Genomic DNA, 57,671 nt, shown 5'->3' on the forward strand with positions numbered 1-57,671 from the left:
ATGGGCAAGGAAAAGTTCTCCCGCACCAAGCCGCACTGCAACATTGGCACGATTGGTCACGTTGACCACGGCAAGACGTCTCTGACGGCGGCGATCACGAAGGTTCTGGCTGAGACGGGCGGGGCGACGTTCACGGCCTACGACCAGATCGACAAGGCTCCGGAGGAGAAGGCGCGCGGGATCACGATCTCGACGGCGCACGTGGAGTACGAGACGCAGAACCGTCACTACGCGCACGTGGATTGCCCCGGCCACGCCGACTACGTGAAGAACATGATCACGGGCGCGGCGCAGATGGACGGCGCGATCCTGGTGGTGTCGGCGGCCGACGGCCCGATGCCGCAGACCCGCGAGCACATCCTTCTGGCGCGCCAGGTCGGCGTTCCGGCGCTGGTGGTGTTCCTCAACAAGGTCGACATGGTCGACGACGAGGAGCTTCTGGAGCTGGTCGAGCTGGAGGTGCGCGAGCTTCTCTCGAAGTACGACTTCCCCGGCGACGACATCCCGATCACCAAGGGCTCGGCGCTGATGGCGCTGGAGGACAAGGAGCCGAAGATCGGCAAGGAGGCCGTTCTGGCGCTGATGGCGACGGTGGATGCCTACATCCCGCAGCCGGAGCGTCCGATCGACCTGCCGTTCCTGATGCCGATCGAGGACGTGTTCTCGATCTCGGGCCGCGGCACGGTCGTGACGGGCCGGGTCGAGCGCGGGATCGTGAAGGTCGGCGAGACGGTGGAGATCGTCGGCATCCGCGACACGCAGACCACGACGGTCACGGGCGTGGAGATGTTCCGCAAGCTGCTCGACCAGGGCCAGGCGGGCGACAACGTCGGGGTGCTGCTGCGCGGCACGAAGCGCGAGGACGTGGAGCGCGGCCAGGTCGTGTGCAAGCCGGGTTCGGTGAAGCCGCACTCGAAGTTCAAGGCCGAGGCCTACATCCTGACCAAGGAGGAGGGTGGCCGTCACACGCCGTTCTTCACCAACTACCGGCCGCAGTTCTACTTCCGCACGACGGACGTGACCGGGATCTGCACGCTTCCCGAAGGCACCGAGATGGTGATGCCGGGCGACAACGTGACCATGGACGTGGCGCTGATCGTGCCGGTGGCCATGGAGGAGAAGCTGCGCTTCGCCATCCGCGAGGGCGGCCGCACCGTCGGCGCCGGCGTCGTCGCCGCCATCAACGACTGAACCTGTACGGTCCGGGGCGGCGTCACGCGCCGCTCCGCCTCTCCCGCGCCGGCCTCCGACTCGAAGGAGGCCGGCGTTGCTGTTTCGGGTCGCCGGTCAGTCTCACCGGAGCCGCCGCGCGGCGCTCGTCGCGCTGGATCCCGGATCAGGGTCCGCTCTCGCTCCACCTTTGCGGGGAAGGGGCAGCGCAGGACAGAGCGCCATCCCTGTCCCGGGCGCATGCGGCGCCAGCGGAATGGGTCCCGGGACCCGGCGGCAGGAGGCGCCGCGAAAGCGGCTCTCCTGCGCCTCCGATCATCCCTATGCGTCGGGTAACCCCTTGCAAGCCGGGCCGCGATGAGGCATTGGGCGGTGCGCTAGGAGTGTAGCTCAACTGGTCAGAGCGCCGGTCTCCAAAACCGGAGGTTGCGGGTTCGAGTCCCTCCACTCCTGCCAGACATTCAGCCCGATCCCGCGCGGTGGCCCGGTCGACAAGCCGGGGGAGTTGCGCTAGAGCGGGCGCAATCCGAGATCTGAAGCGACCGTCGGTGCGGGCCCATCCGGGTCCTCGGCGCCGACATTCGCATTCCCGGATGCGGTCTCTGCCTCGGGGCCGAACACGCACAGACACTGGCGCCATGGCATCGAACGAAGCGACCAAGAAGGTGGACCTGGTGCGCGGCGCAGCCCGCGGCCCCGCGAATCCGCCGCCGGCCCGGCCGGCGACGCCGGCTCGCGCGCCGCAGAAGCGCGCCACGCCCGGCGAGTTCTTCGCGCAGGTCCGCGACGAGGCCCGCAAGGTGACGTGGCCCACCCGCCGGGAGACCACGATCACGACGATCATGGTGTTCGTGATGGTCGTGGCCGCAAGCCTGTTCTTCACGGTCGTGGACCAGGCCCTGCGCTTCGTGGTCGGCCTGATCCTGGGCGTCTGAATCGGAGGCGTCTGAGGGCGGCTCGCCGTCGATCGGGGGAGGCCCCGCGGACTTGTCGGAGTTGAACGGAACCGTGTCGAAGCGCTGGTACATCGTCCACGCCTACTCGAACTTCGAGAACAAGGTCGCCCAGTCCATCAAGGACCAGGCGGCCCAGCGCGGGCTGACCGAGCTGTTCGACGAGGTGATGGTCCCGACCGAGAAGGTCGTGGAGGTGCGCCGCGGCCGGAAGGTCGATGCCGAGCGCAAGTTCTTCCCCGGCTACGTCCTGGTGAAGTGCGACCTCACCGACGAGGTCTACCACCTCATCAAGAACACCCCGAAGGTCACGGGCTTCCTCGGTGCCGACAAGTCGAAGCCGGTTCCGATCCCCGATGCCGAGGCCGAGCGGATCAAGGGCCAGGTCGCCGAGGGCGTCGACCGGCCGAAGCCCTCGATCTCCTTCGAGATCGGCGAGACCGTCCGGGTCGCCGACGGCCCGTTCGCCAGCTTCAACGGCACCGTCGAGGAGATCGACGATGCCCGGTCCCGCCTCAAGGTGGCTGTGTCGATCTTCGGCCGCGCGACTCCGGTGGAGCTGGAATACGCCCAGGTCGAGAAGGCCTGAGCTTCCTGATTTCGGCGGCCCTGAGGCCGCCGCATCATTCCGGCCATCGCTGAGCGACGGCCGCGAACTTGCCCCATCCTCCTGAGGTTGGGGCATCATCCGCGGGAGATCCGCCCGGCCTCGCCTCCGGGATTCACGGCTCGCACCGCGACCTGCAACCGTCCGACCCGCCGCGCTTCAGGCCGCGTGGGGGCGGATTCTCATTGGGAGCAGTCCCATGGCGAAGAAGATCACGGGCTACGTGAAGCTTCAGGTCCCGGCCGGCGCAGCGAACCCGTCGCCGCCGATCGGTCCCGCGCTCGGTCAGCGCGGCCTCAACATCATGGAATTCTGCAAGGCCTTCAACGCGAAGACCGCGCAGATGGAGAAGGGCACCCCGATCCCGGTGATCATCACCGCGTATCAGGACCGCTCCTTCACCTTCGAGATGAAGCAGCCCCCGGTCACCTTCTTCCTGAAGAAGGCCGTCGGCCTGAAGATCGGCAAGAAGCCGGCCTCCGGCTCGAAGACCCCCGGCAAGGGTCCGACCGTCGGCAAGATCTCCGAGGCGCAGCTGCGCGAGATCGCCGAGAAGAAGATGCCCGACCTCAACTGCGACTCGATCGAGTCGGCCGTTGCCATGATCCGCGGCTCCGCCCGGGCCATGGGCCTCGAAGTCACGGCCTGAGGGAGGAGATCATGGCTAAGGAAGGCAAGCGCATCCGCGCCGCCCGCGAGGGCATCGAGGTCACCAAGCTCTATCCCCTCGACGAGGCGATCAAGCTGGTGAAGGAGCGGGCCACCGCGAAGTTCGACGAGACCGTCGAGGTCTCGATGAATCTCGGCGTCGATCCCCGTCACGCGGACCAGATGGTCCGCGGCGTCTGCAACCTGCCGAACGGCTCCGGCCGGACGGTGCGCGTGGCGGTCTTCGCCCGCGGCGCCAAGGCGGACGACGCCAAGGCCGCGGGTGCCGACATCGTCGGCGCCGAGGATCTCCTGGAGATCGTGCAGAGCGGCAAGATCGAGTTCGATCGCTGCATCGCGACCCCCGACATGATGCCGCTGGTCGGCCGTCTCGGTAAGGTGCTGGGCCCGCGCGGCCTGATGCCGAACCCGAAGGTCGGCACCGTCACCATGGACGTGAAGGGTGCCGTGGCCGGCGCCAAGGGCGGCTCCGTGGAGTTCCGCGTCGAGAAGGCCGGCATCGTCCATGCCGGCGTCGGCAAGGTCTCGTTCGACGCCGACAAGCTGGTCGAGAACATCAAGGCCTTCGCGGACGCGGTCGCCAAGGCCAAGCCCGCCGGCGCCAAGGGCACCTACGTCCAGCGCATCGCCGTCACCTCGACGATGGGCCCCGGCGTGAAGGTCGAGCCGAACACCGTGCTCACCGCCTGACGCAAGGCGAATCGTCCACGCGGCGCAGCGCCCGGCCGGAAACGGCCGGGCGTTTTCTGTTGCGGGGGCGACAATGGAGCGGCCGCCCGGGACCCTGCCACCGCTTGCCGCAGAGCGGCACCATGTCCCTCACGCCATTCTTAACTCCGGAGGGGGGCGCCAACCGGCACGGCTGTGCTAGATATCCCATCATGCGATGCACCCTGACGGTCACCTCCAAGCGACGCATCCTGTGCGTCTTTCCCGCCTACACGCCGTCCTTCGGGACATTCTCCCATGCCTACCCGCTAATGGGCGGGGTGAAGGCGTTCATGCCGCCGCAGGGGCTGCTGCTGATCGCGGCCTACATGCCGGAGGCGTGGGAATGCCGGTTCATCGATGAGAATATCCGCCGCGCGGGTCCGGCCGATTTCGCCTGGGCGGACGCGGTCTTCGTCTCCGGCATGCACATCCAGGAGCCGCAGATCCACGACATCCGCGACCGCGCTCACGCGGCCGGCAAGGTCACGGTGCTGGGCGGCCCCTCCGTCTCGGGGGCGCCCGAGAAGTATCGTGATTTCGACTACCTCCATATCGGCGAGATCGGCGATGCCACCGATCAGCTCGTCGCGCGCCTCGACGCCGACCTCACGCCGCCGCCCGCCCAGATGGTGCTGGAGACGAAGGACCGACTCGCCCTCGCGGATTTCCCGGCCCCGGCCTACGAGGCGGCGCCGCTCAAGCGCTACCTGATCGGCTCCCTGCAATTCTCGTCGGGCTGTCCCTATCGCTGCGAGTTCTGCGACATCCCGCAGCTCTACGGCCGCCAGCCGCGCCTGAAGAGTCCGGAGCAGATGTGCGCCGAACTCGACGCCATCATCAGCCAGCCGGGCCATCCGGCGGTGGTCTACTTCGTCGACGACAATTTCATCGGCAATCGCAAGGCGACCCGCGAGATGCTGCCGCATCTCGTCGAATGGCAGAAGAAGAACAATTACCCGCTGCAGTTCGCCTGCGAGGCGACGCTGAACATGGCCAAGCAGCCCGAGATCCTCGAGCTGATGCGGCAGGCGAACTTCATGACGGTGTTCGTCGGCATCGAGACGCCGGAGGCGGAGGCGCTCAAGGGCATCGACAAGACCCACAACGCCGCAGTGCCGATGTACGAGGCGATCGAGACCCTCAATTCCTACGGGCTCGAGGTGACCTCGGGCATCATCCTGGGCCTCGATTCCGACACCGACAAATCCGAGCAGAACCTGATCGACTTCATCGACCGCTCGGCGATTCCGGTCCTGACCATCAACCTGCTCCAGGCCCTGCCCAAGACCCCGCTCTGGGACCGGCTAGAGCGCGAAGGCCGGCTCCTCCACGATGCCAGCCTGGAATCGAACGTCCTGTTCAAGCGCCCCCACGATTCCGTGGTCAGCAGCTGGCGGCGGGCGATCGCGCATGCCTACGATCCGGAGAGGATCTTCGAGCGTTTCAAGCACCAATGCGCGGTGACCTATCCGAACCGGATCACCACGCCGACCGCCGGCAAGCTGACCTTCACCAACCTGCGCCGGGGTCTGATCCTCGGCTTCAACATCATCACCCGGGTCGGGATCTTCTCGGACTATCGCAAGCCGTTCTGGAGCGCGGCCGGCTACGCGCTGAAGCGGGGGCAGATCGAGGCCGTGTTCAACATGGGCTTCGTCGCCCATCACCTGATCCGCTTCACCCGCGAGGCCCTGCGCGGCGAGCACAACGCCTCCTTCTACGCCGCCAAGGCCGCGGAGGCGAAGGAAGCCCGCGACCGGAGCTGGTGGGAGGCCGCGAGGCGCAAACTGGTTCCCGAGCGCGAGGCGGCGTAGTTTGGATCCCGAATGCGACGACCCGCGGACCGGCCTCGAGGTTCGGCAGGCCATCGGCAGGCCGGAGGTGCGGCCGGTGCGACGGACATGCCGGTCTTGACCTCATCCTGAGGTGGCGGAGCGCAGCGGAGGCCTCGAAGGAGGCCTCCAGGGATCGCAGCGGGTTCTGGAGCCCTCGTTCGAGGCCCGCTGAAGCGGGCACCCCAGGATGAGGTGGAGGATTGGATATCGGTCGGTCTTGACCGACCCGCGTTCGAGATCCGGCTGTCGGAGAGGTCATCGTGCGGCGGACGGGGCCGCGGGACGCGCCTGAACCGCTTACCCATGCGTCTCGGGCTCTTCTCCTGCGCAAGTCCTTGCCTGCGGCGGAAAAGTCGCGCTTCGGCCCTTGGCAGGTGGCTTGCTAGGCTCTATACACCGCGCCTCACGCATTTCATCCTCACGGAAGGAGAACGGCCAATCGGCCGGTTTCCGCTCGAAATGTCGCCCGGGCAACCGGGTGGCAAAGGCCGGCAGGATCCAGGGGGCGACGAGCCCCGCGGAGCCTTGTCCGGCCATGTCCTGTCCGAGACTGCAGGTGCCGGTTCGCCGGCTTAATCCGCCAGCCTGCACAGACGGGGAAGACCGAATTCGAAAAGCCTCGCCTCGGCCCCCGGCTGCGGAGAGGTGTCGGTTTGAACCAACTCGCCCGAGGCGGCCTCCAGGGGTGCGCGCGGGGACAGGGCCGCGAAGCGTCGTTCGGACGTTCCCGGTCTTTCGGCCGAGATCACGTCCGGGCGGCATGTGCAACCGGCGGACCCGACACCGGGTTCCGCCAACCGGAGAGAGCCCAGTGGACCGGACAGCTAAAGCTGATCTCGTCTCGACGCTCAACGGCGTGTTCAATCAGAGCGCCGTCGTCGTCGTGGCCCACTACAAGGGCCTCACGGTCGCCGACATGCAGAAGCTGCGTTCGCAGATGAAGCAGGCTGGCGCCACCGTGAAGGTCGCCAAGAACAGCCTCGCCGGCATCGCACTCGATGGCACGGACGTCGCCTCCATCAAGCCGCTCCTGAAGGGCCCGACCCTGCTCGCCTATTCCGGCGACCCGGTCGCTGCCGCCAAGGTCGCGGTGGATTTCGCCAAGGTCAACGACAAGCTCGTGATCCTCGGCGGCGCGATGGGGAAGACCGCCCTGAACCCGGACGGCGTGAAGGCTCTCGCCTCGCTCCCGTCCCTCGACGAACTGCGCGCCAAGATCGTGGGCCTCGTACAGGCGCCCGCGACGAAGATCGCTCAGGTCGTCAACGCGCCGGCTGCCAAGCTCGCCCGCGTGTTCGGGGCCTATGCCAAGAAGGACGAGGCCGCCTGAGGCCCTTCAAAAATCACCTGTTCGAACCGATATCTGAGAGGAATTGAAAATGGCTGATCTTGCCAAGCTCGTCGACGACCTGTCCTCGCTGACCGTGCTCGAGGCCGCTGACCTGGCCAAGATGCTCGAAGAGAAGTGGGGCGTCTCGGCCGCCGCTGCCGTCGCCGTCGCTGCCGGTCCGGCCGCCGGTGGCGCCGCCGCCGCCGCCGAGGAGCAGACCGAGTTCACGGTTGTCCTGGCCTCCGCCGGCGACAAGAAGATCGAGGTCATCAAGGAGGTCCGCGCGATCACCGGCCTGGGCCTCAAGGAAGCCAAGGACCTGGTCGAGGGCGCGCCGAAGCCGGTCAAGGAAGGCGTCGCCAAGGACGAGGCCGAGAAGCTCAAGGCTCAGCTCGAGAAGGCTGGCGCCAAGGTCGAGCTCAAGTAAGTCGACGATGGGCCGGGACCGGCCCATCACCCCACGAAGGTCCGTTTCGGGCCTGTCGTGACCGGAGCCCGCGGGTGTTGCACCCGCGGGCTTTAGGCCGCTTCGGCGGATGGTCCCGAAAGGGGCCGGCGAGACATTCGGTTCGGTGGCGCGGCCCGGCGGGGCGCGCGTCGCGGCCCGGTGCGGGAGGTCCCTGTCGGGAACGCTTCCCCGGGCGAGAGGTACGCGGGTAGGAGCGAGGTCACATGGCCAACACGCTGGTCGGTCGCAAGCGCATTCGGAAGTTCTTCGGCAAGATCAAGGAAGTTGCCGAGATGCCGAACCTCATCGAGGTTCAGAAGGCGTCCTACGACCAGTTCCTGATGGTCGACGAGCCCGAAGGCGGGCGCGGCGACGAGGGACTGCAGAGCGTGTTCAAGTCGGTGTTCCCGATCTCCGACTTCGCCGCCACGGCCCTTCTCGAATTCGTGCGCTACACGTTCGAGGCGCCCAAATACGACGTGGACGAGTGCCGCCAGCGCGGCATCACCTTCGCGGCGCCGCTGAAGGTGACGCTCCGCCTCATCGTGTTCGATGTCGATCCCGACACCCAGGCGAAGTCGGTCAAGGACATCAAGGAGCAGGACGTCTACATGGGCGACATGCCCCTGATGACGGAGAACGGCACCTTCATCGTCAACGGCACCGAGCGCGTCATCGTCTCGCAGATGCACCGCTCGCCGGGCGTGTTCTTCGACCACGACAAGGGCAAGACCCACTCGTCGGGCAAGCTCCTGTTCGCCGCCCGCATCATCCCCTACCGGGGCTCCTGGCTCGACGTCGAGTTCGACGCCAAGGACATCGTGCATGTCCGCATCGACCGGAAGCGCAAGCTGCCGGCGACGTCGCTGCTCTATGCCCTCGGGCTCGACGGCGAGGAGATCCTGTCGACCTTCTACAACAGGGTCGTCTACGACCGGGACGGCGCCGATTGGCGCGTGCCGTTCGATGCCGAGCGCATGAAGGGCATGAAGGCCACCGTCGACCTGATCGACGCCGATTCCGGCGAGGTCGTGCTCGAGGCGGGCAAGAAGCTCAACGCCCGCAACGCCCGTCAGATCACCGAGAAGGGCACCAAGTTCCTCAAGGCGACCGACGAGGATCTCATCGGCCAGTACATCGCCGAGGATCTGGTCAACGCGCAGACCGGCGAGATCTGGGCCGAGGCCGGCGAGGAGATCACCGACAAGCTCCTGAAGAGCCTGGAGGAGGTCGGAATCACCGAGCTGCCGGTGCTCGACATCGACCACGTCAATGTCGGTCCCTACATCCGCAACACGCTGGCGGTGGACAAGAATTCCAGCCGCGAGGGCGCGCTGTTCGACATCTACCGGGTCATGCGCCCGGGCGAGCCGCCGACCCTCGAGACCGCCGAGGCGATGTTCCACTCGCTGTTCTTCGATTCCGAGCGCTACGACCTCTCGGCCGTCGGCCGCGTGAAGATGAACATGCGCCTCGATCTCGACGCCGCCGACACGGTCCGCACCCTCCGCAAGGAGGATATGCTGGCGGTGGTCAAGGCGCTCGTGGAGCTGCGCGACGGCAAGGGTGAGGTCGACGACATCGACCACCTCGGCAACCGCCGCGTCCGCTCGGTGGGCGAGCTCATGGAGAACCAGTACCGTCTGGGCCTCCTGCGCATGGAGCGCGCCATCCGCGAGCGCATGAGCCAGGTCGACATCGACACGGTCATGCCGCAGGACCTGATCAACGCGAAGCCCGCGGCCGCGGCCGTGCGCGAGTTCTTCGGCTCGTCGCAGCTCTCGCAGTTCATGGATCAGACCAACCCGCTCTCCGAGGTGACGCACAAGCGCCGCCTCTCGGCGCTTGGCCCGGGCGGTCTGACCCGCGAGCGCGCCGGCTTCGAGGTGCGCGACGTGCACCCGACCCATTACGGCCGCATCTGCCCGATCGAGACGCCGGAAGGCCCGAACATCGGCCTGATCAACTCGCTCGCCACCTTCGCGCGGGTGAACAAGTACGGCTTCATCGAGACCCCGTTCCGGCGCGTGCGCGACGGCGTGGTCACCGACGAGGTCGCCTACCTGTCGGCCATGGAGGAGGCGAAGTACTATGTCGCCCAGGCCAACGCCCAGATGGACGAGAACAAGAAGCTGACGGAGGACCTCGTGGTCTGCCGTCGGGCCGGCGACGTGATCGTCGTCGGGCCTGAGCGCGTCGACCTCATGGACGTCTCGCCCAAGCAGCTCGTCTCGGTCGCCGCGGCTTTGATCCCGTTCCTCGAGAACGACGACGCCAACCGCGCGCTCATGGGCTCGAACATGCAGCGCCAGGCGGTGCCGCTGGTCCGCGCCGACGCCCCGTTCGTGGGCACCGGCATGGAGGCGGTGGTCGCCCGCGATTCCGGCGCCGCCATCGCGGCCCGGCGTGCCGGCATCATCGATCAGGTGGACGCCACCCGTATCGTCATCCGCGCCACCGAGGAGGCCGACGCCAACAAGCCGGGCGTCGACATCTACCGCCTGCAGAAGTTCCAGCGCTCCAACCAGTCGACCTGCATCACGCAGAAGCCGCTGGTCCGCGTCGGCGAGTTCGTGAAGAAGGGCGAGATCATCGCCGACGGTCCCTCGACCGAGTTTGGCGAGCTGGCGCTCGGCCGGAACGTGCTCGTCGCGTTCATGCCGTGGAACGGCTACAACTTCGAGGACTCGATCCTGCTCTCCGAGCGGATCGTGAAGGATGACGTGTTCACCTCGATCCACATCGAGGAATTCGAGGTGATGGCCCGCGACACCAAGCTCGGGCCGGAGGAGATCACCCGCGACATCCCGAACGTTTCGGAAGAAGCGCTCAAGAACCTCGACGAGGCCGGGATCGTCTATATCGGTGCCGAGGTGAACGCGGGCGACATCCTCGTCGGCAAGATCACCCCGAAGGGCGAGAGCCCGATGACGCCGGAGGAGAAGCTGCTCCGCGCCATCTTCGGCGAGAAGGCCTCGGACGTGCGCGACACCTCCCTGCGGGTGCCGCCGGGCGTCACCGGCACCATCGTCGAGGTCCGGGTGTTCAACCGCCACGGCGTCGACAAGGACGAGCGCGCCCAGGCGATCGAGCGCGAGGAGATCGAGCGGCTCGCCAAGGACCGCGACGACGAGCAGGCGATCCTCGACCGCAACACCTACGCCCGTCTGGCGGATGTGCTGATCGGTCAGGCGCCGGTGGCCGGCCCGAAGGGCTTCAAGAAGGACACCACGCTCACCCGCGAGCTGATCAACGACTATCCGCGCTCGCAATGGTGGCAGTTCGCCGTCATCGAAGACCGTCTCATGACCGAGATGGAGGCGATGCAGAAGCAATACGACGAGTCGAAGAAGCGCCTCGAGCAGCGCTTCCTCGACAAGGTCGAGAAGCTGCAGCGCGGCGACGAGCTGCCGCCCGGCGTCATGAAGATGGTCAAGGTCTTCGTGGCGGTGAAGCGCAAGATCCAGCCGGGCGACAAGATGGCCGGCCGTCACGGCAACAAGGGTGTCGTGTCGCGGATCGTGCCGATCGAGGACATGCCGTTCCTGGAGGACGGGACGCATGCCGACATCGTGCTCAACCCGCTGGGCGTGCCCTCGCGCATGAATGTCGGCCAGATCCTGGAGACGCATCTGGGCTGGGCGGCTGCGGGCCTGGGTCGCAAGGTGTCGAAGGCGGTGGACGCCTATCTGAAGACGCAGGACATCGCGCCGCTGCGGGAGGAGATGACGGCGATCTACTCCCCGGGCGAGCTCGACGGCCTGACGGACGAGGAGCTGGCCGAGGCCGGCAACAACGTCCGCCGCGGCGTGCCGATGGCCACCCCGGTGTTCAACGGCGCCAAGGAAGCCGACATCGAGCAGATGCTGGAGATGGCCGGTCTCGACCGCTCGGCGCAGTCGACGCTCTACGACGGGCGGACCGGCGAGCCCTTCGACCGCAAGGTCACGATGGGCTACATCTACATGCTGAAGCTGCACCACCTCGTGGACGACAAGATCCACGCCCGGTCGATCGGCCCGTACTCGCTCGTCACTCAGCAGCCGCTGGGCGGCAAGGCGCAGTTCGGCGGTCAGCGCTTCGGCGAGATGGAGGTCTGGGCGCTGGAGGCCTACGGCGCGGCCTACACGCTGCAGGAGATGCTCACGGTGAAGTCGGACGACGTGGCCGGCCGCACCAAGGTCTACGAGGCGATCGTCCGCGGCGACGACACGTTCGAGGCCGGCATCCCCGAGTCGTTCAACGTGCTCGTCAAGGAGATGCGCTCGCTCGGCCTCAACGTCGAGCTGACGTCTTCGAAGAAGGCCGCGAACGATCAGCTGGAGCCGCCCGCGGACGCGGCCGAGTAAAGCCAGTCGCAAAAAACCTCCCGTGGCGGCGGAGTGCCGCCGCCACGGTCGAGCGGGAAGGGGAGGGGCCTTCCGTGTTTGACGACGGTGAGCAGCGCCCGTGCGGGGTGCGGCGCCGGACCTTTTTCAGGACGCGGTGGCCCGGCGCGGGGCTGCCGGCGTCAACAAGGAGCGGATCATGAACCAAGAGGTCATGAACCTTTTCAACCAGCAGGCCACGCCGGTCAGCTTCGACCAGATCAAGATCTCGATCTCGTCCCCGGAGAAGATCCTCTCCTGGTCGTACGGCGAGATCAAGAAGCCGGAGACGATCAACTACCGGACCTTCAAGCCCGAGCGCGACGGTCTGTTCTGCGCGCGCATCTTCGGGCCGATCAAGGATTACGAGTGCTTGTGCGGCAAGTACAAGCGCATGAAGTACAAGGGCGTCATCTGCGAGAAGTGCGGCGTCGAGGTCACCCTCGCGCGCGTCCGGCGCGACCGCATGGGCCATATCGAGCTGGCCGCCCCCGTCGCGCATATCTGGTTCCTGAAGTCGCTGCCCTCCCGCATCGGCCTGCTGCTCGACATGGCGCTCAAGGACCTTGAGCGGATCCTGTACTTCGAGTCGTACTGCGTCATCGAGCCGGGTCTCACCCCCCTGAAGGAGCGTCAGCTCCTGTCGGAGGAGGAGTACCTGCGCGCGCAGGAGGAGTACGGCGAGGACTCGTTCACCGCCATGATCGGCGCCGAGGCCATCCGGCGCATCCTGCAGGAGCTCGACCTCGACAAGATCGCCAACGATCTGCGCGAGGAGATCGCGGTCACCACCTCGGAGCTGAAGCCCAAGAAGCTCCTGAAGCGGCTCAAGATCATCGAGGCGTTCCAGCAGTCGGGCAACAAGCCGGAGTGGATGATCCTCACGGTCGTGCCGGTGATCCCGCCGGACCTGCGCCCGCTGGTCCCGCTGGACGGCGGCCGCTTCGCGACCTCCGACCTCAACGACCTGTACCGCCGCGTCATCAACCGCAACAACCGCCTGAAGCGGCTGATCGAGCTGCGCGCGCCCGACATCATCATCCGCAACGAGAAGCGGATGCTGCAGGAGGCGGTCGACGCCCTGTTCGACAACGGCCGCCGCGGCCGCGTCATCACGGGTGCCAACAAGCGCCCCCTGAAGTCGCTCGCCGACATGCTGAAGGGCAAGCAGGGCCGGTTCCGCCAGAACCTGCTCGGCAAGCGCGTCGATTACTCGGGCCGCTCGGTCATCGTGGTCGGCCCGGAGCTGAAGCTGCACCAGTGCGGCCTGCCGAAGAAGATGGCTTTGGAGCTGTTCAAGCCGTTCATCTACGCGCGCCTCGACGCCAAGGGTTTCTCGGCCACCGTCAAGCAGGCCAAGAAGCTGGTCGAAAAGGAGAAGCCGGAGGTTTGGGACATCCTCGATGAGGTGATCCGCGAGCACCCGGTGATGCTGAACCGCGCGCCGACGCTGCACCGCCTCGGCATCCAGGCCTTCGAGCCGAAGCTGATCGAGGGCAAGGCGATCCAGCTGCACCCGCTGGTCTGCGCCGCGTTCAACGCCGACTTCGACGGCGACCAGATGGCCGTGCACGTCCCGCTGTCGCTCGAGGCGCAGCTGGAAGCGCGCGTCCTGATGATGTCGACCAACAACATCCTGCACCCGGCCAACGGTCAGCCGATCATCGTGCCGTCGCAGGACATCGTTCTCGGCCTCTACTACCTGTCGATCGTGGCCGAGGGCGCGCCGGGCGAGTTCAAGCCGGGCAACGCCAAGAACCCGATGCAGGGCGTCTACGGCGACATGGGCGAACTGGAGCACGCGCTCGCCGCCAAGGCCGTGTCGCTGCACACCAAGATCAAGTGGCGCTGGACCGGCATCGGCCCGGACGGCAACCCCCTGACCAAGACCTACGAGACCACGCCGGGCCGGGTGATCCTGTCCGGTGCCCTGCCGAAGCACGCCAAGGTGCCCTTCGACGTCGTCAACAAGCTGATGACCAAGAAGGAGATCTCGGCGATGATCGACACCGTCTACCGCCACTGCGGTCAGAAGGAGTCGGTGATCTTCTGTGACCGGATCATGGCACTCGGCTTCAACCACGCGTTCAAGGCCGGCATCTCGTTCGGCAAGGACGACATGGTCGTGCCGGAGAACAAGTGGTCGATCGTCGACACGACCCGCGCGCTCGTGAAGGATTACGAGCAGCAGTACAACGACGGCCTGATCACTCAGGGCGAGAAGTACAACAAGGTGGTCGATGCCTGGGCCAAGTGCTCGGACAAGCTCGCCGCCGAGATGATGGGCCGCATCTCGGCCGTCCAGAAGGACGAGCACGGTGCGGACAAGCAGGTCAACTCGATCTACATGATGAGCCACTCGGGTGCCCGTGGCTCGCCTGCCCAGATGAAGCAGCTCGCGGCGATGCGCGGCCTCATGGCCAAGCCGTCGGGCGAGATCATCGAGACCCCGATCATCTCGAACTTCAAGGAAGGCCTGGACGTTCTGGAGTACTTCAACTCCACGCACGGTGCCCGTAAGGGCCTGGCCGACACCGCCCTGAAGACCGCCAATTCCGGCTACCTGACCCGCCGCCTCGTCGACGTGGCCCAGGACGCCGTGATCCGCGAGGTGGATTGCGGCACGACCAACGGCATCAAGATGCGCGCCATCGTGGATGCCGGCCAGGTCGTGGCGACGCTCGCCACCCGCATCCTGGGCCGCGCCACGGCCGAGGATCTGGTGGCCGCGGACGGCACGGTGATCGTCAAGACCGGCGAGACCATCGAGGAGCGGCACCTGCCGGCGATCAACGCTGCCGGCATCCAGGAGGTGAAGATCCGCTCGGTGCTGGTCTGCGCCACCAAGAGCGGCGTCTGCGCCACCTGCTACGGGCGCGACCTCGCCCGCGGCACGCCCGTCAACATGGGCGAGGCCGTCGGCGTCATCGCGGCGCAGTCGATCGGCGAGCCGGGCACGCAGCTCACGATGCGCACCTTCCACATCGGTGGTGCGGCCCAGATCGCCGACTCGTCGTTCATCGAGTCGAGCTTCGAGGGCACGATCAGGATCCGCAACCGCGCGATCGCCAAGAACTCCGATGGCGATCTGATCGCCACCGGCCGCAACGTGGCGGTGGTGGTCGTCGGGTCGGACGGGGTCGAGCGGGCGGTCCACCGCCTGCAATACGGCGCCAAGCTCCGGGTCGACGAGGGTGACAAGATCAAGCGCGGGCAGCGGATCGCCGAGTGGGATCCCTACACCCGTCCGATCCTCACCGAGGTCGACGGCATCGTGGCCTACGAGGATCTGGTCGACGGCCAGTCCATGACCGAGACCACCGACGAGTCGACCGGCATCGCCAAGCGCGTCGTCGTCGACTGGCGCGGTTCGGCCCGGACCTCGGACCTGAAGCCCGCGATGGTCGTGGTCGATCGGGACGGCAAGGCGCTCAAGCTGCCCCGCGGCTCGGACGCCCGCTACTTCCTGCCGGTCGACGCCATCATCGGCTTCGATCCGGGCGCGAAGGTCAATGCCGGCGACATCCTCGCCCGCGTCTCGACCGACTCGGCCAAGACCCGCGACATCACCGGCGGTCTGCCGCGGGTGGCGGAGCTGTTCGAGGCACGGCGCCCGAAGGACGCGGCGATCATCGCCGAGAAGTCGGGCACCATCGCGTTCGGCCGCGACTACAAGAACAAGCGTCGGCTCACGCTGACGCCGCATGACGGCTCGGAGGCGGTCGAGTACCTGATCCCGAAGGGCAAGCACATCCACCTGCAGGACGGGGACGTGGTCGAGCTCGGCGATTACATCGTCGACGGAAACCCCGCTCCGCACGACATCCTGGCGATCAAGGGCGTGGAGGAACTCGCGGCCTACCTCGTCAACGAGATCCAGGAGGTCTACCGGCTGCAGGGCGTGTCGATCAACGACAAGCACATCGAGGTGATCGTCCGGCAGATGCTGCAGAAGGTCGAAGTGACCGATGGCGGCGACTCGGACATCCTCTCGGGTGACCAGATCGACCGGACCGAGCTGACCGAGTTCAACGAGAAGCTGCTTGCCGAGGGCAAGAAGCCGATCCAGGGCGTTCCGGTCCTGCTCGGCATCACCAAGGCGTCGCTGCAGACGAAGTCGTTCATCTCGGCGGCCTCGTTCCAGGAGACCACCCGCGTCCTCACCGAGGCGGCGGTCAACGGCAAGGTCGACACCCTGGAAGGCCTGAAGGAGAACGTGATCGTCGGGTCGCTGATCCCGGCCGGCACCGGCTCGATGGTGGCGGATATCCGCTCCATCGCCCGCCGCCGCGACGCGATGATCCTGCAGCAGAAGCAGACCGAGAGCGGCGCGATGCCGGTCGAGGAGCTGCCGCCCGCCGCCGCCGAGTGAAGCGACAGGCAGGATTGAGATGAGAGAGGGCGGCCTTCGGGCCGCCCTTTTTCTTTGCGGCGTGCCTTTTCCAGTGCGGCCGTCCTTGCGAGGGGAGCAAAGCAATCCAGGGCGGGCGCCACGCTTCCTGACGTCCCGCTGCCCTGGGTCCCTTCGCTCCGCTCGTGATGACGGGGAGGGAAGCGTCAACCGCAGCGTTCAACCCGGAACCGTATCAGGACACGCGCGACCATCCGGCCTTAACCACGGCTCAACCATACCGGGCGATAAATCCTGCGCGGCCGCAGAAACACCCTGGAAACGGGGAGGATCGGGCCGGTTCGGGTGCGTGAGTGCGGGTCTGGCGTCGTGGGCACGAGACGAGGACGGGAATCGAGCCTGCGCTGGCTCTCGGCGGCGCTGACGCCCTGGATGGTCGGACTCGGCCTCCTGGTGTCGTTCACCGCCGATGCCGGCACGGAGAACGCCATCGGCGCGAGCCGGCTCGGGGTGATCGACGCCCAGACCGTCCCCCCCCTGCCGCCCGGCACCCTGCTGATCGGATCCGCCCTGCGCCCCCTCGGCGACGAGCCGCCTCAGGCGGTGTTCAAGACCGGTGCCCATGTCTTCCCGGTGGTGCAGCGGGGCGGCAAGGGCAATCCAGCCCGGCCGCCGGCCGAGAGCTTCGCGCGGCGGGCCGCGAACCTGCGGGAGGCGGGCGGCGCCCTGGTCTTCGGCGACGTCACCGGCAGCGTCACCGGCGTGCTGACCCAGGGGGCCGCCGTCTGGGATCCGGATTCCGAGCCGGAGGCCACCTTCATCCCCGTGCCCGATCTCGGCCTGACCACCGGCGCCGGCACCGCCGCCTCCACGGGCGAGGGGACAGCCGATCTCACCGAGGATGGCGGTCCCGAGCGCTTCGACGGCTCGACGCCGCCGGTGCCCCGGGCCATCGCCCTATCCTCCACGACGCCCGCGCCAGCGGATGCGATCCCCGTCGAGATCGCCGCGGCCAGCCTCGCGCTCCCCGATTTCGCACTCCGCACCGAGCGCCCGGACAGTGCCCAGCCGGTCCCCGAGGATGCCCGCCGGCGCTACGCCGACCTGATCGACCCGAATGCCCTCGACAAGGAGCAGCGCTGCCTGTCGGAGGCGGTCTATTTCGAGGCCCGGAGCGAGCCCGAGGCGGGCCAGGCCGCCGTGGCCCAGGTGGTGCTCAATCGCGTGAAGAGCGGCCTGTACCCGGCGAGCGTCTGCGGCGTCGTCTACCAGAACCGGCATCATTACATGGGCTGCCAATTCTCCTTCGCCTGCGAGGGCAAGTCCCTGCGCATCACCGATGCCGGCGCCTGGGAATCGGCGACCCGGATCGCCCGCTCGGTGATCGAGGGTCGGACCTACCTCGCCGAGGTCGGCGCCGCGACCCACTACCATGCCGACTACGTGCGTCCGGGCTGGGCGCGCCGGCTGCGCAAGATGGACGTGATCGGCCGGCACATCTTCTACCAGCTGCGGGCCGGGCAGACCTGAGGCGGGTCCGGCCTGACTTCATAAAAGAGAGTGGCAAAAATCCGAACAATGCTACCTAGGTAGGCGACGCCTAAGCAGTCGAAACCAAGGGTTAATTTTACCTTCGTTCCTGATAATGCTTGCGCGCCGGGCAACGAGTCTGGCCTCTGGTACGTCGAGACGAGCGCCGCGTCCGCGCCGCGTCTCGTAGTAATGCGTATCAGAGGACTTCCATGACCGCGCCGGTCGCTCGCACCGCCCTCCTCGCCGCCGCCCTCGGCGGCGTGCTTCTCGCCGCTCCCGCCCAGGCCGGCGGCTGCTACGGCTCCGAATGCTATCGCCGCGTCGTCACGCCGCCGGTCTACGACACGGTTCAGGAGAACGTGCTGGTGCGGCCGCCCCGCACGATCTACCGCACCACGCCGCCGGTCTACGACACGGTGTCCGAGCGCGTGATGGTCTCGCCCGGCGGCCGCTACTGGCAGACGAGCCGCGGCCCCGGCGGCGAACTGATCGGTTGCTGGGTGACGACGCCGCCGCGCTTCGCGGTGCGCAGCCGGACCGTGCTGGTCCGCCCGGCGCAGACGATCCCCGAGACGATCCCGCCGGAATATGCCAGCGTGAGCCGTCGCGTGCTCGTGGCGCCCGCCCGGGCCGGCTGGGCGCCGATCGGCGGCGGTTACGGCTACCGGCCTGCCGCTTATGGCGGGCCGCTGGTCGGCTCGATCCCGGATGCCCTCGGCATCACCGGGGCCAGCGCGTCGGATATCGGCGTCGGCCTCGGCTTCTACACGGGCAGCCGGTACGAGGGCTACTGATCCGCCCCCCGGCGGCTTGATTCCGGACGTCCCGGCCACACCTCACCGCGCAACACGGGAGGTGACGATGGGGACGTTCAAGGCCTGGGTGGTCGAGAAGAACGAGGCCGGCCAGAGCCTCGCCTTCCGGGATTTCGACGACGCCGACCTCATGGACGGCGACGTCACCGTGCGGGTGACGCACTCGACCCTGAACTACAAGGACGGCCTCGCGCTCACCGGCAGGTCGCCGGTGGTGCGCCGCTTCCCGATGATCCCCGGGATCGACTTCTCGGGGGTCGTCGAGACATCGGATCACCCGGATTACAAACCGGGCGACGCGGTCGTGCTCACCGGCTGGGGCGTCGGCGAGACGCATCTCGGGGCCTATGCGCAGCGCGCCCGGGTCAAGGGCGACTGGCTGGTGCCGCTGCCCGAAGGGCTGACGCCCCGGCAGGCCATGGCGGTCGGCACCGCGGGCTATACCGCGATGCTGTGCTGCATGGCGCTCGATGCCCATGGGGTGAAGCCGGAGCACGGGCCGGTCATCGTCACCGGTGCCTCCGGCGGCGTCGGCTCGGTCGCCGTGGCGCTCCTCGCCCGGGCGGGCTGGCATGTGATCGCCTCGACGGGCCGGGACGGCGAGTCCGAGTACCTGAAGGGGCTCGGCGCGGCCGAGATCCTCGACCGGGCCGAGCTGTCGAAGCCCGGCAAGCCGCTCGGCAAGGAGCGCTGGGCGGCGGGCGTCGACGCGGTCGGCTCCACCACGCTCGCCAACGTCCTCGCCATGACCAAGGCCGACGGCGCCGTCGCCGCCTGCGGGCTGGCGCAGGGCATGGACCTGCCGACGTCCGTGGCGCCCTTCATCCTGCGCGGCGTCTCGCTCCTCGGCATCAACAGCGTCACCACCCCGCAGCCGAAGCGTCGCGAGGCCTGGGCGCGGCTCGCGCGGGACCTCGATCTCGGCAAGCTCGCCGCCATGACCAGCACGGTCGGCCTGGCGGAGGTCGGCCGGCTCGGGGAGGCGATCCTGGCCGGGAAGGTGCGGGGCCGAACCGTGGTGGACGTGGGTTAGCGCGGGCGGCTTCAGGAGCCCGACCGATCCTGCTCCGTCAGGCCGCCGCCGGCGGATTTCCGCGGCATGGCGGGAACCTTTGCCATATCTCGCGTGTTGATGTCTTCATGAGCGTTGCATTCGTCAAAGAGCCCGAGGGCGGGGAAGCGTTCGAGAACCTTCCGGACCGCCCGATCTCGCCCCACCCCAACTTCGTCACGCCCGAGGGGCTCGCCCAGATCGAGGCCGAGGTCGCGCGCCTGGAGAAGGAGGTCGCCTCCCTGGATCCGGCCGACAAGGCCGAGGATTCCCGGATCGGGCGCGATCTGCGCTACTGGGCGGCCCGGAAGAACACCGCGCAGGTGGTGGAGCCCAGGAGCGGTGATACCGTCCAGTTCGGATCGACCGTCACGGTGGTGCGCGAGGACGATTCCGGCAAGGAGACCCGGCAGACCTTCCGGATCGTCGGCGAGGACGAGGCCGACCCGCACAAGGGTTCGATCTCCTACGTCGCCCCGCTGGCCCGGGCGATCACCGGCAAGACGATCGGAGACGTGGTCGAGGTGAACGGCCACGAGGTCGAGGTCGTCGAGATCCGCTGAGCCGGATCAACGACCCTCGAAGCGCGGCCGCAGGGGCAGGATCGCCTCGGCGACATGCTCCATGAAGGCCCGGACCCGGGCCGCGTGGCGCAGGTCCGGATGCGTCAGCAGCCACAGACCGACGCCGAGTTCCGGATGCGGACCCGAGAGCCGTCGCAGCGCCGGATCGGGGTCGGCCCCGAAGCAGGGCAGCGGGCCGATCCCGATCCCGGCGGCCACCGCCGCGTCGAGGCCCGTGACCGTGTTGATCCGCAACGCGATCCGTTCGGGTGCCGCCCGCGCCTCCACGAAGCGCGCCAGCAGGCCGCCCGCCACCGTCGCGGCGGGGCTGATCCAGGTCTCCTGGGCAAGGTCGCCATAATCCCGGCCGGCCTGGCCGTAGACGGCCCAGGCGATTCCGCTGAGCCGCCGTCCCACGAGTGTCTCGTTCGGGTCGCGGCTCGCGCGGATTGCCACGTCGGCATCGCGGCGGGACAGATTCAGCGCCTCCTCGGCCAGGATCAGGTTGAGGTGGATCTTCGGATACCGGGCGCGGAAGCTCATGAGGATCGGCATGAGCAGGCCGGTCGCGAAGCTGGCCGGTGCGGTCACCCGCAATTCGCCGGACGGCGTTTCCCCCAGACCCGCCACCGAGCGCGCGAAATCCGTCACATCCGTCTCGATCCGTGTCGCCGCCTCGATCATCGCCCGGCCGGCCGCGGTCGGCACGTAGCCGGTGCGCAAACGCTCGAACAGGCGGACGTCGAGATGCGCCTCCAGCGCGCCCAGGCGCCGGAAGGCGGTTGACGGATTGATTCCCAGATCCTCGGCGGCCGCCGTCAGGCCGGCCCGGTCGGCCACCGCCTTGACGAAACGGAACGCATCCCAGTCGAGCGCCACGCCGTGGTCCTTGCGTCAATGCAAGACCATTCTTGCATCCGATGGCATTCATGCAAGATCCAAAACGCGCCATGGGTAGGCACCGCGCCGCCGGATGATTCGGTCGGCCCCCCAAGACCCCCGATGGAGATCGTCACATGGCCAAGGTTCTGGTGCTGTACTACTCGACCTACGGACACGTGGAGCAGATGGCCTATGCCGTTGCCGAAGGCGCCCGCGAGACCGGGGCCGAGGTCGTCGTGAAGCGTGTGCCGGAGCTGGTCCCGGAGGAGGTCGCCCGGCAGAGCCACTTCAAGCTCGATCAGGCGGCGCCGATCGCCACCGTCGACGAGCTGGCTCAGTACGACGCGATCATCTTCGGCACGCCGACCCGCTACGGCAACATGGCCTCGCAGATGAAGCAGTTCATCGACCAGACCGGCGGGCTCTGGATGAAGGGCGCGCTGGTCGGCAAGGTCGGCTCGGTCTTCACCTCCACGGCCTCGCAGCACGGCGGCCAGGAGACGACGCTGACGAGCTTCCACACGGTGCTGTTCCACCACGGCATGGTGGTGGTCGGCCTGCCCTACAGCTTCCAGGGCCAGGCCGGCGTCGAGGCGGTCAAGGGCAACACCCCCTACGGTGCCAGCACGATCGCGGACGGAGACGGATCCCGTCAGCCGAGTGCCGTCGAGCTGGACGGCGCCCGTTTCCAGGGCCGCCACGTGGCGGGCATTGCCGCCAAGCTGGCCCGAGACTGAGTAGCCAAGAAAAAAGGCTCGGATTGCTCCGAGCCTGAAAGGAAAAAGGCCATTGGGGGCTGAGAAGGCCTTCGTGATCAATAAACGGGTCAGCGCGAAGTCTGTTCCGCTGCCGGCGAAAAATTTCCGGCCTCAGCGTGGCGCGGCTGCCCGGGCGAGGCGGTCGCGGATCGCCTCCCCGAGGCCAGCCTCGGGAATCGGCGCCACCGCGATGGTCTCGGCCCCTGAGGCATCGAGGTCGCGCAGGGCGCCGAACAGCCGCGAGGCGGCCTCCGCGGGGTCGCCCGCCGGGCTCAGGTTCAGCCTCGCCCGCGCAGTCTCGTGACCGGCCGGGAGGTGGGACCCGAACAGCAGAACCGCCTCGCCGGGCTCGATCCGCGTTGCGTCCAGCCGGACCCGCGCCCGCGGAGCGTAATGTGAGGCGAGCATGCCCGGCCCCGCCGGCCGGTCGGCATCCGCCGGCTCCGGAGCCGCCGGGTCGAGGCCGAGCACGTCCCGGAGCGCCGCCCGGGTGATGCCGCCCGGCCGCAGCAGACGCGGCGTGCCGCCGAGGCAGGCCACCACGGTCGATTCGACGCCCACCGGCGTGTCGCCGCCGTCGAGCACGGCGGCGATCCGGCCGGCGAGATCGTCGAGGACGTGGGCGGCCCGGGTCGGACTCACCCGCCCCGAGCGGTTCGCCGAGGGCGCGGCGACCGGCCGCCCGACCTGTGCGAGGAGGGCCTGCGCGAGCGGATGGGCCGGCACCCGCAGGGCGAGGCTCGGCAGGCCGGCGCGGGCGAGGTCGCAGACCCGCGTGCCCGCATGCGCCGGGACCACCAGGGTCAGGGGGCCGGGCCAGAAGGCCTCCGCGAGGCGACGCGCCGGCGCGTCGAAGACGCCCTCCGCCAGGGCCGCCGCCGCGTCGGGCAGGTGCGAGATCAGCGGGTTGAAGCGCGGCCGCGCCTTGGCGGCGAAGATGCCTGTCACCGCGGCGGGGTCGGTGGCATCCGCCCCGAGGCCGTAGACGGTCTCGGTGGGGAAGGCCACGAGGCGTCCCGCCCGCAGGAGGGCGGCGGCCTCCGCGACGCCGCCGGCATCGGGGGGAAGCCGCCGGGTCGCGGCCGGGACCGTTGACCCGGGATCATTCATGCGGGAAGCCGTCTCCGAGGTCATGGCGGCGCGCGCGCCGCGCGCCTATCCTCGCCCGCCCTAGCGCCGGTGCGCGGGCGCGGTCAAACCCGCCCCGGATCGAACGAGCGGGCGGGCCGCAACACGGGAGGATCGTATGAGTTACCGCGCCCCGGTCCCCGAGATGCTCTTCACGCTCCGGCACGTGGCCGGGCTCGATTCGGTCGATCCCGACGACGCCGAGGCGATCCTGACCGAGGCCGGGCGGATCGCCGCCGGCGTGATCGCGCCGCTCAACCGGGTCGGCGATCGGCACGGCACCCCCTTCGCGGACGGGCAGGTCACCACGCCGCCCGGCTGGCGCGAGGCCTATCGCACCTTCACGGAGGGCGGCTGGAACGGGCTCTCGGCCGAGGCCGATCACGGCGGCCAGGGCCTGCCGAAGCTGATCGAGGCCGCCTGCACCGAGATGTGGAACGGCGCCAACCTCGCCTTCGGCCTCTGCCCGCTCCTGACCCAGGGCGGTATCGAGGCGCTGGCGGCCCACGGCTCCGACGACCTGAAGGCGCGCTACCTCGAGAAGCTGGTCTCGGGCGAATGGCCCGCCACCATGAACCTGACCGAGCCGCAGGCCGGGTCCGATCTCGCGCTGCTGCGGACCCGGGCGGAACCTGCGGGCGATGGGACCTACCGGATCACCGGCAACAAGATCTACATCACCTACGGCGAGCACGATCTCGCCGACAACATCGTCCACCTCGTCCTGGCCCGGCTGCCCGACGCGCCGGCCGGCACGCGGGGCATCTCCCTGTTCCTGGTGCCGAAGGTGCTGCCCGACGGCACCCGCAACGACCTGCGCTGCTCCGGAATCGAGCACAAGCTCGGCATCCATGCCTCGCCGACCTGCTCCATGGCCTTCGGCGACAATGGCGGCGCCACCGGCTGGCTGATCGGCCAGGAGAACAGGGGCCTCGCCTGCATGTTCACGATGATGAACGCCGCTCGGCTCAATGTCGGCCTGCAGGGCGTCGGCGTTGCCGAGGCCGCGACCCAGCGGGCGCTCGCCTACGCGCAGGAGCGTCGCCAGGGCAAGGCCATGGGAGCCGCCGAGGCGACGAGCCCGATCGTCGCGCATCCGGACGTGCAGCGCATGCTGCTCACCATGAAGGCCTCGACGGCCGCCGCCCGCGCCATCTGCTACCTCACCGCCGCGGCCCTCGACGCGTCGAAGGGGCCGGAGGGGCAGGCGGCCCTGGACCGGGCCTCGCTGCTGACCCCGGTGGCGAAGGCCTTCGCCACCGACCTCGCCAACGAGGTGACCTCGCTCGGCGTGCAGGTCCATGGCGGCATGGGCTTCGTGGAGGAGACCGGGGCGGCGCAGCTCATGCGCGACGCCCGCATCCTCGGCATCTACGAGGGCACCAACGGCATCCAGGCCATCGACCTCACCGCCCGCAAGCTGCCCTTGAACGGCGGGGGCACCGTGCGGTCGCAGATCGCCTGGATGCGCCGGGCCGCGGAGGGGCTGCTCAAGGCCGGCGATCCCGCCTTCGGCCACATGGCGGCGCGGCTGCGGGACGGGATCGGCAGCCTCGACCGGGCGACGAGCCACCAGCTCGCCGCGCTGACCTCGAACCGTCCCGAGGCGGCCTTGGCGGGGGCGACGCCGTATCTGCGCCTGTTCGGCTTGGCTCTCGGAGGCGCCTGCCTCGCCCGAAGCGCGCTCGCCGCGAGCGCCGCGCTGAAGGCCGGCGAGACCGACCCGGCGCATGCCGCCCGCATCGCCCTCGCGCGCTTCTACGCCGAGAATCTGCTGACCGCGGCCGGGGGCCTGGAGCAGACCGTCGTGGCGGGCGGCGCCTTCACGGACGATGCCGCGCTGGCGCTGGCGGTTTGAGGAGCGGATCATGGCCGACACTGTCGCGATCGACGACCTCCAGGGCGGCGTCCGCCTGATCACCCTGAACCGTCCCGAGAAGAAGAACGCGCTCACCGGCGCCATGTACGACGCCATGCGGGAAGGCTTGGCCGGGGCCGACGCGTCGGACGCGATCGGCGCCGTGGTCTTCGCCGGGCAGCCCGGCATGTTCAGCGCCGGCAACGACCTGGCCGACTTCATGGGTCATGCCGGGGACGGGTTCAGCGCCTCGCCGGCCCTCGCCTTCATCCGCCAGCTCGCCCGGACCCGTACCCCGATGGTGGCGGCGGTCGACGGGATCGCGGTGGGCATCGGTGCGACGCTCTGCCTGCATTGCGACCTCGTCTACGCGAGCCCGGCGGCGCGGCTGCGGATGCCCTTCGTGGAACTCGGCCTCGTGCCCGAGGCGGCGTCGAGCTACCTGCTGCCCCTGCGGGTCGGCCGGCTCAAGGCGACCGAGCTGCTGCTCCTGTCGCGGCCGCTCGAGGCCGACGAGGCGCAGGCGCTCGGCCTCGTCAACGCGGTGCTGCCGGCCGACATGCTGGTCGAGCAGGCGATCGCGCAGGCGACGCGCCTCGCCGCTCTGCCGCGCGGGGCGCTGGCGGCGTCGCGGGCGCTGATCCGGGGCGACCAGGCGCAGGTCGAGGCGGCCCTGGAGGCGGAGGCCAAGGCCTTCGACGCGCAGCTGCGCTCGTCCGAATCCCAGGACCGGCTCGCCGCCTTCCTGTCGCGGTCGAAGCCCGCGTCCTCGGCGTGAGCCCACCGGACCTCTCCCAGAAGATCTGCCTCGTGGCGGGCGCCTCGCGGGGCGTCGGCCGGGGACTGGCCCGGGCGCTGGGGGAGGCGGGGGCCACCGTGATCGTCACCGCCCGCTCCAGCGAGACCGGCCCGCGCACGGAGATGCGGTCCGAGGCGATCGAGGACACCGCCCGGCTGGTCGATTCCGCCGGCGGGCGCGGGCACCATTACCTCTGCGACCACCGCTCCGAGCGCGCCACCGACACCCTGGTGCACTGGATGCTGCGCCGCTTCGGACGGATCGACGTCGCGGCCTGCAGCGTCTGGGGCGGGAACGAGGGCTACGACGGCGAGCGCTACCCGGACGGCGCCGGCTGGGGCACGCCGTTCTGGCGTCGCTCGGCTGAGCCCTATCTCGGCCTCCTCGAAGCCGGGCCGCTGCCGGCCCTGCTGCTCGCCCGTGCGGTCGCCCCCGCCATGGTGGCGGCGCGCGCCGGCCTGCTCGCGCTCGTCTCCTTCGGGACCGAGGAATATCTCGGCGACGTGTTCTACGATTCCGCCAAGGCCGCCACCAACCGGCTGACCCTGGCCTTCGCCCGGGAACTCGCCCCCCACGGGGTCACCGCGCTCGGACTCTCGCCGGGCTTCGTCGCCACCGAGCGGGCGCGCGATCTCGGTCAGGCGCAGCACGCCACCGAGAGCCCGCTCTATGCCGGCCGGGCGCTTGCCGCCCTGGCCGCCGACCCCGCAATCGCCGCCCGGGCCGGCACCGTGCTGCATGCCGGCGACCTCGCTCCGATCTACGGTTTCACCGACGCCGATGGAACGCAACCGGAGCGGTTTCGAGTCGGGCCGTGACGGCTTCCAGCGCCGTCTGGCGGACGTGACCCGCAGCGTCGCGGCGGACGTCCCGCCAGGATCGGCGCAGCCGATTGCTGCGGGAGCGAAAAACGGCCGTAATTCACCCGCAGGTGAGGGGGCGATCCTGTGTCCGCTCCGATCTCGGCTCGGGCCGGGGCCGCGCGAGTGAACGAGGGAAACTGGCATGTCGGATGCGAACACGGCCCCGCGCGTGCTGATGGTGTTCCCGAAGTTCTACGAGAACTCGATGTGGAACTTCAAAGAGGCGATGGAGCTGCAGGGCGCCCGCGCCCCGGCGCCGCCCCTCGGCCTGATCACGCTCGCCGCGATGCTGCCGCCGGCCTGGCAGGTGACGCTCGTCAACCGCAACTGCGAGGAACTGACGGACGCGCAGATCCAGGCGGCCGACCTCGTGATGACCGGCGGCATGCTGCCCCAGGAGCCGGACTGCCTCGTGGTCATCGACCGCTGCGTCGCGCTGGGCACCCCGGTCTGCGTCGGCGGCCCGGCCCCGACCTCGACGCCGGAGGTCTACGACAAAGCCGACTTCCTGGTGCTGGGCGAGGCCGAGGGCATCCTCGATACGTTCGTGGCCGCCTGGGAGGCGGGCGAGCGCCGCGGCCGCTTCACGGCCGAGAAGTTCAAGGCCGACGTCACCAAGAGCCCGATCCCGCGCTTCGACCTGCTGACGTTCAGCCACTACCTCTATATCGGCGTCCAGTTCTCGCGCGGCTGCCCGTTCACCTGCGAGTTCTGCGACATCATCGAACTCTACGGCCGCGCCCCGCGGACCAAGACCACGCCGCAGATGCTGGCCGAGCTCGACCGGCTCTACGGCCTCGGCTATCGCGGCCATGTCGACTTCGTCGACGACAACCTGATCGGCAACAAGAAGGCGATCAAGCTGTTCCTGCCCCACCTGATCAAGTGGCAGGAGGCGCACGGCTACCCGTTCAAGTTCTCCACCGAGGCCTCGCTCAACCTCGCGGACGACGACGAGCTGCTCGGCATGATGCGGGACGCGAATTTCTTCGCCCTGTTCACCGGGATCGAGACGCCCGACGAGGCGACGCTGATCCAGACGCAGAAGAAGCAGAACACCAAGCGCTCGATCGCCGACAGCGTGCACAAGCTCTACGAGCACGGCATGTTCGTCACGGCCGGCTTCATCGTCGGCTTCGATACCGAGAAGGACAGCATCAGCAAGGCGATGTCGCTCTGCATCAGCCAGACCGGCATCCCGATCGCCATGGTCGGCCTGCTCTTCGCGCTGCCGAACACGCAGCTCTCGCGCCGCCTGCGCAAGGAGGGCCGCCTCTACGAGAACTATGCGGCGACTACGGCCGATCAGGGCGACCAGTGCACGCAGGGGATCAACTTCGTGACCCTGCGCCCGCAGCGCGACGTGCTCGCCGATTACCGCGACGTCCTCCAGGAGATCTACGATCCGCCGAACTTCTTCGACCGGGTGCGGGTCGTTGCGCGCCAGGTGAAGCGGCCGAAATTCGCCGCGCAGAAGCTCAACTGGCGCCACGTCGCCCACGATCTCTATTCGCTGCTGCGCGTGTGCTGGCGGATGACCGTCCGGCGTCCGGAACTGGCCAAGCACTTCTGGAGCGTGTTCCTGGAGACCGCCCGCCGCAACCCGGCCGCCCTGGAGGCGGTGGTCACCAACATGGTGATCTACCTGCACGTCTACCCGTTCTCGCGCTACGTCATCCGCGAGATCAACGGCCGGATCGCCGATCTCGACGCCGGCCGCTGGGTGCAGCCGCCGGTTCTGGCGCCCGAGGTCGAGACCTGCAAGGCGCCGCCGGTCGGCAAGGTGGTGGCCAAGGCGGAGGTCAAGGCGGAGGTCAAGCACCTCGCGGCGGTGGCGTAGGCGGCCGCTGGTTCGGGAAAGCCTACCCGCACCTCAAGATGAGCGTGGTGGCGGGGATCCGGGTGCCGCCGCGCTTTGCAGCGGCGCCCGGAAACCTTAGCTCATCCCCGCTAGGCCACGTCCTCCCCCCGGTCCACGGGGCCCAAGTCCGGGACGGCCCGGCCCTGTCAGGAGGGCCGCCTTGGCCTGGATCTATCTCGTCACAGCGGGCGTGCTGGAGGTCGTCTGGGCCTTCGCGATGAAGCAGTCGGACGGCTTCACCCGCCTCTGGCCGAGCGCCATCATGGCCGTGGCGATGGCCGGCAGCGTCGGCTTCCTGGCGCTGGCGATGCGCACGCTGCCGCTGGGAACCGCCTACACGATCTGGACCGGAATCGGCGCGGTCGGCGCCTTCCTGGTGGGGATCGCCGTGCTCGGGGAGCAGGCGAGTGTCAGCCGGATCCTCGCGGCCGGCCTGATCGGCTCCGGGCTCGTCCTGATGAAGCTGTCGAGCCCGGGCTGAGCGTCAGGCGGCGCGCACGGTGTGCAGGAAGGCGTCGATCTCCCGGCGCAGCTCGGCGGCCTCGTCCGAGAGGCTCGCCGCCGAGGCGAGCATCCGCGTGGCGGCCGAGCCGGTGTCGTCGGCCGCCCGCGCCACCGCGTCGATCGTCCCGGTGACCGCGCCGGTCCCGGTCGCGGCCTCGGCGACGCTCCGGGCGATCTCCCGGGTGGCCGCGCCCTGCTGCTCGACGGCGGCCGCGATCGAGGTCGCCACGCCGTCGATCTCGCGGATGCGGGCCGCGATGCCGTCGATCGCGTCCACGGTCTGCCCGGTCGCACCCTGGATGCGGCCGACCTGACCGGCAATCTCCTCGGTGGCCCGGGCGGTCTGGGCGGCGAGCTGCTTCACCTCGCTGGCGACCACCGCGAAGCCGCGGCCCGCCTCGCCGGCGCGCGCCGCCTCGATCGTGGCGTTGAGCGCCAGCAGGTTGGTCTGGCCCGCGATGTCGGTGATGAGGCGCACGACGTCGCCGATCCGGCCCGCGGCCGTGCTCAATTCCTGCACGAGGCCGGCCGTGTCGCCGGCCTGGATCACCGCGCTCCGGGCCAGGTCGGCCGACCCGTCCACCTGGCGGCCGATCTCCTGCACCGAGGCCCCGAGTTCCTCCGCGGCCGCCGCGACCGTGCCGACATGCTGGGCGGCCTCCTGCGCGGCGCCCGCCACGGTCGCCGAGCGCTCGGCCGTGTGGGTGGCCGTGCTGGTCATCGCCTCGGCATCGGTGCGCAGCCCGAGGGCGGCGTTCGCCACCCGCCCCAGGACACCGCCGACCGCGGCCTCGAAGGACTCGGCCATGGCGTGGACGGCCCGCCGGCGCTGCGCCTCGGCGCCCTCGCGCGCCAGCGCGGTCTCCCGCTCCAGGGCGCGGGTGTGGATCAGGTTGTCCTTGAAGACCTGCACGGCCGCGGCCATCGCGCCGATCTCGTCGCGGCGTCCCGTATGCGGGACCGGCACGGTCTCGTCGCCCTCGGCGAGGCGGCCCATCGCGCCTGTCATGCGCTCGATCGGGCGCGCGATCCCGAACAGGGCGAACAGCATCGCGGCCGCGGCGACCGCGAGGCCGACTACGGTGGCGATCATCGCGATCAGCTTGGCGCGCGTCGCCGCCTGGACGGTCTCGGCGACGTTGGCCTCGGTCTGTCCGCGGGCCGCGGCGATCGACTCGGTCAGGCTGGCCACCGCCGCATCGTTCTGTGCGCCCGTCGCGGGATCCAGCACGAGCGCGAGGGCGCCCGGCTGGTCGCCCGCGATCATCAGCTCGACCACTTGGAGCTGGACGTTCTGGTAGGCGTTCCAGGCGGTGGTGAAACGCTCGTAGATCGCGCGGGCCTGGGGACTCGTCAGACGGTCCTGATAGGCCTGGCGCAGGCCGGACAATTCGCCGAGGGTGTCGGTCAGCGCCGTCTGGTTCTTGTCCAGGGCCGCCACGTCCGGGGAGGCCACCGCGAGGCGGTAGAGCCGCAGGCGGGCGTCCCGCACGGCCGTTCCGATGGCCTCGGCCTGGTTCTGCAGCGGCAGGGCCTGCTGCGAGATCGCCTCGGCGTTCCGCTCGATCTCCGACAGGGTGACGACGCTGGCGATGCCCTGGCCGACGGCGGCGAGGGCGAGCAGGCCGATCGCGCCGGCGAGGACCGTCTTGAGGGAGAATCGCATGGGAGGTTCCGTCCTCGCGGCCGAGCCGCGCCTACAGGTCCCGCCATGTTCCCGGAGAGGTCTTAATATTTTGTCGGTTCTATACCAGCATTTGTGGTCAGAGCCACTTCTTCCAACGGAAGAAGAAGTAGGGGAATACCGCGGCTACGACCATCATGATCAGTGCCATGGGGTATCCGAATGTGAGATCTAGTTCCGGTATGGACTTAAAGTTCATACCGTAGATCGATGCGATCAGGGTCGGCGGCATGAAGACGACCGCCATGACCGAGAACAGCTTGATGATGTTGTTCTGCTCAAGGTTGACCAAACCGAGCGTCGCATCGAGCAGGAATTGAATTTTCGTGGACAGGAAGGTCGCGTGCTCCTCGAGGGATTGAAGATCCCGCAGGGTCGAACGCACATCCTCGCGCAGGTCGCGCGGGGCCTTGTTGGTCCGGTAGGTCGCTGACAGCGAAAGCAGGATCCGCTCCATGGAGACGAGGCTCTCCCGCTGCTTGGAGATGAGATCACCGTGCCGGCCGAGGGCGCGCAGCGTGTCCTGCAGGGCGGTGTTGCGGGCGGAGGGATCCTCCTGCACTTCGAAGATCTTGCCCGACAGGCGGTCGATACGCTCACCCTGCAGCTGCAGCACGTCGGCGGCCCGGTCGATCACCGCCTCGATCAGGCCGGCCAGGATCGTCTCGCCGGAGGTGGCCGACGCGCTGCCATTGCCCATCGAGCGCCCGGCGCGCTGGGTGTACATGCGGAAGGCCTGGGGCTCCTCGTGGCGCACGGTTACCAGCCGGTTGCCGCGGAGGATGAAGGTGATGCCGGCCAGCCCCGGATCCTCGGCGTCGCTGACCTTCGAGAGCACCCGCCCGGTCATGTAGCGGGCGCCGTCCTCCACGTAGAGCAGCTCCGAGGGCTCGATGTCCTTCATCTCCTCGCGGGTCGGCACCTCGATGCCCGCGAAGGCCTCGACCTTGAGTTCCTCCTCGCGGCTCGGACGGATCAGGTCGAGCCAGACCGTGTCCTCGGGGATCGTGTCCTGGAGATCGATGACGCGGCGTTCAAGCAGCGTGGCTCCGGCGCCGACGGCGGGCTGGTGGATGAAGATCACGAACAGGTCTCGGATGCGGATCGGTCACGGGACAGCGCAGGGCCGCAGCCCGCATCCGGCACCACGGCGGCCGATGCAAGCTGTGCCGCGGATGTGGCGCTGTTTTCTGACGCTTCCGTGACATCGCGATCCGCCGCCGCAGCGGCCGGCTCCGATCCGGGCTCAGTGGCAGCCGTCGCAGGTGCTGCGGTCGATCCTGTCGGTCGGGGCCCGCTCGCGCCGCCGCTCCTCGCGGGTCGGCACTTCGAAGATGCGCCCGGACCCGAAGGGGCACGCCGGAAGCGGGCAACCCAGACTCGCCGCCCTGCAGGGCTTTGGCGCGTCGGCGGTCCCGGATCCCGGATTCCGCTGCGCGGCTCCGGGATGACAGGGGAAGCGGCTGGGAGGTGCCCACACAAGGCTTGCGGCCTGCCTCGAGCCGGTGACGGAACGGCCCCGTGCCCCATTTCGGGCCGCTCGGGGCGGAGGCCCGCCGCCTCGTCCCTGCCGCCGGTGCCTGTCCGGGCGCGCGACCGGTCTCAACCGGGTCGGGTGCCGCTCTAGCGGCGTCGGGCGGGTTCGCGCCGGAACACGCCGACCATCTCGACATGGCCCGAATGGCGGAACTGGTCGACCGGCGTGACGGTCTCCAGCCGGTACCCGCCCGCGACCAGCGTTGCCGCGTCCCGGGCGAAGGTGCCGGCATCGCAGGCGATGCCGATCACCAGGGGGACGCGCGCGGCGGCGAGCTGACGGGCCTGGGCCTCGGCACCGGCCCGCGGCGGGTCGAACACCACCGCGTCGAAGGCATCGAGTTCGGGGGGCAGCAGGGGCCGGCGGAACAGGTCGCGGCGCTCGCTGGTGATCCTGCGGAGGCCCGAGGCCGCGCGGGCGGAACGCTCGAGGCCCGCGAGGGCGGCGGCGTCGGACTCGACGGCATGGACCGCGGCCGTCCGGGCCATCGCCAGGGTCAGCGGCCCGCACCCCGCGAACAGGTCGGCGACGCGCCGGATGCGGGGACCCAGCGCCGCCAGGGTGAGATCGCAGAGCGTCGCCTGTCCCGCCGCGGTCGCCTGCAGGAACCCGCCGGGGGACGGGTAGAGGCGGGTCGCGCCGGCGGTGACCGAGACCGGCTCGGCCTCCATGAGCCGCTCGCCGTGCAGGGACAGCCGGGCGAGGCCGAGTTCGCCGGCGATCCGCACCAGCGCGGCACCGACGCCGGCGCTCACCGGACCGTGGCCGCGCAGGTCGACGTCCAGGCCCTGGTCCGTGGCGGTGACGGCCACGTCGAGAGGCTTGCGTCCGTGGCCCAGGGGTGCGGCGAGGCGGCGCGCCACCGCGGGGGCCGGGTGCAGCGCCGGCACGGTGATCGGGCAATGGTCGATCGGCACCAGCGCATGGCTGCGCGCCGCCATCAGCCCGGCCTCGGCGCGGCCTTCGATCTCCCGCACGTGCAAGGTGAGGCGGCGACGCCCGTCCCCGTGCGCGTCGATGGCCGGGCCGGGCACCACGTCGAGGCGGGCCTGGGACAGGGCCTGGGCGACGAGGCCCTGCTTCCAGGCGCGTTCCGCCGGCCGCGCGAGGTGCTGCGTGCGGCAGCCGCCGCAGCGCATATAGTACGGGCAGAACGGCTCGACCCGGTCGGGCGCGGCCTGCGTGATCGCGATGAGTTCGGCACGCCGCGCCTCGCGGCGGATCTCCGCCCGCTCCCCGGGGAGCGTGAAGGGGACCAGGAGCCCGTCCTCCGCGACCCCGTCGCCGCGGGCGCCGAGATCCCGGATCGTGACCGTCTCGCTTGCAGCTGTCTCGCTCACGGCAACCTCGCACCGATCAGGAATTCGGCATTGCCGTCGCCGCCCGGCACCGGCGAGTCGATGAGGCCCAGGATCGCGGCGCCGAGCCCCTCCAGGGTTCCGCGGACCGCCGCGCAGACCTCGGCGTGGACCGCCGGATCGCGCACGAGGCCGCCGCGGCCGACCCGGGCCCGGCCGGCCTCGAATTGCGGCTTGATCAGCGCGACGATCTCCGCCCCCGGCCGCAGCAGGCCCGGAAGGACCGGCAGCACGAGGCGCAGGCCGATGAAGCTCACATCCACGCTCGCCAGATCGGGGGGCGGGACCAGGGCGTCCGGCCCGAGGCTGCGGATGTCGGTGCCCTCGCGGTTGGTCACGCGCGGATCTCCGGCGAGCCGGGGATGGAGCTGCCCCCTGCCCACATCGAGCGCGTGGACATGGAAGGCGCCGCGGGCGAGCAGCACGTCGGTGAAGCCGCCCGTCGAGGCCCCGACGTCGAGGCCGACGCGGCCGGCTGGATCGAGGCCGAACGCGTCGAGGGCGGCGGCGAGCTTGAGGCCGCCGCGGGAGGCGTAGGGATGCTCGGGCTCCGCCTCGATCCGCGCCCCCGGAGCGATCGGATCCGAGGGACGCGCGAGCGGCCGCCCGTCGACCCGCACGCGCCCGGCGCGGATGGCCGCCTGCGCCCGGGCCCGACTCTCGAAATGGCCGTGCGCCACGAGGAACAGGTCGGCGCGACGCGGGGAGCGATCGTCCGCGGGCGGCGCGCGGTCCGGGATGGGCCGGTCTGGAGTCATCGGGGCTTCGTACGGTCCAGGCAGATCTGCCGCGAAGGTTTCGGGCCGCCGCCCTGTCGAAGGCCGGCGCGCTCCCTAACTAGACCGGGCCGTACAGGAGAGCCACCGCATGACCCGCACCCTGCCGCTGCTCGCATTGCTCGGGACCGTCGCCGCCGGCGGCGCCCTGGCACAGGAGCCTCCGAAGGAGGCCGCCAAACCGGCAGAGACCTATACGGCGCCGATCAAGAACGCCAAGGGCGACGCGATCGGCACGCTGGCGATCCGCGACGGGGCGAACACCCTGGTCCTGCGCGTGACGATCCAGCCCGGCGGGCTGCCGCCCGGCTGGCACGGGATGCATTTCCACGCCGTCGGCGACTGCTCGGATCCGAAGTTCATGAACTCGAAGGCGCATGTGAACCACGACCAGAGCAAGCACGGCCTGCTCAACGCCGAGGGCCCCGACGAGGGCGACCTGCCGAACCTCTACGCGGCGCAGGACGGCTCGGCCAATGCCGAGGTCTCGAGCGAGACGCCGCTGAACGGCGAGGGCGGCCTGAAGGATGGCGACGGCGCCGCGCTGATCATCCACGCCAACGAGGACGACCACACCAGCCAGCCGATCGGCGGCGCCGGCGACCGGGTCGCCTGCGGGGTGATCAAGTAGTCGCGGAGGGCGAGGGCACCGCCGGCGGGATCGGCCGCGGGCGGCCGGCCTCGTCGATGGCCACGAAGGTGAAGGTCGCCTGCGTGACCCGCTCGCGGACCTGGGTGCAGAAGCGCCGCGCCCAGGCCTCGACCTCGATCTTCATCGAGGTCCGGCCGACATGCGACACCCGGGTGTAGACGCACAGCACGTCGCCGACCCGGACCGGCCGAATGAAGGTCATGGATTCGAGCGCCACGGTGACGACCCGGCCCTGCGCCCGGTCGACCCCCGCGATGCCGCCGGCCTGATCCATCTGCGAGAGCACCCAGCCGCCGAAGATGTCGCCGTTGGCGTTGGTGTCGGCCGGCATGGCGATGGTGCGCACCGTGAGGTCGCCCTTGGGCAGATCGACCTCCGCGGGCGGCAGCACGCTTTCGGCCGGTGAGAGTGCGACGTGCTGCATGCCGTCCATCCGCCCCCCGCGCGCCGTCAGGACAACAGGCCGGCGAGCTTGAGACCCGCCGCCAGGAGGACGGCGACCGCGCTCAGGATGCATTCGAGCGGGATGGATTGCCAGAGGTCCGGCGTCGCCGCTGCGGGCTCGGCGCGTTGCGCAATATCGTTCATCGGGCCTCCTCCCGGGCGGGCCGATCTGCCGTCGGCGGTCCCGTTCCCGGCACGATAAAGCAAGGGCCGCGGTCGCGCACCTCGAATCGGGGCGTGAAAAAGCCCGGCGGCTCGATGGAGCCGCCGGGCCGGTCAAGTCTGAGAACCGCTCAGTAGTAGAACCGGCGGCGCCAGTAGGGACGGCGGTAATAGGGCCGCGGGCCGTAATAGAACCGGCGGCCGTAATACGGGCGGCGCCAGTAGGGCCGCGGGCCGTAGAAGCGGCGGCGGTAATAGTACTGGGCCTTCTCGGTCATTGCCGGCGCGGCATCGGCCGGCAGGGCCAGGCCCGGGCCGACCGGCGCGGCGGACGCACCCTCCGGCGCCGCAGCCGCAAAGCCCAGTACCAGCAGGGCCGCGAGCAGGAATTTCCTCAGCACGGTCTCGACTCCCTTCGTGTCATTACGTCCTGGTCGACGAACCGCACGGGACGCGAGGACATCCGCCCGGTCCGAAACGCTGCAACGCGTGAGCGAGCGGAAGCGTTGCAGCATAACCGCTGCGACGTTTCGGATAGGGTTGACCAGGGGTTGAGACCGGACGGATCAGGCGATCTTGGTGGTCATGTCCTCGATGCGGGCCTCGGCGCTCTGGCGCACCAGGCTGATGCCGTGCTCGCAATCCTCGCGGCGGACATAGCCTTCGCCCGATTCGGCGATCACCTCGCCGTTGCGGGCCCGCAGGCGCCAGCGCCATTCGCCCGTTGCGTCCCGGTAGATTTCGAACCGCATGATGCAGGCCCCCATTCATCCACCGGATGAGATGGGTGGCCGGCTGCGCAAAAAAAGGATGCGTCCCCGGCGGGTCTGCGATCGGGCCGCGCCGCGGGCGATCGCAGACCCGACCGGTGGCGCACCACGGCTTCAGGTCCGGCGTGCTTCATTGTTTTCGATGATGCGAATGCCGTTGTTTGCTCGACATTATCGTACCAACGCAGTATTCGGCTGCGTCGCGGGCGCGGGGGCGAATCGCGCGGCCAGGCTCGGAATTCCGAGGCGTGAACGGATCGCGATGAGCGAGAACAGGGCACGGTCCAGCGCGTCGGAATGGGCGGTTCCGGAACGGCGGCTATCCGCGATCTTCGCCGCCGACATTGCCGGCTATTCGAAGGCGATGCATGCCGACGAGAGCGGCGCCATGCGGGCGCTGCAGGCCACCCGGCGGATCGTCGACCGCCTGATCGCGGCCCGACACGGGCGGATCGCCAACACCGCCGGGGACAGCGTGCTGGCCGAGTTCGCGTCGGTGATGGACGCCGTGTGCTGCGCGGTGGCGATCCAGCGGGCGCTCGCCGAGGCCGAGGGGGAGGCCGCGCAGTTCCGTCTCCGGATCGGGATCCATATCGGCGACGTCATGGTGCACGACGGCGATCTGTTCGGCGATGGCGTGAACATCGCCGCACGCCTGCAGACCGCGGCCGAGCCCGGCGCCCTGAGGCTTTCGGAGGCCGCCTACCTGCAGGTGCGCGGCCTCGCCGAGATCCCCTTCATCGATCTCGGCCCCCAGCGGCTGAAGAACATCACCCGGCCGGTGCGCGTGTACGCCGTGCCGCCGCCGGACGAACGGCCGTCGAGGTCCCTCCGGGCAGGCCGCGTCCGCGCCGCCCTGCGGCCGACGCTCGGCGCTGTCGCGATTCTCGCCGCCGCCGGGCTAGCCCTGGCCTGGTCCCACCTGGTCGGATCCGAGCGGTCGGACGGGCCGGCCGAGCCCGCGCGCCCGCGGCTATCGCTGGTGGTTCTGCCCCTCGCGAACCAGAGTGGCGAGGCGGACCAGGATTATCTCGCCGAGCAGCTCGCCGAGGACCTCTCGGCCGATCTCGCCCGCGCACCAGGCACCTTCGTCATCGCCCACGGCACGGCCCAAGCGTATAGGGGCCGGCCGGTCGAGCCGCGTGCCGTCGGCCGCGAACTCGGCGTGCGCTACGTCGTGCAGGGAAGCCTGCGGCAGAGCGGCGAGCAGGTGCGTTTCGCCGTGCAGCTCACCGACGTCGAGACCGGGGCAGCCCTCTGGGCGGATCGCTATGACGGACCGCGGGCTGCGGTCGGTGCCGCCCAGGACGTCCTCGTTGCTCAGGTCGGCCGCGCCCTCGGCGTGCGTCTTCTGGAGGCCGCCACGCAGGCCCGGTCGGGTCAGCCGGCGGACGCAGTGGACCTGATCATGCGTGGACAGGCGCTGCTCAACCGGCCCTTCGCCCGTGACAACCACGCCCAGGCCCGCCCGCTGTTCGAGCGCGCGCTCAGTCTCGATCCGGCGAATGTCGACGCGCGCCTGGGCCTGGCCGAGGTGCTCGTCGATGGCGTGCTGAACGGCTGGACGACGGAGCGGACCGCGGATCTCGATACGGCCGAGCAGGCGATCGCCTCGGTCCTGCAGGGCGATCCGACCCATCCTTTCGCGCATTATTTGCGCGGGGAGACCCTGCGCGCCCGCTCGCGCTACGCGGAGGCCCTCGCCGCGTTCGACCGGGTGCTCGTCCTGAACCCGAGCTTCGCGCGCGCCTACGCCTATCGTGGCCTCATCCAGATCTTCCTCGGCCGGGCCGAGGAGACGGAACGCGACATCGCCGCCGCCATCCGCCTCAGTCCGAAGGATCCCCTGCTCGGCGCGTGGCTCGCCCGGGACGGGTTGGCCAAGCTCCATCTCGGTCAGGATCGGGAGGCGATCGAGCCGCTCCGCCGCGCGGCTGCGGTGAACCCGCTCTTCGACTTCCCACACCTCTATCTCGCCTGCGCCTTCGCGCGGCTCGGCCGAGAGGCGGAGGCGCGGGCCTCCCTCGCCGAATTTCTCAGGCTACGGCCCGGCTACACCCTCGCCCGGTACCGGAGCCTGACTTCCACCGATCCGACCTTCCTCGCCCAGCGTGCGCGCATCTATGACGGACTGCGTCGCGCCGGCCTGCCGGAGAGCTGAGCCCGGGCGACGACTCTGAGCGGAACGACCGCCGCGCATGGGATCAGAATTTTTGTTCTTTCGCATATAGGCTGGACCGGCGCCGCGCCGAGAAACCTGCACAATGACGGGACGCTCGCGGCCGGTGAGGGAGGAAGCCACCAACGAGATCGACCGGCCCGAGGCCTTCTCGAAGGTCATCTTCGGAGGCTGCCCGCACGATTGCCCCGACACCTGCTCGATGCTGTTCGACGTCAAGGACGGCCAGCTCCAGGGGGGGCGGCAACCCGGACCACCCGATGACCCGGGGCGGCCTCAGCGTGAAGCTGAAGGACTACGAGAAGCGCCACTACCACCCGGACCGGCTCCTCTACCCGATGAAGCGCGTCGGCCCGAAGGGCTCCAAGCAGTTCGAGCGGATCACCTGGGACGAGGCGCTCGACACGATCGTCACCCGCTGGAAGGCGATCATCTACCAGTACGGGCCGCATCTCGTCGGCGGCCTTCACCAACATGGGCCACGCCCCCTCGTTCTCCGACACCCTCGTCGAGGTCTCGCGGGCGAACTGAACGGTTGGCTCGCGGAGATCCGCTCTTCACCACCGACGCAGCGCAGTGACCCGAGGAAGCGCCATATCCGCGGATGTGGCGCCAGCCGGATCGCTTCCTTGCGCTCGCAAGAACGGCCGAGCCATCATCCGGCGACTGTGTCGGCGCTCCGCGGCTGGTGGGACCGCGCCGCCGGCCGGATGTCCCCTCCGGTCGCCGGCAGGCCCCAGCCCTTCACCAGGGCGTAGACCGCCGGGATGACGATCAGGGTCAGGAGGGTCGAAGAGACCATCCCGCCGATCATCGGAACCGCGATGCGCTGCATGACCTCCGAGCCGGCGCCCTGGCTCCAGAGGATCGGCAGCAGCCCCGCCATGATGGCCACGACCGTCATCATCTTGGGCCGCACCCGCTCGACCGCGCCGACCATGATGGCCGCCCGCAGATCCGCGCGGGTCAGGGGCCGGCCAGCACGGCCGCAGGCGGCCCGCGCCGCGTCGAGGGCGTGGTCGAGATAGACCAGCATGATCACTCCGGTCTCAGCGGCGACGCCGGCCAGCGCGATGAAGCCTACCGCCACCGCCACCGACAGGTTGAAGCCCATCCACCAGAGCAGCCAGACCCCGCCGACCAGCGCGAATGGCAGGGACAGCATGACGATGAGCGTCTCGGTGAGCCGCCGGAAGTTCAGGTAGAGAAGCAGAAACACGAGGAGCAGCGTCAGCGGGACGACGACCGCGAGGCGCGCCTCGGCTCGGGCCAGGGATTCGTACTGCCCGCTCCACTGGAGGGTGGTGCCGGCCGGCAGCGTTACCGCGTCGGCCACCGCCTGCCGCGCCGCCGCGACGTAGCCGCCGAGGTCCCGGCCGGCGATGTCGACGTAGATGTAGACCGCGAGCTGGCCGTTCTCGGTGCGGATCGCCGTCGGGCCGCGGTTCAGCGCCACCGCCGCGACCTCGCGCAGAGGCACGGTCCCGCCCGCCGGCAGCGGCACCTGCACCGTGTCGGCGATGGCGGCCGGGTCCGAGCGGAAGGCCCGGGGGTAGCGGACGTTGAGCGTGTACCGCTCGCGGCCCTCGACGGTCTCGGTGACGCTCTGGCCGCCCAGCGCGGTGGCGATCACGTCCTGGACGTCCCCGACCCGGAGGCCGTAGCGCCCGAGCGCCTCCCGGTCCGGAGTGATGTCGAGGAAGTAGCCGCCGATCACCCGCTCGGCGTAGGCGCTCGACGTGCCCGAAACGGACCGGAGCGCCGACTCGACCTGCCGGGCCACCGCCTCCATCGCGGTGAGGTCGGTGCCCAGCACCTTCACGCCCACCGGCGTGCGGATGCCGGTCGCCAGCATGTCGATGCGGGCGCGGATCGGCTGCGTCCAGGCGTTCGACACGCCCGGGAATTGCAGCGCCGCGTCCATCTCGGCCTTGAGGCCGGCGAGCGTGACCCCCGGCCGCCACTCCGCCTTCGGCTTCAGGGCGATCACGGTCTCGAACATCTCCATCGGCGCCGGGTCGGTCGCCGTGGCCGCCCGGCCGGCCTTGCCGTAAACGGAGGCCACCTCCGGGAAGCTCTTGATGATCCGGTCCTGGGTGGCGAGCAGCTCGCCGGCCTTCGTCACCGAGATCCCCGGCAGGGTCGTCGGCATGTAGAGCAGGGTGCCCTCGTCGAGGTCCGGCATGAACTCCGAGCCGAGCTGCCGGGCCGGCCACGCGGTCGCCGCCAGGAGCCCTGCAGCGAGCAGGATCGTCGGCACCCGGGCCCGCAGCACGGCGGCGATCACCGGCCGGTAGGCGCCGATGAGGAGCCGGTTCAGCGGGTTGCGGTGCTCGGGGATGATCCGCCCGCGCACGCACAGCACCATCAGGGCCGGGACCAGCGTCACCGACAGCAAGGCCGCGGCGGCCATCGCGAAGGTCTTGGTGTAGGCGAGCGGGCCGAACAGGCGGCCCTCCTGGCTTTCCAGGGTGAAGATCGGCAGGAAGCTGACCGTGATCACCAGGAGCGAGAAGAACAGGGACGGCCCGACCTCGGCGGCCGCCGCGACCAGGATCGCGACCCGGTCGCCGCCGGGGGGCGCCCGCTCCAAGTGCTTGTGGGCGTTCTCGATCATCACGATCGCGGCGTCGATCATGGCGCCGACCGCGATGGCGATGCCGCCGAGGCTCATGATGTTGGCGCCGAGCCCCAGGGCCTTCATGCCCGCCAGCGCCATCAGGATCCCCACCGGCAGCATCAGGATGGCGACGAGGGCGCTGCGCACATGCAGCAGGAACACCACGCAGACCAGAGAGACGACGAGGCTCTCCTCGACCAGGGTGTGCCGGAGGGTGTCGATCGCGGCCTCGATCAGCTGGGAGCGGTCGTAGACCGGCAGGATCTCGGTGCCGGCCGGCAGGCTGCGGGCGATCTCCGCGAGCTTTGCCCTCACGCTCTCGATGACCGACAGGGCGTTGGCGCCGAAGCGCTGGATCACGATGCCGCCGGCGACCTCGCCGTCGCCGTTCATCTCGGTGATGCCCCGCCGCTCGTCGGGTCCGAGCTCGACCCGGGCGACGTCCCGCACCCGCAGCGGCGTGCCACCCGCACTCTTCAGGACGATGGCCTCGATGTCGGCGACGCCGCGCAGGTAGCCGCGACCCCGCACCATGAACTCGAACTCGGAGAGCTCGACCGTGCGACCGCCGACATCGGCGTTGCTCGACCGGATCGCGTCCCGGAGCGCCGCGAGGGTGATGCCCTGGGCGCGCAGCCGGTTCGGGTCGACAACCACGTTGTACTGCTTCACGAAGCCGCCGACGCCCGCGACCTCCGCGACGCCCTCGGCCCGCGAGGCCGCGAAGCGGATCACCCAGTCCTGCAGCGCGCGGAGTTCCGCCAGCGTCCGCTCCCGCGCGACCACGACGTACTGGTAGACCCAGCCCACGCCGGTGGCGTCGGGGCCGAGCGTCGGCGTCACGCCTTGCGGCAGGCGGCGCGCCGCGCCGTTGAGATATTCCAGCACCCGCGAGCGGCCCCAGTACGGGTCGGTGCCGTCCTCGAAGATCACGTAGACGAAGGAGACGCCGAAGAACGAGAAGCCCCGCACCACCTTGGCCCGCGGCACCGTCAGCATGGCGGTGGTGAGCGGGTAGGTGACCTGATCCTCGACCACCTGCGGCGCCTGGCCGGGATACTCGGTGTAGACGATAGCCTGCACGTCCGAGAGGTCGGGGATGGCGTCCAGCGGCAGCGTCCGGAGCGCCTGGAGGCCGGCGCCGACCGCCAGCGCGGTCCCGACCAGCACCAGGACTAGGTTGCGGGCCGACCAAGCGATGAGGCGGGCGATCACGGCGCGTCCCCCGCACGGGCCGCCTGCCGGTCGTCCCGCGGCGGGGCGAGACCCTGGAGCGCCGCCTTCAGGTTGCTCTCGGCGTCGATCAGAAAGTTCGCCGCCGTGACCACCCGGTCGCCGGCCGCGATCCCGGCGCGGATCTCAGTGAAGCCCTCGCCCCGCGCGCCGACCGTCACGGCCCGTGGCTCGAAGCGGCCCTCGCCGCGCTCGAGCAGCACGACCTGGCGCGTGCCCGAGTCGAGGACGGCGTCGTCCGGGACCGCCACCACCGGCTCGGCACTCCCCGTGTCGATCGCGACGTCGGCGTACATGTCGGGCAGGAGCGTGCCGTCCGGGTTCGGCAGCTCGATCCGCACCCGGGCGGCGCGGGTCTCGGGATTCACTTGCGGGTAGATCACCGCCACCCTGCCGGTGACCGTCCGGCCCGGCGCCGAGCGCGGGCGCACGGTCGCGACCTGGCCGACGCGGATCCCCGCGAGGTCGCGCTCGGGCACGTCGGCCAGCACCCACAGCACCGCGATGTCGGCGATCCGGAACAGGGTGTCTCCGGCCGCGGCCTTCATGCCCTCCACGGCGTTCCGCTGCAGGACGATACCGTCGCGGGGCGAGGACCACGTGATGGCCATGGGCACCGTGCGGGTGCGCTCCATCGCGTCGATGACGGATTCGGAGACGTTGAGGTTCTGCAGGCGCCGCCGCGCCCCATCGAAGCCGGGATTGGCGATGAGCTGGGCCGCGGCCGCGTTGATCTCCGGCGAATAGACGTGGACCAGGGGCTGGCCGCGGCGGACCCGGTCCCCGGTCGTAACGCTCTCGACACGGTCGACGTAGGCGTCCGAGCGGGTGGCCACGACGGTGACGCGGCGCTCGTCGAGGGCCAGCGTGCCGGGCACGCGCACCGGCTGCGCCACTACCCGCCGCTCCGCGGTCGCGACCCGCACGCCGGTGCGCTGGATCCGGCCGGCCGGGACCGTCACGACCGGGCCGCCCGCATCCGCGTCGGCGTAGACGGGGACGTAGTCCATCCCCATCGAGTCCTTCTTCGGCACCGGCGACGTGTCCGGCAGGCCCATCGGGTTGCGGTAGTAGAGGATCGCGCGCGCGCCGGAATCGGGCCGGTGGCCGGCGGCCTCCGCGCCGGCCGCGTCGGGGCCGGGAGCGTCGTCCGGGAGATCGAAGTGGACGTCCTCGCTGGCGCGCACCGCCCGGAACGCGCGCCCGTCCGCGGTCATCATCGGGGCGAGCGCGTAGACCGGCTTCCCGTCCGGGTCCTGGTAATAGACCACGGGACCGGTCGCCGCGGCCGGGATGGCTGGCGCCGCTCCGTTCGGCCACCAGGCGGCGAACCGCGTCCGCGCGGCCGCGACCAGCGCCGGCACGGGGTCGCCCCCGTGCCCCGCGCCGTAGCCGATCCCCCCCGCCGCGAGTGCGGCGAGGGCCCCGGCGAACCAGGCGGTGCGGCTCATTTGGCGGCCTGGACGATCAGCTGGTCGTCGACCGTGCCGGTCTCACCCTGCACCTTCGCGGCGAGCGACAGGCGCCAGCGGCCCTGCATCGAGAGCCTGGCCTTGAACCGGTAGAGGCCGGGCTCGGTCGACGGCAGCTGCTCGACCTTGGTGGCCATCTCCTCCATGGCGTCTGGCGCCATGTCGAGGCGCTTGGCGAAGATCACGGCGTCGGGCACCAGCTTGCCGCTGCGCCGGTCGACGAGTCGGACAGTGAGGACCGTCTCGCCGACCTTGGTCTCCGGCTGCACGAGTTCGAAGCGGTAATCCTTGACTTCGGCGCGCGCCGGCTGGGCTGGAGCCGACAGGACGGCAGCGAGCAGCGCGGCCGCGGCGGCACGCGCGAGGGGGAGCTTGATCACGGGTGTTGTCTCCTGAACGCGATGGAAGGCGCGCGCGGACGCGCGTCACCGTGCCGGCGCGCGCGCCGGCGGCATCGGGTTCAGGCTCGGGGAGGCTCGGGTAGCGGGGCCCCCGGCCGGCTGGCGAAGGCCGCGGCCTCGGGCCAGCAGGTGCTCAGACCGATCGCGGTCGGTACCGGGAGGGCGATCGCGCCTGGAAGGAGCGAGGCCATGCCGGCCAGGCAGAGCGCCATCAGCGGGCAGCCCTTGGCACAGTCGGTCTTGGCCGGCTTCGGGCAGCACGGCATGGTGTCCATGTCCGCCATCATGTCGGCGTCACCGGCGGCCATCTCCAACGCGGCGGCGTGGTGATGGTCCCCATGGTCGTGGGCCGGCCCGGCCATCGGCACGTGCGGACCCGCGGTGACCGCGGGAGCGGTCACCGGCGTCAGGGCGAGGCTGATCACCGCGAGGAGCGGCAACAGACGCCGAAGGGCCGACCAGAAGTTCACGGCGCCAGGATGCCAAATTCCGAGCGGAAGCGGAAGGGCAAACCGGTCGGGTTCAAAGCGCCAGGGAGCGCCGCACCCCGTTCGGTGCCGCTGATCGGCCGCGCGCTGTCCAGAGACAAAGCCGCCCGGACGGACCCGTCCCGGGCGGCTCGATCCCAACGCTCAGGAGCGGGGCGCCCGCTCCAGCCAGCCGATGTTGCGACCTTCGCCGCTGCCGCCGCCACTGCGCGGCCGGGCATCGCCCCGCTGGGGCCGGGCGTCACGGCTCGGACGAGCCTGGTTGGGGCGCTCGCCCTGCGGACGTGCCGGCCGATCGGCGCGGACGTCGCGACCCTGCGTGGCGTGGCTCCGCCCGTCGGCGCGGGCGTCGGTCCGACCCTCCTGGGGCCGACCCTGCCGGGGGGCACCCTGGCCCTGGCCGCCGAAGCCGCGACCGCCCTCGGGACGGCCCTGCTGGGGACGGCCCTGCTGCTGCCGTGGCCGCTGGCCCTGGCGGCCGGCGCCGGGCCGCTGCCGCTCAGGCCGGCGCTCCTCCTCGCGGGCGATCTCGGCCGCTTCCTGGCGGGACGGCGGGGTGAAGCCCTCCGGGAAGCCCGCGACCGGGACCTTCTGCCGGGTCACACGCTCGATGTCGCGCAGGTAGGCCTTCTCCTCGTCGTTGCAGAACGAGATGGCGAGGCCGTCCGCCCCGGCCCGAGCGGTGCGCCCGATCCGGTGGACATAGCTCTCCGGCACGTTCGGCAGGTCGAAATTGACCACGTGGCTCACGCCCTCGACATCGATGCCGCGGGCCGCGATGTCGGTGGCGACCAGGACCCGGCAGGATCCGTCCTTGAAGGCAGCCAGCGCCCGCTCGCGCTGAGGCTGGCTCTTGTTGCCGTGGATCGCGGCTGCCGCGATGCCGACCTTGTCGAGGCCGCGCACGACCCGGTCCGCCCCGTGTTTGGTGCGGGTGAAGACGAGCACGCGCTCGATCGCCGGATCGCGCAGGATGTGGCCGAGCAGCGCCTGCTTGGCGCCGGTATGGACGAAGATCACCTCCTGCTCGACCCGCTCGGCCGTGGTGGCGACCGGCGTCACCGCGACCTGGACCGGATCGGTCAGGTACTGCGCCGCGAGGCCCGCGATGTTCTTCGGCATGGTGGCCGAGAAGAACAGGCTCTGGCGCTGCGTGGGCAGCATCTTCACGATGCGCTTGAGGGCGTGGATGAAGCCGAGGTCGAGCATCTGGTCGGCCTCGTCGAGGACGAGGATCTCGACGCCCTCAAGGGTCAGCGAGCGGCGCTCGATCAGGTCGATCAGCCGGCCAGGGGTGGCGACGAGGATGTCGACGCCCGGCGCAAGGGCGCGCTCCTGCCGACTGATCGTGACGCCGCCGAACACCACCGTATTGGTGAAGGACAGGTGACGACCGTAATCCGAGAAGGATTCGGCGATCTGGTTGGCGAGCTCGCGGGTCGGCGAGAGCACCAGCACCCGGCAGCCGCGGCGCGGGGCGCGACGGTCCGAGAGCGCGAGGCGGTGCAGGATCGGCAGCGCGAAGGCCGCGGTCTTGCCGGTGCCGGTCTGGGCGATGCCGCAGAGGTCGCGACCCTCCATGGCCGGCGGGATCGCCTGAGCCTGAATCGGGGTCGGCGCGACGTAGCCGGCCTCGCTGAGCGCCCGCAGCACGGGCTGGGCGAGGCCGAAATCGGTGAATTGGGTCAAGGATGTATCCGATGCAGCAGGGCCGGCCGGGCGCCTCGCGTCGCACGCGAGCTGTACCGTGTTTAAGCCGGTCCGTTGGCAGGGGGCAGCCCGCGTGATGGGGCGACCCGGGTGCATGCACGTTATGAAGAGGGGGGCCGGATCACGCCGGGAAGGCGCCCGATCCGTCACGCAGCCCCCTCAAGCGGGCCATGGCGGCCGCTGACGCTGCATCGCCGATATGCCGGTGTGCGGCTGCGAAGTCAATGCAGGGCCGGGTTGCGGCGCAGTCAGGCCGAGTGCTGCGCTTAGCGGTCGAGCACTCCCGTCGCGACCGCGTAAAGCAGCTGGCCGGCGATCAGGGCGGGGCGGTGCGGCTCAGCACCCAGCAGCGCCAGGGGCACCGCTGCCCAACAGGTCGACGATCAGCGCGAAGACTCAGACGATCAGCGGCGCACCGCCATGCGTGGCACCACATCCGGGTTGCCGAAGATCCGGGCAACCGAAACAATGTGGTGCGGCCAAGAGGACTCGAACCTCCACCCCTCTCGGGACTAGCACCTCAAGCTAGCGCGTCTACCAATTCCGCCATGGCCGCATCGGACGCGAAGACCGGTCCGTTTGCCCGACCGTCGCGCACCGCGGGAGAACCCGGGGCCGCTTTCGTGTCGCGCGGCGCAGCGGATAACAGATCGTCCGGCCGCCGACAAGCGCCCCGCTCACGGGGAATCGTAGCCGCCCTCCAGGAAAGGCGCCGCGCCGTCGCCGATGCTGACGCCCGGCTCGACGATCGAGGCCGCCTTGCGGATCAGCTCGGTCACCTCGACGGAGATACGGTCGCCGGTCACCACGATCTGCCCGCGGGCGATCGGGTGGTCGTTGGCCAGGATCTCGACCATGTCGCTGTCGCTGGCTTCCAGTTCGATCACGGCCCCGCGGCCCATGCGCAGCAGCATGTGCAGCGGCATGCGGGCACGGCCCAGCACCACCGTCAGATCGACCTTAAGGGTCTCGAAGACCGCCACCGCCCGCCACCCCGTCTCGCGGCCGAAACCTTGCAACCGCCGGCCGCGGATGTTGAAGGCTACGACCATCGACGCAGGATGGTGAACTCTTGGTAAACGCGCCGCGCCTCACGGTCAGCCCGCACGCCTTTCCGAAGCAGCCTGGTTCTGGTCCGGTCGCCGGGCCGGTGGGCTGGCGCGTGAGCGACGCGCCCGTGAGCTACGAGGCCGCTCTCGCCTGGATGGAGGCGCGTGCGGAGGCGATCGCCCGCGGCGCGGCGCCCGAATGCGTCTGGCTGCTGGAGCACCCGCCGCTCTACACGGCCGGCACCTCGGCCCGGTCCGAGGATCTCGTGACGCCGGACCGTTTCCCGGTCCACGCCACGGGACGAGGCGGGCAGTACACCTACCACGGGCCGGGTCAGCGGGTCGCCTACGTGATGCTCGACCTCGGCCGCCGCAGCCGCGACCTGCGTGCCTACGTGGCGAGCCTGGAGGCGTGGCTGATCGAGACGCTCGCCGCCTTCAATGTCCGTGCCGAGCGCCGCGAGGACCGGGTCGGTGTCTGGGTGCGCCGGCCCGAGAAAGGCCACGGCGTCGAGGACAAGATCGCGGCGATCGGCATCCGGGTGCGCCGCTGGGTCAGCTTCCACGGCATCAGCCTGAACGTCGAGCCCGATCTCATGCATTTCGACGGGATCGTGCCGTGCGGCGTGCGGGAGCACGGGGTTACGAGCCTCGTCGATCTCGGCCTGCCGGTGAGTATGCCGGAGGTCGACATGCAGCTCCGAGCCGCCTTCGAGGCGATCTTCGGGGCGACCGCGATCGAGGCGACGGAGTGATCGGGCGTGCCGGCGATGCCTCCGGCGGCTGCGGCTGCCGCCTTTCTCAAGGATGCAGGCCGCGTTCCCGAGCCTCTCCCCGGGACGGCCACGTCTTTCAGAAATCCGCGTGCAGCCGCGAGGCGAAGAAATGCGCAGGGCCGCGATCGCGGTTGTATCCGGGATTGCCGATGAACTGGTAGTCGAAGGTCAGGGTGACGAACTTCGTGAGGTTCAGGGCGTAGTAGGTCTCGAGTGCGCGCTCGGTGCCGTAGTTGAGGCGCCCGTCGCCGACCAGCAGGCCGAGATAGCCGGCCGCGAAGGCGGCCCGGTGCGAGGGCGAGAGCCCATTCATGGCGGCGCCGATTCCGACCGTGTCGTCGGGCCGGTCCCAGGCCTTGCCTTTCAGTGACAGGCCACCGGAAAAGCTCTGGTCGATGTCGGTGAAGGAGATGTTCTCGGTGCGCCCGTCATTCAGGCTCGCCCGGGCGAACAGCCCGAGTTCGGGCGTCAGCGCCTGCTCCAGGTTGATGTAGCCACCGGTCTTGCGGCGGGGACGCCGCGTCGCCGCGACGGCGTCATTGATGTCGTCGAACAGGCCGAGCTGCGTCAGGGTGACCACGTCGCGGTTGTTGGCCGAGACACCGACATTCGAGAACAGCCCGATGCGGATCTTGCCGGGTTGCTCCAGCCACGGGAGGACGTGGCGCTCCTCAAACTCGACGTTCAGCCCAGCGCGCCGGAACACCCGCGGATCGAGCACGTCGCTCGACGGCTCCTTGGGCACCTGCGTGTAGGCGGCGCGGATCGCGAATTCCGGCCGGTTGTATTCGGCGTAGACCCCCTGCGTGAAACCCGGGAGGTTCGCCGGGAAGTCCCAGGCCGACGAGCCCCAGAGCGACCAGTTGAAGAAGTCCACGCGCGGGTCGTGCGCGTAGATGTTGCCGTCGAAGAAGTCGCCCAGCGCGAACTTGCCGGCGATCAGCGTGATCCGCTCGGCATCGTAGCGGGTGGCCACTTGGTTCGGACCGTCCGGCACCTCCACGGTCTCGCCGCCCAGCCCGAAGGTCTGCTTCACGTAGTAGCGGTTCGAGCGCAGCTTCGGGAATGGGGCGCCGGCCTTCTGGGCCTCGCCGTTGACGAAGCCGGCGACGCCCAGCGTCCGCGACAGGCCGAAGCCCTGGCTGAACTCGGGATTGTAGTAGATCTCGGTGCTGTCGGTGAGCTTGAGCCCGAGGAAGATCGTGGCCGTGGTGGTCTGCCGGGCCTGGTGGGGGATCAGGCTCTGCGCGCCCTCGTAGGGCGAGCGGAAGCCGGGCACGCCCTGCGCGATCAGCGTCGTCTGGCCGTGCAGCGAGAAGCGGCCGGTATCGCCGTTGTCGGGGTCGTGCGGCGCAGTCTCGTCCGGGTCCTGCGGGACCTTCAGGCCGTCCGGGAACCACATCAGCCGCGCGAACAGCTGGTTGGAGTTGAAGCTCGCCCGGGTCGTGACCGGCCCGCCCGCGTCCCCGGGCACCGCGCCCAGCGGGAAGCGCCGGCTGCCGCCCAGATCGATGTAGCGGTAGTCGATGCCCAGGGCGAGGCTGTCGGTGATGGCGTATTGCACGCCCGCGCCGAGGGTGAAGCCGAGATAGCCGAGGTCCTGCCGCGCCGTGGTCTGACCGCCCGCGTCGAGATCCGGATAGTTCGCGAGGAAGCGCGCGTCCGCCCCCGCCAGCCCGAAGGTGCCGTAGATCAGATAGCGGTCGAAGCTGAAGCCGAGTCGGGCGCGCAGGGTGCCGTAGAGATCGGTCTTGGCGCGCACGACGTTGAAGGCCGGATCTACGTCCGCGTAGCCGAACCCTGCGATGGTCGAAGGGACGGGCCGCTTCAGATTCGCCGCATCGAGACTCGCTTCGATGCCGTAGACCCACGGTCCGGCCTGCCAGTTCCAGCCGCCGAACAGGCCACCGACGGCCGTCGTGGCGTTCCGACCCTGGTCGCTGCGGCCAGTCGAATCGCCGCTCTTGAAGGTCGGAATCGGCCGGCCGCCGATCGTCGTTGGGCCGAAATTGTAGGCTCCGTAGGATCCGCCGGCGCTGCCCTCAAGGCCGACATAGCCCCCCGACCAGTCGGTATAGGCCGGCATGGCGGCGGAGCGCGCGGCGGACAGATCAGCCGCCCGCGCGGCCAGGGGCGTGAGGAGGGGCGCGGTCAGGATGAGCGCTGCGGTGCGGACCAGGGGCACGGAACGGATTCTCATCCAATTTGCAGAAAAGTATAGCACTTGCTAAAACGAGCCTTGGCGTCGCGCAAGCCGCAGCGCGCCGTCTCGCCACAGGCCATCGCGCAGATCCTGGCTGTTCCACTCCGCATCTTCGGTTCTCTGCATGGCGCGGGCATGACAATCCAGGCTCGGCCGGATTCGTCAAGATCCAATGGGACAATGCGTCGCGAACATCTTCTTGAGAATGCGTTATGAGCGTAGGGATCTGCCGGAAAGACATGCGAATACGGCCATGCCGATTCGAAAAGGTCTCAGATTAGAATTGTTATTATTTGATGTTTGCGCGATTCCGGTTTGAACTTCGAGCCGGGTGGATTATGTGCGGTCGCATGCACGCGTCGCACATCATCCCGGTTCTCCGCGGCCTCGCCGCAGCCTCGCTCCTCGCGTTCGCGGGCGCTGCACTGGCCAAGGAGGTGCCGATCGGTCCGCACGTGACGCGGAACGGCCTGGAGGTCGCCGCCGTCTATCTGCAGCCGATCGAGATGGATCCGCCCGGCATGATGCGCGAGGCCGCCAAGTCGGACATTCACCTCGAGACCGATATCCGCGCCGCCAAGGACAACCGCAACGGATTCGCCGAGGGCGACTGGGTGCCGGCGCTCGACATCCGCTTCGAGGCGGTGAAGCTCGACGGCGACAAGCCCACCGACCAGACTGTTTCGGGCATGCTGATGCCGATGGTCGCCAATGACGGGCCGCATTACGGCGACAACGTCAAGCTGTTCGGCCCCGGTCGCTACCGCCTCAAGGTCACTGTCGCGCCCCCGGGCAAGGACAGCCATTTCGGCCGCCACGTCGATAAGGAGACGGGGGTCGGTCCCTGGTTCGACCCCTTCGAGGTGACCCAGGACTTCACATTCGCCGGCGTCGGCAAGAAGGGCGCCTACTGAACTTGCCGGAGCTGTTCGTGTCCCGCGTGCCGTGTTCCATCGTCTCCGCCGTCGTTCTGCTGATCGCCGCGGCGTCCGCGCCCGCGCATGCCGACGACATGCCGGTCATCAAGGTGGAGATGCGTGACGGCGTGATCATCCCGACGGTGATCGAGGTTCCGGCCAACACCCGGTTCAAGCTGGAGATCTCGAATACCGGCCAGACCCCGGTTGAATTCGAGAGCACGGAACTCAAGCGCGAGAAGGCGCTGGCCGCCGGCTCGACCTCGGCGATCGTGTTCCGCACCCTCGATGCCGGGACCTATCAGGTGTTCGACGATTTCCACCCGGAGGCAAAGGCAACCCTGGTGGCCAAATGAGCGCGTCGACGACAGCGCCCGGCCCCCTGGTCCTGACCCGCGCCGCGCCGCGCCGGTCCGCGGTCGATGCGCGGCTCGCCCGGTTCGGCGATGGGCTGCGCCGGTACGGCTGGATCATCCGGTCCGTGCAGTGGCTGATCGTCGCCGTCTACGCGGTGCTGGTGGTCGTCCCGGCCCTGCTGCCGCTGCCCGACAATGCCGCCCATATCTGGACCAACCTGACGCTGGCCGCGCAATTCGCCTTCTGGGGGATCTGGTGGCCGTTCGTGCTGGTCAGCATGGTGCTGGTCGGCCGGGCTTGGTGCGGCGTGCTCTGCCCGGAAGGGGCTCTCAGCGAATTCGCGAGCCGCTGGAGCCGCGGCTACGCCGTGCCGCGCTGGATCACCTGGCAGGGCTGGCCGTTCGTGGCTTTCGCCGGAACCACCGTCTACGGGCAGATGACCAGCGTCTACGGCTATCCGAAGCCGGTTCTGGCAGTGCTCGGCGGCTCGACGCTGGCAGCGATCGTGGTCGGCCTGCTCTACGGGCGCAACAAGCGCGTCTGGTGCCGCTATCTCTGCCCGGTCAATGGCGTCTTCGCGGTGCTGTCGAAGCTCGCGCCGGTGAGCTTCCAGGTCGACCGCGCCGCCTGGGCGGCCTCGCCTAAGCCCCTGGGGGGTACCGAGGCCTTCAACTGCGCCCCCCTCGTGCCGGTGAAGACCATGCGCGGCGCGGGCGCCTGCCACATGTGCGGGCGCTGCAGCGGCCATCGCGGCGCCGTGCACCTCGCCCTGCGCTCGCCCAACCACGAGATCGTCCACGTGGCCGGCCAGGAGCCCAGCCTCGACCAGACCATGCTGATCCTGTTCGGCATGCTGGCGCTGGCGGTGGGCGCCTTCCAGTGGTCCTCCAGCCCCTGGTACGTCGATGCCAAGCAATGGGCGGCCACCTGGCTCATCGAGCACGGGACGACGTGGCCCCTGGAGCACTCGGCGCCCTGGTTCGTGCTGACGAACTATCCCGACCGCAACGACGTCATGACGCTCCTCGACGGTGGGCTGCTGCTGGCCTACATCGGCGCCGCGACGGCCGTCCTCGGGCTCGCCCTGTCGGGGATCGTGGCGCTCGCGACCCTGAGCCTCGGAGACTGGTCGCTCCGGCGCTTCCACCACCTGACTCAGACGCTGATCCCGGTGGCGGGTTGCGGCGTCTTCCTGGGCCTGTCGGCGCTCACCGTCACATTCCTGCGCGGCGACGGCATCGTGATCCCCTACGTGGCGGAGATCCGCGCGGCCCTGCTCGCCGGCGCGAGCGTGTGGAGCATCTGGCTGGCCTGGCGGGTGGCGGGTCTCGCTGCCGGCGGCCTCCGCCGGGTGGCGGCCGCGGCCTGCATCGCCGCAGCGACCGCCCTCTCGGTGGCCAACTGGGTGCTCCTGTTCTGGATCTGGTAGCGCGCGGTTCGCGCGATGCTTCACACGACCTCGTAACCCCTGGAGACCGCCATGATCGGCGCCTTCGTCATCGCCTTCCGCGAAGTCATCGAGGCAGGCCTCATCATCTCCATCGTGCTGGCGGCGACCCGCGGCATCCCGGGCCGGATGCGCTGGGTCCTGCTCGGCGTTGCCGGGGGCCTCGCGGGCGCGGCCCTGGTGGCCCTTTTCGCGGAAAAGATCTCCGACGCCTTCGAGGGCAGCGGGCAGGACATCCTGAACGCCGCGGTGCTGATCGTCGCGGTGCTGCTGCTGATCTGGCACAACACCTGGATGAGCAAGCACGGCAAGGAGCTGGCGGGCGAGCTGCGCGCCGCCGGTGCGGCGGTGCGCTCGGGCGAGCGGGAGGCGGCGGCCCTCTCGATCGTCATCGGCGCCGCGATCCTGCGCGAGGGGGCCGAGCTGGTCCTGTTCCTCTACGGCCTCGTGGCCTCGGGCACTTCGGGGGCCGACATTCAGTTCGGAGCGGTCGCCGGCATCGGTGCGGGCGTTCTCCTCTCGGCGGCGACCTATCTCGGCCTCGCCGCGATCCCGAGCCGCTACGTCTTCTCGATCACCAGCGTGCTGATCATCTTCCTCGCGGCCGGCCTCGCCGCGCAGGCGGCGCAGTTCCTGGCCAATGCCGGCGTGGTGGATGTCCTTGGTCACACTCTGTGGAACAGCTCCGGCATGATCGCCGAGAATTCCTGGCCGGGCCGCGTCCTGCACGCTCTGGTCGGCTACACCGACCGACCCACTGCACTTCAGGGTCTGGTCTATGTCGCCACCATCGCGGTGATGGTCTGCCTCATGCAGTGGAGCGCCGCCGACAAGCGCCGCGCGGTGCGGACGGCGTAAGCCTCGGCTGCGACAGGTCCCGGGATCCTCCCCCGGGCGCAGGGCGAAACCCTATCTTGGAGGGTGATCCGGGATCCTGCGCCTGAAGCGTCGCGCAGGCGACACGGTCTGTCGGAGTCGGCCGGTTCTAGCCGGATCTCGCCCGCGGGAGGGGGCGGCGCGCATCTATCCGCCCGCCACCCGGCTTCTGATCGAGGCGCTACGGTGCTCCGGTCGCCACTGCCCTGGCCGGATCGGCGCCCCATTCCGACCAGGAGCCGTCATAGAGACCCCGCGCCGGCCGACCCATGGTCTCCAGCGCCAGCGCGATGATCGCGGCGGTGACACCGGAGCCGCAGGTGGTCACGACCGGCCGGTCCGGATCGACGCCGTTCTCGGCAAAGACCGCCTTCAGCTCCTCGGGGCTCTTCATCCGGCCGTCGCGCTGGAGGGCCGCGTAGTGCAGGTTGCGGGCGCCGGGCATGTGCCCCGGCCGGACGCCGGGGCGGGGCTCCGGCTCCTCGCCGCGGAACCGCGTCCCCGAGCGGGCATCGACCACCTGGGCCGCGCCGGTATCCAAGGCACGGGCGACGTCGTCCGCGTCCGCCACGGCGCCGTGGTCGAGGCGGGCGGTGAAGTGCCGCCGCTCGGGCGCGCGCGGTTCGCCTTCCTCGGTGGGGTAGCCCGCCGCCACCCAGGCGGGGAGGCCGCCGTCCAGCACCAACGCGTCGCGCACGCCGAAGCTCTTGAGCATCCACCAGACCCGCGGAGCCGAGAACAGCCCCTGGCCGTCGTAGACCACGAGCTGCATGCCGTCCCCGATGCCGAGGGCCCGCATCCGCGCGGCGAAGACATCGGGACGCGGCAACATGTGCGGCAGGCTCGACTCGGTGTCGCTCATGGCGTCGAGATCGAAGCGACGGGCACCGGGAATATGGGCGGCGCGGAACTCGGCCTCGGGATCACGGCCCGCGGTTGGCAGGTACCAGGAGGCGTCGAGCACCACGATATCGGGAGCCGCGAGGCGGTCGTGCAGCCATTCGGGTGATACGAGGGGCGCATGGGCCATGGTCGGCGGGTCCGGCTCTGTTCGCGTTGCGCGCTCACAGAACCACAGCTCGCACCGCGTTGCACGCCCGGCCTGCCGACACGCGCGGGCGTTCGGGCGGATTCGTCAGCTCCACCAATGCCAATCGAAAGGCGGGTGGAATGGCGCGAGCTACGCATCCTGCACCGTGGTCCGATGCATCCAACGCAGGCTGGTCTTGTTTTAAAGAACCGTAACCCCAGTTACGACAACATGATGACGCCAATCGCGTCGGCCCCACGGCCGGCATCGTGTTGGCCGCCCTGTACGCCCCCGCTTGTGGACGCGAAACGGGGACGTCGCCTGAACGAGATGCGTTCGAATTTCCCTATCTGCCGGGGTGCCCGACCCACCGAGCAGGATGCTTATTGAGCCGATCGATACCATGAATCAACTCGTCCGCATGTCCCAGATCGGCGACGCCGAGACCGTACAGGAGCCGTCGGCCGACCTGCGCGTGCCCTTCGCGCAGTCCGGTGCCTTCGTGTGCAAGTACATCATCGGTGAGCCGAACGACCGCGCCGTCTGCTGCGGGGCGCCCGTATCCGACGGCAAGAGCTGGTGTGCCTATCACCGTCGTATCGTGTTCGAGCCGACCCGGCCCGGCCGCATCCGCTGAATCCGGTCCTGCCGCACCCCGGAGGTCACTGCGTCCGCATGATCTGGATGACCGCCGGGGTGATGATGACCACGAACAGCACCGGCAGGAAGAACAGGATCATCGGCACGGTGAGCTTGGGCGGCAGCCCCGCCGCCTTCTTCTCGGCCTCGTTCATGCGCAGGTCGCGGCTTTCCTGGCTCAGCACCCGCAGCGCCTGACCCACGGGCGTGCCGTAGCGCTCGGCCTGGATCAGCGCGGTCGCCACGGATTTCACCGGCTCGAGCCCGGTGCGCATCACGAGGTTCTCGTAGGCCTGGCGCCGGTCGGGCAGGAACGACATCTCGGCGGTCATCAGCGCGAGCTCCTCGGCCAGCACGACCGAGGACGTCGCGATCTCGGTGCTCACCTTCCGGAAGGCGTTCTCGATCGCCATGCCGGATTCCACGCAGATCAGCGTGAGATCGAGGGCGTCCGGCCACGCCTTCCGGATCTCGGTCTGGCGTTTCTTGGCGGTGTTCACCAGGAACAGCTCCGGCGCCTTGATGCCCGCATAGGCCGCGCCGATCACCAGCCCGAACCGCACGAGGTACGAGGCGTCGAGCACCTCGAGCACGAACAGGTAGAACAGGGCCGAGATCACCGCGACAACCGGCACGACGAGGCGGAAGAAGAGGAACGCGGTCTCCGCCCCTTGGCCGCGATAGCCGGCCTGCATCAGCTTGCGCTTGGCCGTGTCCGTGCCGAGCCAGCGCCGCAGCTGGTACCGGTCGACGATGGACTTCATGTAGGCCTTCGGCTCGGTGCGGAGCGTGGCCCGGTTGGCGGTCCGCTCTGCGCTCAGCCGCTCGCGCCGCCGGATCTGCTCGCGCTCGTCGCTGACGAGCTTCATCCGCTTGCCGAGCCTGTCGGTCTCCAGGAAAGGCTGCGCCACAGCGTAGGCGGTCGCGGCCGCCGCGACGGCGGTCAGGAGCGTGCCCATGAAGCGGGGATCGAACAGCTTTTCGGCGATGTCGTCGATCATCGGGCGGGATCCGGCAGAGGGCGCACCGCGCCTAGAACTCGAAGGCGATCATCTTCTTGATCGTGAAGACGCCGATGGACATCCAGATTGCCGCGCCGACCAGGGCGATCTTGCCGGTATCGGTCGTCCAGAGCAGTGAGATGTAGTCGGGGCTCGTCAGGGCGGTGATGCCCGCCACCGCGAAGGGCAGGCAGGCGATGATCGAGGCCGAGGCCTTGGCCTCCATGCTCATCGCCTGGACCTTGCCGCGCATCTTGGCGCGGTCGCGTAGCACGACGGAGAGATTGTTCAGCGCCTCCGAAAGGTTGCCGCCCGATTGCTGCTGGATGTTGATCACGATGGCGAAGAAGTTCACCTCGGCCGTGGGCACGCGTTCGAACAGGCGCGTGCACGCCTCCCCGAGCGACAGGCCCATCGCCTGAGTCTCCACCACGGTCCGGAACTCGCTGCGCACCGGTTCCTCGGCCTCGCGCGAGACCATGCGGAAGCAATCGCCCACCGGGATGCCGGTGCGGATGCCGCGGACCACCACGTCGACGGCGTTGGGCAGTTCCTTGTTGAACTTCGCGATGCGCTTGAGCCGCAAATGGCGCAGCAGCCAGGCGGGCAGACCGAAGCCGCCCGCGAAGGCGGCTCCGAGCGCCGCGAGGGCGTTGTCGGTGATCACGAAGATCAGGAGCCCGAGGACGCCGCCGCTCAGGGCCGAGACCATATAGAAGGTCTGCTTCGTCCAGCCGAGGCCGGCGCGGGCGAGCTTCAGCTCCACGCTGGCCTTCGAGGCGCCCTTGGCCTTCGCCTCGATCTCGCTCAGCGTCTTGGCGACCTGCTCGCGCC

General features: G+C 69.7%; 48 protein-coding genes, 2 tRNA genes and 1 pseudogene (1 of these 51 running past the window's edge). 30 read left to right on the plus strand and 21 right to left on the minus strand.

Going from position 1 to position 57,671, the window contains the following annotated elements:
* From tuf to greA, 15 genes are all read left to right on the plus strand, one after another.
* Positions 1-1,191, plus strand: coding sequence for an elongation factor Tu (gene tuf, locus BLT59_RS24265; protein WP_091778141.1), 1,191 nt, complete (start codon positions 1-3; stop codon positions 1,189-1,191).
* A 358-nt stretch (positions 1,192-1,549) separates the two neighbouring features.
* Positions 1,550-1,626 (plus strand) — tRNA-Trp (locus tag BLT59_RS24270).
* Positions 1,627-1,808: 182 nt separating this feature from the next.
* On the plus strand, positions 1,809-2,105 hold the full coding sequence (secE, locus tag BLT59_RS24275; RefSeq protein WP_012320779.1) for a preprotein translocase subunit SecE: 297 nt from the start codon (positions 1,809-1,811) through the stop codon (positions 2,103-2,105).
* A 73-nt stretch (positions 2,106-2,178) separates the two neighbouring features.
* Complete coding sequence (gene nusG, locus BLT59_RS24280) at positions 2,179-2,712, plus strand: transcription termination/antitermination protein NusG (protein WP_012320778.1); 534 nt, start codon at positions 2,179-2,181, stop codon at positions 2,710-2,712.
* Positions 2,713-2,929: 217 nt separating this feature from the next.
* On the plus strand, positions 2,930-3,379 hold the full coding sequence (gene rplK / locus BLT59_RS24285) for a 50S ribosomal protein L11 (RefSeq protein WP_043385646.1): 450 nt from the start codon (positions 2,930-2,932) through the stop codon (positions 3,377-3,379).
* 11 nt (positions 3,380-3,390) lie between these two features.
* Positions 3,391-4,089 (plus strand): 50S ribosomal protein L1, encoded by a 699-nt coding sequence (rplA, locus tag BLT59_RS24290; protein WP_043348287.1) that lies wholly within the window; start codon positions 3,391-3,393, stop codon positions 4,087-4,089.
* A 191-nt stretch (positions 4,090-4,280) separates the two neighbouring features.
* Positions 4,281-5,924: a B12-binding domain-containing radical SAM protein gene (locus BLT59_RS24295; protein ID WP_091786830.1), complete on the plus strand. Its 1,644-nt coding sequence runs from the start codon at positions 4,281-4,283 to the stop codon at positions 5,922-5,924.
* A gap of 832 nt (positions 5,925-6,756) precedes the next feature.
* A complete protein-coding gene (gene rplJ / locus BLT59_RS24300) occupies positions 6,757-7,275 on the plus strand; it encodes a 50S ribosomal protein L10 (RefSeq protein ID WP_091786833.1) in 519 nt (172 codons plus the stop codon).
* Between the two features lie 49 nt (positions 7,276-7,324).
* A complete protein-coding gene (gene rplL, locus BLT59_RS24305; RefSeq protein ID WP_091786837.1) occupies positions 7,325-7,702 on the plus strand; it encodes a 50S ribosomal protein L7/L12 in 378 nt (125 codons plus the stop codon).
* Positions 7,703-7,947: 245 nt separating this feature from the next.
* Entirely contained in the window at positions 7,948-12,072 is a 4,125-nt protein-coding gene (gene rpoB, locus BLT59_RS24310; protein ID WP_091786840.1) for a DNA-directed RNA polymerase subunit beta, read from the plus strand.
* A 178-nt stretch (positions 12,073-12,250) separates the two neighbouring features.
* Positions 12,251-16,462 (plus strand): DNA-directed RNA polymerase subunit beta', encoded by a 4,212-nt coding sequence (gene rpoC / locus BLT59_RS24315; protein ID WP_091786973.1) that lies wholly within the window; start codon positions 12,251-12,253, stop codon positions 16,460-16,462.
* A gap of 411 nt (positions 16,463-16,873) precedes the next feature.
* Positions 16,874-17,971 carry a cell wall hydrolase gene (locus tag BLT59_RS24320; RefSeq protein ID WP_091786843.1) on the plus strand — a complete coding sequence of 366 codons (1,098 nt, stop codon included), beginning with the start codon at positions 16,874-16,876 and terminating at the stop codon, positions 17,969-17,971.
* 212 nt (positions 17,972-18,183) lie between these two features.
* Positions 18,184-18,768, plus strand: a complete 585-nt coding sequence (locus tag BLT59_RS24325; RefSeq protein ID WP_091786846.1) for a hypothetical protein — start codon at positions 18,184-18,186, stop codon at positions 18,766-18,768.
* A gap of 67 nt (positions 18,769-18,835) precedes the next feature.
* Complete coding sequence (locus BLT59_RS24330) at positions 18,836-19,822, plus strand: acrylyl-CoA reductase (NADPH) (RefSeq protein ID WP_091786852.1); 987 nt, start codon at positions 18,836-18,838, stop codon at positions 19,820-19,822.
* A 107-nt stretch (positions 19,823-19,929) separates the two neighbouring features.
* The gene (gene greA, locus BLT59_RS24335) at positions 19,930-20,403 is read left to right on the plus strand and encodes a transcription elongation factor GreA (protein ID WP_091786854.1); all 474 of its coding nucleotides are present in this window, start codon (positions 19,930-19,932) and stop codon (positions 20,401-20,403) included.
* A gap of 6 nt (positions 20,404-20,409) precedes the next feature.
* On the opposite strand, the gene BLT59_RS24340 is transcribed toward greA, so the two are convergent.
* Positions 20,410-21,282, minus strand: coding sequence for a LysR family transcriptional regulator (locus BLT59_RS24340; RefSeq protein ID WP_091786856.1), 873 nt, complete (start codon positions 21,280-21,282; stop codon positions 20,410-20,412).
* A 137-nt stretch (positions 21,283-21,419) separates the two neighbouring features.
* Between BLT59_RS24340 and wrbA the strand changes: the two genes are divergently transcribed.
* A complete protein-coding gene (gene wrbA, locus BLT59_RS24345; protein WP_091786857.1) occupies positions 21,420-22,022 on the plus strand; it encodes an NAD(P)H:quinone oxidoreductase in 603 nt (200 codons plus the stop codon).
* A gap of 132 nt (positions 22,023-22,154) precedes the next feature.
* Here the strand turns inward: wrbA and BLT59_RS24350 are convergent, their stop codons facing one another.
* Complete coding sequence (locus tag BLT59_RS24350) at positions 22,155-23,153, minus strand: L-threonylcarbamoyladenylate synthase (RefSeq protein WP_091786976.1); 999 nt, start codon at positions 23,151-23,153, stop codon at positions 22,155-22,157.
* 136 nt (positions 23,154-23,289) lie between these two features.
* Here BLT59_RS24350 and BLT59_RS24355 point away from each other — a divergent pair, with 136 nt between their 5' ends.
* From BLT59_RS24355 to BLT59_RS24375, 5 genes are all read left to right on the plus strand, one after another.
* Positions 23,290-25,029, plus strand: a complete 1,740-nt coding sequence (locus BLT59_RS24355) for an acyl-CoA dehydrogenase family protein (RefSeq protein ID WP_091786859.1) — start codon at positions 23,290-23,292, stop codon at positions 25,027-25,029.
* Between the two features lie 10 nt (positions 25,030-25,039).
* Complete coding sequence (locus BLT59_RS24360) at positions 25,040-25,807, plus strand: enoyl-CoA hydratase-related protein (protein WP_091786983.1); 768 nt, start codon at positions 25,040-25,042, stop codon at positions 25,805-25,807.
* Between the two features lie 32 nt (positions 25,808-25,839).
* Complete coding sequence (locus BLT59_RS24365; protein ID WP_091786980.1) at positions 25,840-26,646, plus strand: SDR family NAD(P)-dependent oxidoreductase; 807 nt, start codon at positions 25,840-25,842, stop codon at positions 26,644-26,646.
* Between the two features lie 187 nt (positions 26,647-26,833).
* Complete coding sequence (locus BLT59_RS24370; RefSeq protein WP_091786861.1) at positions 26,834-28,531, plus strand: B12-binding domain-containing radical SAM protein; 1,698 nt, start codon at positions 26,834-26,836, stop codon at positions 28,529-28,531.
* Positions 28,532-28,712: 181 nt separating this feature from the next.
* Complete coding sequence (locus BLT59_RS24375) at positions 28,713-29,033, plus strand: DMT family transporter (protein ID WP_091786863.1); 321 nt, start codon at positions 28,713-28,715, stop codon at positions 29,031-29,033.
* A gap of 3 nt (positions 29,034-29,036) precedes the next feature.
* Here the strand turns inward: BLT59_RS24375 and BLT59_RS24380 are convergent, their stop codons facing one another.
* The 4 genes from BLT59_RS24380 to BLT59_RS24395 form a co-directional block, all read right to left on the minus strand.
* On the minus strand, positions 29,037-30,722 hold the full coding sequence (locus BLT59_RS24380) for a methyl-accepting chemotaxis protein (protein ID WP_091786865.1): 1,686 nt from the start codon (positions 30,720-30,722) through the stop codon (positions 29,037-29,039).
* A 97-nt stretch (positions 30,723-30,819) separates the two neighbouring features.
* Complete coding sequence (locus tag BLT59_RS24385) at positions 30,820-31,824, minus strand: magnesium transporter CorA family protein (protein ID WP_091786867.1); 1,005 nt, start codon at positions 31,822-31,824, stop codon at positions 30,820-30,822.
* A gap of 539 nt (positions 31,825-32,363) precedes the next feature.
* The gene (locus tag BLT59_RS24390; RefSeq protein WP_091786870.1) at positions 32,364-33,617 is read right to left on the minus strand and encodes a class I SAM-dependent RNA methyltransferase; all 1,254 of its coding nucleotides are present in this window, start codon (positions 33,615-33,617) and stop codon (positions 32,364-32,366) included.
* Positions 33,614-34,393: a TlyA family RNA methyltransferase gene (locus tag BLT59_RS24395; protein WP_091786873.1), complete on the minus strand. Its 780-nt coding sequence runs from the start codon at positions 34,391-34,393 to the stop codon at positions 33,614-33,616. The genes BLT59_RS24390 and BLT59_RS24395 overlap by 4 nt, the downstream gene beginning before the upstream one ends.
* A 109-nt stretch (positions 34,394-34,502) precedes the next feature.
* On the opposite strand from BLT59_RS24395, the gene BLT59_RS24400 reads away from it, so the two are divergent.
* Positions 34,503-35,042, plus strand: coding sequence for a superoxide dismutase family protein (locus tag BLT59_RS24400; protein WP_091786881.1), 540 nt, complete (start codon positions 34,503-34,505; stop codon positions 35,040-35,042).
* Here the strand turns inward: BLT59_RS24400 and BLT59_RS24405 are convergent.
* The 4 genes from BLT59_RS24405 to BLT59_RS24415 all read right to left on the minus strand — a co-directional run bounded on the left by BLT59_RS24405 (position 35,035) and on the right by BLT59_RS24415 (position 36,421).
* Positions 35,035-35,487 (minus strand): acyl-CoA thioesterase, encoded by a 453-nt coding sequence (locus BLT59_RS24405; RefSeq protein WP_175544117.1) that lies wholly within the window; start codon positions 35,485-35,487, stop codon positions 35,035-35,037. The two genes, BLT59_RS24400 and BLT59_RS24405, sit on opposite strands and share 8 nt — an antisense overlap.
* Positions 35,488-35,513: 26 nt before the next feature.
* On the minus strand, positions 35,514-35,651 hold the full coding sequence (locus BLT59_RS31475) for a hypothetical protein (RefSeq protein WP_175544118.1): 138 nt from the start codon (positions 35,649-35,651) through the stop codon (positions 35,514-35,516).
* 149 nt (positions 35,652-35,800) lie between these two features.
* Positions 35,801-36,070 carry a hypothetical protein gene (locus BLT59_RS24410; RefSeq protein ID WP_091786892.1) on the minus strand — a complete coding sequence of 90 codons (270 nt, stop codon included), beginning with the start codon at positions 36,068-36,070 and terminating at the stop codon, positions 35,801-35,803.
* A 165-nt stretch (positions 36,071-36,235) separates the two neighbouring features.
* Entirely contained in the window at positions 36,236-36,421 is a 186-nt protein-coding gene (locus BLT59_RS24415; RefSeq protein ID WP_091786899.1) for a YegP family protein, read from the minus strand.
* Positions 36,422-36,701: 280 nt separating this feature from the next.
* Between BLT59_RS24415 and BLT59_RS24420 the strand changes: the two genes are divergently transcribed.
* Together BLT59_RS24420 and BLT59_RS24425 are read left to right on the plus strand one after the other, a co-directional pair.
* On the plus strand, positions 36,702-38,600 hold the full coding sequence (locus tag BLT59_RS24420; RefSeq protein WP_175544119.1) for a tetratricopeptide repeat protein: 1,899 nt from the start codon (positions 36,702-36,704) through the stop codon (positions 38,598-38,600).
* A 220-nt stretch (positions 38,601-38,820) separates the two neighbouring features.
* A pseudogene (locus BLT59_RS24425) lies at positions 38,821-39,064 on the plus strand (molybdopterin-dependent oxidoreductase); the annotation flags it as partial.
* Between the two features lie 209 nt (positions 39,065-39,273).
* Here the strand turns inward: BLT59_RS24425 and BLT59_RS24430 are convergent.
* The 7 genes from BLT59_RS24430 to BLT59_RS24460 all read right to left on the minus strand — a co-directional run bounded on the left by BLT59_RS24430 (position 39,274) and on the right by BLT59_RS24460 (position 47,525).
* Complete coding sequence (locus BLT59_RS24430) at positions 39,274-42,453, minus strand: efflux RND transporter permease subunit (RefSeq protein ID WP_091786904.1); 3,180 nt, start codon at positions 42,451-42,453, stop codon at positions 39,274-39,276.
* Entirely contained in the window at positions 42,450-43,922 is a 1,473-nt protein-coding gene (locus BLT59_RS24435; protein WP_091786907.1) for an efflux RND transporter periplasmic adaptor subunit, read from the minus strand. Before BLT59_RS24435 ends, BLT59_RS24430 begins: the two co-directional genes overlap by 4 nt.
* Entirely contained in the window at positions 43,919-44,323 is a 405-nt protein-coding gene (locus BLT59_RS24440; RefSeq protein ID WP_091786910.1) for a FixH family protein, read from the minus strand. The genes BLT59_RS24435 and BLT59_RS24440 overlap by 4 nt, the downstream gene beginning before the upstream one ends.
* 80 nt (positions 44,324-44,403) lie before the next feature.
* Positions 44,404-44,814, minus strand: coding sequence for a hypothetical protein (locus BLT59_RS24445; RefSeq protein ID WP_091786913.1), 411 nt, complete (start codon positions 44,812-44,814; stop codon positions 44,404-44,406).
* 162 nt (positions 44,815-44,976) lie between these two features.
* Positions 44,977-46,521 carry a DEAD/DEAH box helicase gene (locus BLT59_RS24450; RefSeq protein ID WP_091786915.1) on the minus strand — a complete coding sequence of 515 codons (1,545 nt, stop codon included), beginning with the start codon at positions 46,519-46,521 and terminating at the stop codon, positions 44,977-44,979.
* Between the two features lie 492 nt (positions 46,522-47,013).
* A tRNA-Leu gene (locus BLT59_RS24455) sits at positions 47,014-47,098 on the minus strand.
* A gap of 121 nt (positions 47,099-47,219) precedes the next feature.
* Positions 47,220-47,525: a FliM/FliN family flagellar motor switch protein gene (locus BLT59_RS24460; RefSeq protein ID WP_020095633.1), complete on the minus strand. Its 306-nt coding sequence runs from the start codon at positions 47,523-47,525 to the stop codon at positions 47,220-47,222.
* Positions 47,526-47,614: 89 nt separating this feature from the next.
* Between BLT59_RS24460 and lipB the strand changes: the two genes are divergently transcribed.
* Positions 47,615-48,346, plus strand: coding sequence for a lipoyl(octanoyl) transferase LipB (gene lipB / locus BLT59_RS24465; protein WP_091786917.1), 732 nt, complete (start codon positions 47,615-47,617; stop codon positions 48,344-48,346).
* Positions 48,347-48,443: 97 nt separating this feature from the next.
* On the opposite strand, the gene BLT59_RS24470 is transcribed toward lipB, so the two are convergent.
* On the minus strand, positions 48,444-50,567 hold the full coding sequence (locus BLT59_RS24470; RefSeq protein WP_091786919.1) for a carbohydrate porin: 2,124 nt from the start codon (positions 50,565-50,567) through the stop codon (positions 48,444-48,446).
* A gap of 353 nt (positions 50,568-50,920) precedes the next feature.
* Between BLT59_RS24470 and BLT59_RS24475 the strand changes: the two genes are divergently transcribed.
* Genes BLT59_RS24475 through BLT59_RS24490 form a run of 4 tightly spaced genes read left to right on the plus strand, consistent with a single transcriptional unit; the run spans position 50,921 to position 54,149 of the window.
* A complete protein-coding gene (locus BLT59_RS24475; RefSeq protein WP_197739359.1) occupies positions 50,921-51,484 on the plus strand; it encodes an iron transporter in 564 nt (187 codons plus the stop codon).
* A 17-nt stretch (positions 51,485-51,501) separates the two neighbouring features.
* The gene (locus BLT59_RS24480; protein ID WP_091786989.1) at positions 51,502-51,843 is read left to right on the plus strand and encodes a cupredoxin domain-containing protein; all 342 of its coding nucleotides are present in this window, start codon (positions 51,502-51,504) and stop codon (positions 51,841-51,843) included.
* Positions 51,840-53,273, plus strand: a complete 1,434-nt coding sequence (locus tag BLT59_RS24485) for a 4Fe-4S binding protein (RefSeq protein WP_091786921.1) — start codon at positions 51,840-51,842, stop codon at positions 53,271-53,273. Before BLT59_RS24480 ends, BLT59_RS24485 begins: the two co-directional genes overlap by 4 nt.
* Before the next feature lie 51 nt (positions 53,274-53,324).
* Entirely contained in the window at positions 53,325-54,149 is an 825-nt protein-coding gene (locus BLT59_RS24490; RefSeq protein WP_091786923.1) for an FTR1 family iron permease, read from the plus strand.
* Positions 54,150-54,348: 199 nt separating this feature from the next.
* Here BLT59_RS24490 and sseA read toward each other — a convergent pair whose 3' ends face one another.
* On the minus strand, positions 54,349-55,197 hold the full coding sequence (gene sseA, locus BLT59_RS24495) for a 3-mercaptopyruvate sulfurtransferase (RefSeq protein ID WP_091786925.1): 849 nt from the start codon (positions 55,195-55,197) through the stop codon (positions 54,349-54,351).
* Positions 55,198-55,600: 403 nt separating this feature from the next.
* Between sseA and BLT59_RS24500 the strand changes: the two genes are divergently transcribed.
* On the plus strand, positions 55,601-55,834 hold the full coding sequence (locus BLT59_RS24500; protein ID WP_091786927.1) for a GcrA family cell cycle regulator: 234 nt from the start codon (positions 55,601-55,603) through the stop codon (positions 55,832-55,834).
* A gap of 25 nt (positions 55,835-55,859) precedes the next feature.
* Here the strand turns inward: BLT59_RS24500 and BLT59_RS24505 are convergent, their stop codons facing one another.
* Both BLT59_RS24505 and BLT59_RS24510 read right to left on the minus strand, forming a co-directional pair.
* Entirely contained in the window at positions 55,860-56,837 is a 978-nt protein-coding gene (locus tag BLT59_RS24505; protein WP_091786929.1) for a type II secretion system F family protein, read from the minus strand.
* 31 nt (positions 56,838-56,868) lie between these two features.
* Positions 56,869-57,671, minus strand: partial view of a type II secretion system F family protein gene (locus BLT59_RS24510; protein ID WP_091786931.1) — the 3' portion only. It continues 175 nt past the right edge of the window; 803 of the gene's 978 nt are visible here — the last part of the coding sequence; its start codon lies off the right edge, out of view; its stop codon occupies positions 56,869-56,871.

This window comes from Methylobacterium sp. UNC378MF (assembly GCF_900103195.1).
In the GTDB taxonomy this organism is placed as follows: Bacteria; Pseudomonadota; Alphaproteobacteria; order Rhizobiales; family Beijerinckiaceae; genus Methylobacterium.

What these genes read in the sequence shown, in the direction of transcription:
- tuf (WP_091778141.1), top strand. Translation starts at nt 1, where the DNA reads ATGGGCAAGGAAAAGTTCTCCCGCACCAAGCCGCACTGCAACATTGGC.
- secE (WP_012320779.1), top strand. Translation starts at nt 1,809, where the DNA reads ATGGCATCGAACGAAGCGACCAAGAAGGTGGACCTGGTGCGCGGCGCA.
- rplK (WP_043385646.1), top strand. Translation starts at nt 2,930, where the DNA reads ATGGCGAAGAAGATCACGGGCTACGTGAAGCTTCAGGTCCCGGCCGGC.
- rplA (WP_043348287.1), top strand. Translation starts at nt 3,391, where the DNA reads ATGGCTAAGGAAGGCAAGCGCATCCGCGCCGCCCGCGAGGGCATCGAG.
- BLT59_RS24295 (WP_091786830.1), top strand. Translation starts at nt 4,281, where the DNA reads ATGCGATGCACCCTGACGGTCACCTCCAAGCGACGCATCCTGTGCGTC.
- rplL (WP_091786837.1), top strand. Translation starts at nt 7,325, where the DNA reads ATGGCTGATCTTGCCAAGCTCGTCGACGACCTGTCCTCGCTGACCGTG.
- rpoB (WP_091786840.1), top strand. Translation starts at nt 7,948, where the DNA reads ATGGCCAACACGCTGGTCGGTCGCAAGCGCATTCGGAAGTTCTTCGGC.
- rpoC (WP_091786973.1), top strand. Translation starts at nt 12,251, where the DNA reads ATGAACCAAGAGGTCATGAACCTTTTCAACCAGCAGGCCACGCCGGTC.
- BLT59_RS24320 (WP_091786843.1), top strand. Translation starts at nt 16,874, where the DNA reads ATGGTCGGACTCGGCCTCCTGGTGTCGTTCACCGCCGATGCCGGCACG.
- BLT59_RS24325 (WP_091786846.1), top strand. Translation starts at nt 18,184, where the DNA reads ATGACCGCGCCGGTCGCTCGCACCGCCCTCCTCGCCGCCGCCCTCGGC.
- BLT59_RS24330 (WP_091786852.1), top strand. Translation starts at nt 18,836, where the DNA reads ATGGGGACGTTCAAGGCCTGGGTGGTCGAGAAGAACGAGGCCGGCCAG.
- greA (WP_091786854.1), top strand. Translation starts at nt 19,930, where the DNA reads ATGAGCGTTGCATTCGTCAAAGAGCCCGAGGGCGGGGAAGCGTTCGAG.
- wrbA (WP_091786857.1), top strand. Translation starts at nt 21,420, where the DNA reads ATGGCCAAGGTTCTGGTGCTGTACTACTCGACCTACGGACACGTGGAG.
- BLT59_RS24350 (WP_091786976.1), bottom strand. Translation starts at nt 23,153, where the DNA reads ATGAATGATCCCGGGTCAACGGTCCCGGCCGCGACCCGGCGGCTTCCC.
- BLT59_RS24355 (WP_091786859.1), top strand. Translation starts at nt 23,290, where the DNA reads ATGAGTTACCGCGCCCCGGTCCCCGAGATGCTCTTCACGCTCCGGCAC.
- BLT59_RS24360 (WP_091786983.1), top strand. Translation starts at nt 25,040, where the DNA reads ATGGCCGACACTGTCGCGATCGACGACCTCCAGGGCGGCGTCCGCCTG.
- BLT59_RS24370 (WP_091786861.1), top strand. Translation starts at nt 26,834, where the DNA reads ATGTCGGATGCGAACACGGCCCCGCGCGTGCTGATGGTGTTCCCGAAG.
- BLT59_RS24380 (WP_091786865.1), bottom strand. Translation starts at nt 30,722, where the DNA reads ATGCGATTCTCCCTCAAGACGGTCCTCGCCGGCGCGATCGGCCTGCTC.
- BLT59_RS24395 (WP_091786873.1), bottom strand. Translation starts at nt 34,393, where the DNA reads ATGACTCCAGACCGGCCCATCCCGGACCGCGCGCCGCCCGCGGACGAT.
- BLT59_RS24400 (WP_091786881.1), top strand. Translation starts at nt 34,503, where the DNA reads ATGACCCGCACCCTGCCGCTGCTCGCATTGCTCGGGACCGTCGCCGCC.
- BLT59_RS24405 (WP_175544117.1), bottom strand. Translation starts at nt 35,487, where the DNA reads ATGCAGCACGTCGCACTCTCACCGGCCGAAAGCGTGCTGCCGCCCGCG.
- BLT59_RS31475 (WP_175544118.1), bottom strand. Translation starts at nt 35,651, where the DNA reads ATGAACGATATTGCGCAACGCGCCGAGCCCGCAGCGGCGACGCCGGAC.
- BLT59_RS24415 (WP_091786899.1), bottom strand. Translation starts at nt 36,421, where the DNA reads ATGCGGTTCGAAATCTACCGGGACGCAACGGGCGAATGGCGCTGGCGC.
- BLT59_RS24420 (WP_175544119.1), top strand. Translation starts at nt 36,702, where the DNA reads ATGAGCGAGAACAGGGCACGGTCCAGCGCGTCGGAATGGGCGGTTCCG.
- BLT59_RS24435 (WP_091786907.1), bottom strand. Translation starts at nt 43,922, where the DNA reads ATGAGCCGCACCGCCTGGTTCGCCGGGGCCCTCGCCGCACTCGCGGCG.
- BLT59_RS24470 (WP_091786919.1), bottom strand. Translation starts at nt 50,567, where the DNA reads ATGAGAATCCGTTCCGTGCCCCTGGTCCGCACCGCAGCGCTCATCCTG.
- BLT59_RS24475 (WP_197739359.1), top strand. Translation starts at nt 50,921, where the DNA reads ATGCACGCGTCGCACATCATCCCGGTTCTCCGCGGCCTCGCCGCAGCC.
- BLT59_RS24485 (WP_091786921.1), top strand. Translation starts at nt 51,840, where the DNA reads ATGAGCGCGTCGACGACAGCGCCCGGCCCCCTGGTCCTGACCCGCGCC.
- BLT59_RS24490 (WP_091786923.1), top strand. Translation starts at nt 53,325, where the DNA reads ATGATCGGCGCCTTCGTCATCGCCTTCCGCGAAGTCATCGAGGCAGGC.
- sseA (WP_091786925.1), bottom strand. Translation starts at nt 55,197, where the DNA reads ATGGCCCATGCGCCCCTCGTATCACCCGAATGGCTGCACGACCGCCTC.
- BLT59_RS24500 (WP_091786927.1), top strand. Translation starts at nt 55,601, where the DNA reads ATGAATCAACTCGTCCGCATGTCCCAGATCGGCGACGCCGAGACCGTA.
- BLT59_RS24505 (WP_091786929.1), bottom strand. Translation starts at nt 56,837, where the DNA reads ATGATCGACGACATCGCCGAAAAGCTGTTCGATCCCCGCTTCATGGGC.